Source organism: Nocardia glycosmidis (assembly GCF_052545115.1).
Map to the genome: position 1 here is coordinate 1 of NZ_JBQWRH010000030.1, position 46,968 is coordinate 46,968.

Annotated in this window: 48 protein-coding genes; 32 read left to right on the top strand and 16 right to left on the bottom strand. The window is 65.8% G+C overall.

Features of this window, described 5'->3' with window-relative positions:
- Positions 1 to 94: 94 nt before the first annotated feature.
- Entirely contained in the window at positions 95 to 1,081 is a 987-nt protein-coding gene (locus tag ACT86A_RS26050; protein WP_445094860.1) for a helix-turn-helix domain-containing protein, read from the bottom strand.
- 51 nt (positions 1,082 to 1,132) lie between these two features.
- On the opposite strand from ACT86A_RS26050, the gene ACT86A_RS26055 reads away from it, so the two are divergent.
- A complete protein-coding gene (locus tag ACT86A_RS26055) occupies positions 1,133 to 1,567 on the top strand; it encodes a cupin domain-containing protein (RefSeq protein WP_445094861.1) in 435 nt (144 codons plus the stop codon).
- 103 nt (positions 1,568 to 1,670) lie between these two features.
- Positions 1,671 to 2,606, top strand: coding sequence for a tyrosine-type recombinase/integrase (locus ACT86A_RS26060; RefSeq protein ID WP_445094862.1), 936 nt, complete (start codon positions 1,671 to 1,673; stop codon positions 2,604 to 2,606).
- A 158-nt stretch (positions 2,607 to 2,764) separates the two neighbouring features.
- On the opposite strand, the gene ACT86A_RS26065 is transcribed toward ACT86A_RS26060, so the two are convergent.
- The 3 genes from ACT86A_RS26065 to ACT86A_RS26075 form a co-directional block, all read right to left on the bottom strand.
- Complete coding sequence (locus ACT86A_RS26065) at positions 2,765 to 3,040, bottom strand: hypothetical protein (protein WP_445094863.1); 276 nt, start codon at positions 3,038 to 3,040, stop codon at positions 2,765 to 2,767.
- Positions 3,041 to 3,126: 86 nt separating this feature from the next.
- Positions 3,127 to 4,539: an LGFP repeat-containing protein gene (locus ACT86A_RS26070; RefSeq protein ID WP_445094864.1), complete on the bottom strand. Its 1,413-nt coding sequence runs from the start codon at positions 4,537 to 4,539 to the stop codon at positions 3,127 to 3,129.
- A gap of 420 nt (positions 4,540 to 4,959) precedes the next feature.
- Positions 4,960 to 5,100 carry a hypothetical protein gene (locus ACT86A_RS26075; protein WP_445094865.1) on the bottom strand — a complete coding sequence of 47 codons (141 nt, stop codon included), beginning with the start codon at positions 5,098 to 5,100 and terminating at the stop codon, positions 4,960 to 4,962.
- Between the two features lie 296 nt (positions 5,101 to 5,396).
- Between ACT86A_RS26075 and ACT86A_RS26080 the strand changes: the two genes are divergently transcribed.
- Positions 5,397 to 5,597 (top strand): hypothetical protein, encoded by a 201-nt coding sequence (locus ACT86A_RS26080; RefSeq protein ID WP_445094866.1) that lies wholly within the window; start codon positions 5,397 to 5,399, stop codon positions 5,595 to 5,597.
- A gap of 114 nt (positions 5,598 to 5,711) precedes the next feature.
- Here ACT86A_RS26080 and ACT86A_RS26085 read toward each other — a convergent pair whose 3' ends face one another.
- The 5 genes from ACT86A_RS26085 to ACT86A_RS26105 all read right to left on the bottom strand — a co-directional run bounded on the left by ACT86A_RS26085 (position 5,712) and on the right by ACT86A_RS26105 (position 9,125).
- Positions 5,712 to 6,221 carry a hypothetical protein gene (locus ACT86A_RS26085; protein ID WP_445094867.1) on the bottom strand — a complete coding sequence of 170 codons (510 nt, stop codon included), beginning with the start codon at positions 6,219 to 6,221 and terminating at the stop codon, positions 5,712 to 5,714.
- A gap of 335 nt (positions 6,222 to 6,556) precedes the next feature.
- On the bottom strand, positions 6,557 to 6,781 hold the full coding sequence (locus ACT86A_RS26090; protein WP_445094868.1) for a helix-turn-helix domain-containing protein: 225 nt from the start codon (positions 6,779 to 6,781) through the stop codon (positions 6,557 to 6,559).
- Complete coding sequence (locus ACT86A_RS26095) at positions 6,747 to 7,391, bottom strand: APC family permease (RefSeq protein ID WP_445094869.1); 645 nt, start codon at positions 7,389 to 7,391, stop codon at positions 6,747 to 6,749. The genes ACT86A_RS26090 and ACT86A_RS26095 overlap by 35 nt, the downstream gene beginning before the upstream one ends.
- Before the next feature lie 112 nt (positions 7,392 to 7,503).
- On the bottom strand, positions 7,504 to 7,812 hold the full coding sequence (locus ACT86A_RS26100) for a hypothetical protein (protein WP_445094870.1): 309 nt from the start codon (positions 7,810 to 7,812) through the stop codon (positions 7,504 to 7,506).
- Positions 7,813 to 7,814: 2 nt separating this feature from the next.
- Positions 7,815 to 9,125 carry a flavin monoamine oxidase family protein gene (locus tag ACT86A_RS26105; protein ID WP_445094871.1) on the bottom strand — a complete coding sequence of 437 codons (1,311 nt, stop codon included), beginning with the start codon at positions 9,123 to 9,125 and terminating at the stop codon, positions 7,815 to 7,817.
- Between the two features lie 205 nt (positions 9,126 to 9,330).
- Between ACT86A_RS26105 and ACT86A_RS26110 the strand changes: the two genes are divergently transcribed.
- Positions 9,331 to 9,939, top strand: a complete 609-nt coding sequence (locus ACT86A_RS26110) for a TetR/AcrR family transcriptional regulator (protein ID WP_445094872.1) — start codon at positions 9,331 to 9,333, stop codon at positions 9,937 to 9,939.
- A 129-nt stretch (positions 9,940 to 10,068) separates the two neighbouring features.
- On the opposite strand, the gene ACT86A_RS26115 is transcribed toward ACT86A_RS26110, so the two are convergent.
- Together ACT86A_RS26115 and ACT86A_RS26120 are read right to left on the bottom strand one after the other, a co-directional pair.
- The gene (locus ACT86A_RS26115; protein ID WP_445094873.1) at positions 10,069 to 10,449 is read right to left on the bottom strand and encodes a hypothetical protein; all 381 of its coding nucleotides are present in this window, start codon (positions 10,447 to 10,449) and stop codon (positions 10,069 to 10,071) included.
- A 196-nt stretch (positions 10,450 to 10,645) separates the two neighbouring features.
- Positions 10,646 to 11,293 carry a response regulator transcription factor gene (locus ACT86A_RS26120; protein WP_445094874.1) on the bottom strand — a complete coding sequence of 216 codons (648 nt, stop codon included), beginning with the start codon at positions 11,291 to 11,293 and terminating at the stop codon, positions 10,646 to 10,648.
- A gap of 317 nt (positions 11,294 to 11,610) precedes the next feature.
- Between ACT86A_RS26120 and ACT86A_RS26125 the strand changes: the two genes are divergently transcribed.
- From ACT86A_RS26125 to ACT86A_RS26145, 5 genes are all read left to right on the top strand, one after another.
- On the top strand, positions 11,611 to 12,435 hold the full coding sequence (locus ACT86A_RS26125) for a ribosome hibernation promotion factor (protein WP_445094875.1): 825 nt from the start codon (positions 11,611 to 11,613) through the stop codon (positions 12,433 to 12,435).
- 26 nt (positions 12,436 to 12,461) lie between these two features.
- Positions 12,462 to 12,665: a DUF2933 domain-containing protein gene (locus ACT86A_RS26130; protein ID WP_445094876.1), complete on the top strand. Its 204-nt coding sequence runs from the start codon at positions 12,462 to 12,464 to the stop codon at positions 12,663 to 12,665.
- A 272-nt stretch (positions 12,666 to 12,937) separates the two neighbouring features.
- Positions 12,938 to 13,846, top strand: coding sequence for a universal stress protein (locus ACT86A_RS26135; protein ID WP_445094877.1), 909 nt, complete (start codon positions 12,938 to 12,940; stop codon positions 13,844 to 13,846).
- A gap of 186 nt (positions 13,847 to 14,032) precedes the next feature.
- Entirely contained in the window at positions 14,033 to 14,341 is a 309-nt protein-coding gene (locus tag ACT86A_RS26140; RefSeq protein ID WP_445094878.1) for a hypothetical protein, read from the top strand.
- Positions 14,338 to 16,047, top strand: a complete 1,710-nt coding sequence (locus tag ACT86A_RS26145) for a SulP family inorganic anion transporter (RefSeq protein WP_445094879.1) — start codon at positions 14,338 to 14,340, stop codon at positions 16,045 to 16,047. The genes ACT86A_RS26140 and ACT86A_RS26145 overlap by 4 nt, the downstream gene beginning before the upstream one ends.
- Positions 16,048 to 16,181: 134 nt before the next feature.
- Here ACT86A_RS26145 and ACT86A_RS26150 read toward each other — a convergent pair whose 3' ends face one another.
- Positions 16,182 to 17,942, bottom strand: coding sequence for a sensor histidine kinase (locus ACT86A_RS26150; RefSeq protein WP_445094880.1), 1,761 nt, complete (start codon positions 17,940 to 17,942; stop codon positions 16,182 to 16,184).
- Positions 17,943 to 18,262: 320 nt separating this feature from the next.
- Here ACT86A_RS26150 and ACT86A_RS26155 point away from each other — a divergent pair, with 320 nt between their 5' ends.
- On the top strand, positions 18,263 to 19,222 hold the full coding sequence (locus ACT86A_RS26155) for an Acg family FMN-binding oxidoreductase (RefSeq protein ID WP_445094881.1): 960 nt from the start codon (positions 18,263 to 18,265) through the stop codon (positions 19,220 to 19,222).
- Between the two features lie 190 nt (positions 19,223 to 19,412).
- On the opposite strand, the gene ACT86A_RS26160 is transcribed toward ACT86A_RS26155, so the two are convergent.
- Positions 19,413 to 19,655 (bottom strand): hypothetical protein, encoded by a 243-nt coding sequence (locus tag ACT86A_RS26160; RefSeq protein ID WP_445094882.1) that lies wholly within the window; start codon positions 19,653 to 19,655, stop codon positions 19,413 to 19,415.
- A 537-nt stretch (positions 19,656 to 20,192) separates the two neighbouring features.
- Between ACT86A_RS26160 and ACT86A_RS26165 the strand changes: the two genes are divergently transcribed.
- The 4 genes from ACT86A_RS26165 to ACT86A_RS26180 all read left to right on the top strand — a co-directional run bounded on the left by ACT86A_RS26165 (position 20,193) and on the right by ACT86A_RS26180 (position 25,916).
- On the top strand, positions 20,193 to 21,122 hold the full coding sequence (locus tag ACT86A_RS26165; protein ID WP_445094883.1) for an AraC family transcriptional regulator: 930 nt from the start codon (positions 20,193 to 20,195) through the stop codon (positions 21,120 to 21,122).
- 578 nt (positions 21,123 to 21,700) lie between these two features.
- Positions 21,701 to 22,729: a phosphotriesterase family protein gene (locus ACT86A_RS26170; RefSeq protein WP_445094884.1), complete on the top strand. Its 1,029-nt coding sequence runs from the start codon at positions 21,701 to 21,703 to the stop codon at positions 22,727 to 22,729.
- A gap of 52 nt (positions 22,730 to 22,781) precedes the next feature.
- Positions 22,782 to 24,326 (top strand): fatty acyl-CoA synthetase, encoded by a 1,545-nt coding sequence (locus ACT86A_RS26175; protein ID WP_445094885.1) that lies wholly within the window; start codon positions 22,782 to 22,784, stop codon positions 24,324 to 24,326.
- 78 nt (positions 24,327 to 24,404) lie between these two features.
- On the top strand, positions 24,405 to 25,916 hold the full coding sequence (locus ACT86A_RS26180; protein ID WP_445094886.1) for an FAD-dependent monooxygenase: 1,512 nt from the start codon (positions 24,405 to 24,407) through the stop codon (positions 25,914 to 25,916).
- 145 nt (positions 25,917 to 26,061) lie between these two features.
- Here the strand turns inward: ACT86A_RS26180 and ACT86A_RS26185 are convergent, their stop codons facing one another.
- Positions 26,062 to 26,487: a MarR family winged helix-turn-helix transcriptional regulator gene (locus ACT86A_RS26185; protein WP_445094887.1), complete on the bottom strand. Its 426-nt coding sequence runs from the start codon at positions 26,485 to 26,487 to the stop codon at positions 26,062 to 26,064.
- A gap of 61 nt (positions 26,488 to 26,548) precedes the next feature.
- Here ACT86A_RS26185 and ACT86A_RS26190 point away from each other — a divergent pair, with 61 nt between their 5' ends.
- Both ACT86A_RS26190 and ACT86A_RS26195 read left to right on the top strand, forming a co-directional pair.
- Positions 26,549 to 27,451: an LLM class flavin-dependent oxidoreductase gene (locus ACT86A_RS26190; RefSeq protein ID WP_445094888.1), complete on the top strand. Its 903-nt coding sequence runs from the start codon at positions 26,549 to 26,551 to the stop codon at positions 27,449 to 27,451.
- 507 nt (positions 27,452 to 27,958) lie between these two features.
- Positions 27,959 to 30,070: an Ig-like domain-containing protein gene (locus ACT86A_RS26195; protein WP_445094889.1), complete on the top strand. Its 2,112-nt coding sequence runs from the start codon at positions 27,959 to 27,961 to the stop codon at positions 30,068 to 30,070.
- A gap of 376 nt (positions 30,071 to 30,446) precedes the next feature.
- On the opposite strand, the gene ACT86A_RS26200 is transcribed toward ACT86A_RS26195, so the two are convergent.
- A complete protein-coding gene (locus tag ACT86A_RS26200) occupies positions 30,447 to 31,418 on the bottom strand; it encodes an NAD(P)-dependent alcohol dehydrogenase (protein ID WP_445094890.1) in 972 nt (323 codons plus the stop codon).
- A gap of 363 nt (positions 31,419 to 31,781) precedes the next feature.
- Here ACT86A_RS26200 and ACT86A_RS26205 point away from each other — a divergent pair, with 363 nt between their 5' ends.
- The 13 genes from ACT86A_RS26205 to ACT86A_RS26265 all read left to right on the top strand — a co-directional run bounded on the left by ACT86A_RS26205 (position 31,782) and on the right by ACT86A_RS26265 (position 44,738).
- Positions 31,782 to 32,759 (top strand): acyl-CoA desaturase, encoded by a 978-nt coding sequence (locus ACT86A_RS26205; protein ID WP_445094891.1) that lies wholly within the window; start codon positions 31,782 to 31,784, stop codon positions 32,757 to 32,759.
- Positions 32,760 to 32,777: 18 nt separating this feature from the next.
- Complete coding sequence (locus tag ACT86A_RS26210) at positions 32,778 to 33,029, top strand: acyl carrier protein (protein ID WP_445094906.1); 252 nt, start codon at positions 32,778 to 32,780, stop codon at positions 33,027 to 33,029.
- 2 nt (positions 33,030 to 33,031) lie between these two features.
- Positions 33,032 to 33,934 (top strand): class I SAM-dependent methyltransferase, encoded by a 903-nt coding sequence (locus ACT86A_RS26215; RefSeq protein WP_445094892.1) that lies wholly within the window; start codon positions 33,032 to 33,034, stop codon positions 33,932 to 33,934.
- Positions 33,931 to 35,190 carry a cytochrome P450 gene (locus tag ACT86A_RS26220; protein WP_445094893.1) on the top strand — a complete coding sequence of 420 codons (1,260 nt, stop codon included), beginning with the start codon at positions 33,931 to 33,933 and terminating at the stop codon, positions 35,188 to 35,190. The genes ACT86A_RS26215 and ACT86A_RS26220 overlap by 4 nt, the downstream gene beginning before the upstream one ends.
- 10 nt (positions 35,191 to 35,200) lie before the next feature.
- Positions 35,201 to 36,925, top strand: a complete 1,725-nt coding sequence (locus tag ACT86A_RS26225) for a fatty acyl-AMP ligase (protein ID WP_445094894.1) — start codon at positions 35,201 to 35,203, stop codon at positions 36,923 to 36,925.
- A 4-nt stretch (positions 36,926 to 36,929) separates the two neighbouring features.
- The gene (locus ACT86A_RS26230) at positions 36,930 to 37,376 is read left to right on the top strand and encodes a PaaI family thioesterase (RefSeq protein ID WP_445094895.1); all 447 of its coding nucleotides are present in this window, start codon (positions 36,930 to 36,932) and stop codon (positions 37,374 to 37,376) included.
- A gap of 16 nt (positions 37,377 to 37,392) precedes the next feature.
- Positions 37,393 to 38,601 carry a cytochrome P450 gene (locus ACT86A_RS26235; RefSeq protein ID WP_445094896.1) on the top strand — a complete coding sequence of 403 codons (1,209 nt, stop codon included), beginning with the start codon at positions 37,393 to 37,395 and terminating at the stop codon, positions 38,599 to 38,601.
- A gap of 28 nt (positions 38,602 to 38,629) precedes the next feature.
- Positions 38,630 to 39,454, top strand: a complete 825-nt coding sequence (locus ACT86A_RS26240) for an alpha/beta fold hydrolase (RefSeq protein WP_445094897.1) — start codon at positions 38,630 to 38,632, stop codon at positions 39,452 to 39,454.
- Positions 39,455 to 39,884: 430 nt separating this feature from the next.
- On the top strand, positions 39,885 to 40,901 hold the full coding sequence (locus ACT86A_RS26245) for a hypothetical protein (RefSeq protein WP_445094898.1): 1,017 nt from the start codon (positions 39,885 to 39,887) through the stop codon (positions 40,899 to 40,901).
- Positions 40,886 to 41,716, top strand: coding sequence for a hypothetical protein (locus tag ACT86A_RS26250; RefSeq protein ID WP_445094899.1), 831 nt, complete (start codon positions 40,886 to 40,888; stop codon positions 41,714 to 41,716). The genes ACT86A_RS26245 and ACT86A_RS26250 overlap by 16 nt, the downstream gene beginning before the upstream one ends.
- A 2-nt stretch (positions 41,717 to 41,718) precedes the next feature.
- Positions 41,719 to 42,204, top strand: a complete 486-nt coding sequence (locus ACT86A_RS26255; RefSeq protein ID WP_445094900.1) for a hypothetical protein — start codon at positions 41,719 to 41,721, stop codon at positions 42,202 to 42,204.
- Between the two features lie 80 nt (positions 42,205 to 42,284).
- Positions 42,285 to 43,964 carry an asparagine synthetase B family protein gene (locus ACT86A_RS26260; protein WP_445094901.1) on the top strand — a complete coding sequence of 560 codons (1,680 nt, stop codon included), beginning with the start codon at positions 42,285 to 42,287 and terminating at the stop codon, positions 43,962 to 43,964.
- A 42-nt stretch (positions 43,965 to 44,006) separates the two neighbouring features.
- Complete coding sequence (locus ACT86A_RS26265) at positions 44,007 to 44,738, top strand: hypothetical protein (protein WP_445094902.1); 732 nt, start codon at positions 44,007 to 44,009, stop codon at positions 44,736 to 44,738.
- A gap of 267 nt (positions 44,739 to 45,005) precedes the next feature.
- Here the strand turns inward: ACT86A_RS26265 and ACT86A_RS26270 are convergent, their stop codons facing one another.
- A complete protein-coding gene (locus ACT86A_RS26270) occupies positions 45,006 to 45,356 on the bottom strand; it encodes a MerR family transcriptional regulator (protein WP_445094903.1) in 351 nt (116 codons plus the stop codon).
- 145 nt (positions 45,357 to 45,501) lie between these two features.
- On the opposite strand from ACT86A_RS26270, the gene ACT86A_RS26275 reads away from it, so the two are divergent.
- The 3 genes from ACT86A_RS26275 to ACT86A_RS26285 all read left to right on the top strand — a co-directional run bounded on the left by ACT86A_RS26275 (position 45,502) and on the right by ACT86A_RS26285 (position 46,881).
- Positions 45,502 to 45,921: an Hsp20/alpha crystallin family protein gene (locus ACT86A_RS26275; RefSeq protein ID WP_445094907.1), complete on the top strand. Its 420-nt coding sequence runs from the start codon at positions 45,502 to 45,504 to the stop codon at positions 45,919 to 45,921.
- 29 nt (positions 45,922 to 45,950) lie between these two features.
- On the top strand, positions 45,951 to 46,181 hold the full coding sequence (locus tag ACT86A_RS26280) for a hypothetical protein (RefSeq protein ID WP_445094904.1): 231 nt from the start codon (positions 45,951 to 45,953) through the stop codon (positions 46,179 to 46,181).
- Between the two features lie 331 nt (positions 46,182 to 46,512).
- Positions 46,513 to 46,881, top strand: a complete 369-nt coding sequence (locus tag ACT86A_RS26285; protein WP_445094905.1) for an Rv3202a family protein — start codon at positions 46,513 to 46,515, stop codon at positions 46,879 to 46,881.
- Positions 46,882 to 46,968 lie beyond the last annotated feature (87 nt).

Sequence of the window (46,968 nt, forward strand, 5' to 3'; positions counted from 1 at the left end):
CTCGGCCAGAGGCCCCCGCATCCGCGTCCGATAGTAGCCGAATTGCGGACGTTTCGGACGGCGGCCAGCGCGCGTTGGGTGGCGTAATAGTTCACTACCCAGGGTAGGGGGAAGGTGTCGTGATGGGGCCGAATCGGCGGCGGTACGTGGTGGGGGTCAACCCGATTCGGCGGCGCATACTTGCCCTGAGGTTGGACGGGGTTCCCAGTCCGCTGGCGCGGGCGACACGGTCGAGGTTCTGTTCGCCGCGTTCGAGCAGCCGGCACGCCAGCGCGACACGTTCGGTGGTCAGCCACGCCAGGGGTGTCGTTCCTAGTTCGGCCTGGAAGCGGCGGTGCAAGGTGGCAGGGCTGACGGCTGCGCGGGCGGCGAGGTCGGCCACTGTCATGGGCTGGTCCAAATATGCTTGGGCCCAGGCGAGCACGGGCGCCAAAGACGTATCTTTCACACCGGCAATGGGGCGTTCGACGAACTGCCGCTGCCCTCCGTCGCGGTGGCTGGCGAAGACCAGGCGGCGGCTTACCGCGGTGGCGATCTCGGCGCCGTGGTCGCGACGAATGAGATGCAGGCCGAGATCGAGCGCGGCAGCGCTGCCGGCGGCGGTCAGCAGGTCACCGTCGTCGACGTAGAGGACATCCGGCTCCAACAACACCTTCGGGTAGCGCGCGGCGAATCGCTCGGCCCACCGCCAGTGGGTGGTGGCCCGCCGCCCGTCGAGAACCCCTGCCGCGGCCAGAGTGAACGCCCCCGTGCAGAAGCTCACCAACCGCGCGCCTCGCTCCGCGGCCTGCTGGACGGCCAGCACCACTACCGGTGAGCACCCCGCCTCCGGATCCGGGCGATTCGGCACGATCACGGTGTCGGCCGTCGCTACCGCGTCGAGCCCAGCGACCTCGCTCAGCGTGAACAACCCTCCGTGCATCCGCGCCGCACCACCCTCGGCACACAGCTGGAACTCGTACCACGGTCGGCCCAACTCGGGGCGCCGCAGTCCGAACAACTCGGTCGCGACGCCCAACTCGAACGGGTTCGAGCCCTCGTCGACGATCACCACAACCCGATGCGAGGATCCACGCGACATATGCGATTTCTAGCACTTCCATGTTCGAGGCGCACCACTGACGATGGGACGGTGAGCAATGAACCAGTCGACCTGCACGCCGCGCTGGCGGCCTTCGATGAGCTGTGGGCCCCGCGGATCGCTGCCAGGGTCAACGATTACGACGTCCGCATCGCCAAAGTGGCCGGCGAGTTCGCCTGGCACCGTCACGACGACACCGACGAATTCTTCCTCGTCCTCGACGGAGAACTACGAATTGCATTGCGCGACAAGTGCGGCGAACGCACCGTGACCCTGCCCAAAGGTTCCGTCTTCGTCGTCCCCCGCGGTGTCGAGCACAAACCGTCTTCCACCAGCGGCGCATCCATACTCATGTTCGAGCCCACCGGCACCCCGAATACCGGTGACCACCATGAACAACTGCCCGAACACATCACGACCACCATGGGACACGGGGGTCCGGGAACATCCAAGAGAAAAGTCACGCTAAGAGGTTGCCGCAGATAGTGACATACTATGTGCGGTAACTGGTGAGCCGTCCTGGCGTGATGCCCTGTCCGAACAGCGGCGACTCGGGAAACTATCTGCGGTAGCGGCGTGGGAGGTCGGAATGGGGCGGGTCCGGGCGCTGCCGCGGTCGGCGGTCGGTGTGCGGTTGGCGGATGCGGCGCATATCTATCTGGCTACGATCACTGTGCGTAATACCCGCGCGACGTATGCGGCGGCGCTGGATCGCCTTGTCGCCGATTTCGGGGCCGACACCGACGTGGCGCTACTGGGTACGGAACCGGATCGGGTCAGCGGCTGGTTCACCTACGTGTGGGGTGCGAAGTCGGCCAAGACGTTCAACATCCGGTTGACCGCGCTGGGTTCGGCGTTCGGGTACTGGCGTGAGCAGGGCTGGCTGGTCGGGAATCCGCTGGTGCGGTTGCGGGCCCGGCCCGCGCCGCCGGATTCGAGCAAGGCTTTGAGTCGGGAGCGTGTCACCCAGATCCTGGGGTCGCAGGCGCCGCCGCGGGAGCGGGTGCTGTGGTACCTGCTCTACGAATCATCGGCTCGCGCCGAGGAAGTGCTGATGCTGGATGTCGGCGATCTCGACCCGGCGAATCGATGCGCGGTGGTGACCCGCAAGGGCGGAGCCCGTGAGGTCATCGCGTGGCAGACCGGTACCGCGCGGTTGTTGCCGAGGATGCTGGCCGGCCGCCGATCCGGGCCGCTGTTCCTCACCGACCGCAGGGCGCGGCCGTCGGTGGCGATCAACGATATCGACCCTGTGTCCGGGCGGGCACGCCTGTCATATCGACGGGCGGCCGAGCTGTTCGAGACCCACACCGCGGTCTTTGACGATGGCCCGTACACCCTGCACCAGCTACGCCACTCCCGGCTCACCCACGCCGCGGAGGACGGCGCTTCGACACCGGTGTTGATGAAGCTGTCCGGGCACACCTCGGTACGCAGCCTGGCGAAATACGCGCGGGTATCCGATGAGGGGCTGCGACGGTATCAAGCCGATAGTGACCCAGCGTCGCGGCGGCAGGGTCGCTGATCGACCAGCAGCACTATCTCCGGGGTGTGTTGGCCGCGTAGGGGTGACCATCGCAGCAGGTGAGCTGGCGAGGGCCCCCGGGTGCTGCGGATCCCGGGGGCGAGCAGCCCAGAACGGGGCACAGATGAGACCGACTCGTCCGAGTTCGGTCCTTGCGGTCAGAGGTTGATCAGGACGAGAAGGCTGAACAGGTACCCGTAGACGAGTGTTCCGGCGAGGAACGACCACCCGAAAACGGTGAACCGGCGGGCTTTGGCGTGGATGATCGCGGCGACTGCTGCGGCCAGTATCGGTGCCAGGGCAAGGGCGTTCACGAGCCAGTGGCCGATGTCGGGTGTCGCTACCTGCACGACGGTCCAGAACACTGCGCCGGCAATGATCCCGACGACGGCCTGGACCGCGACCGGAATCCGTCCGGCGACTACTCGGTTCACCGATCCACCCTCTTCCGACGTGCCTTACCCCGGACAACCTGCGGGGAGGGCGAGTCCGCCCTCCCCGCAGGTTACCGAAACGGTATCTATTCGTGCAGGATGATGAGGTCGTTGCCGTCTTCGTTTTCCAGTCCGACGGGGTTGGGCACGATTCGCGCTTCGTGGGCGTAGCCCAGGCTCGTGGTCTTGATTCCTTCGTGGTCTCCTTCGTGTCGCAATCCGACCGCGCGGCCGGTGACGTTGTTGTACTCGTCCATGGCGTTGGCTTCCGGGGAGCCCGGTGCATCTTGTTCGTGCGCGTTGGCGATACGCAGGGCGAAGTCCTCGTTGGCCATCTCGGTGGTGAACGCCTGCCACAGGCAGTGCCGGGCCGCGTCGGCCCGGTTGTCGCCTTGATCGGCACCGGGGAACTCGGCCGAGGAGATGTTTTGGGCCATGTCCCGAGCCGGGAATGCTCGCCGGCAGTCGTTCGGGTTCGTCAGGCATACATTGCGCTGGTTCTCCCCGACGCTGCCGTAGTCATTGATGTTCTTCGTCACGCCCTCGGCCAGGGACACGATCGGCAGAGGTGAATTGCCGAACGAGAACGTGACGGCGTTGCCTGCGACCGAGGCCACGACCTCGACCAGTGCTCCGGCGGGGTCGGTGGCCACGGGCAGCCCAACGGCGGCGGCGATGCTTGTGTCGGGGGCCAGGAGATTGACCCGGCCGGGTTGAGCCTGCAGCGAATATCCGGGCGGCACGGGTACGAGCATCGTGAACTGGCGCGGCGTCTGCGGTGCCAACAGGTTGAAACCCAGTTCCGCTGACGTGTCACTGCGGGTTCGGAACGTCAGATCGTAGCCGTCACCGCGGAACGCGATCCCGTCGGTGATGGCCTCGATGGTCAGCGGGCTCGCTGTGGGAACGCCGAACGACAAGCTGTACTGCGTCGACCCGAGCGTCAAACGCGTGCCCGCCGAGAACAGTTGACCATTTTGGAACTGCTGCTGTTCGGCACCGCCGACGCCGGCGACCGCGTCGGCCACCGGGTAACCCAGCGAGCTGACTTCGTAGCCCGCCGACGCCCATTGATCCAGGATCGTGCCGGCGACGGGATGTGCGCCGTTAGCCGGCGACCAGTAGATGACGCCGTGCTCGAAACGATTCATCCGGCCCTGGCCATCGGGCAGGACGACCTCGTCGGAAACCGGGTAGCCGAGCCACCCTTGTTCCCACCCGGTTTCGCCCCATTTGTCACGGATCGCGCCCGCGACGTAGTACGCCTCGTTGAGCTTCCAGTAGATCGTGCCGCCCTGGAAGTACTGGCGACGGCCGATCCCGTCCGGGTTGACCAGCTCATCAGAAGTCGGGTAGCCGAGCGGACCGGCTTTCCAGCCGTTGCGCTGCCACGCGGCGAAGAAGTGATTCACCACCGGATGCGCGCCGGCGTCGGGATGCCAGTAGATGGGCCCGTTCTGGAACGTGTTGCGTTTGCCGACCCCGTCGGGATTGGTCAACTCGTCACTGGTCGGCCACAGCAGAAAGCTCGCCGGGCCCCGAGTTCGTTGTACTTGTCGAGGATCGCCCCGCACACCTGGTACGGAGACGGGGGAAATGTCTGACACGCCATGCTCACACCACTCCTTCGACCACACGACCCGCACGAGGCGGGACGACCTGCCATACCGAGGCCGCAACTCGAACATACATTCGAATTCAATGGATTTCCAGGAACGTCGTCAACCAACCACACTCACACCGGATTTCACGCGGGCCGACATGCGGTTGTGCCCTGGTCACGCTGAAGCCGTTGCAGGATCCGCGAATCCGTCGAAGCTCCGGGTCGGCCCCCGTGCACGGGAGGCGAGATCAGCAACCACCGGACGCCGCCGCACCCTTCCCGTTCAGGCCATGTCTCCGCGTGGGCCGTGCGTCACTTACTCGTCGTCGGGTGCGTCGGGATCCCGCAGCGGCCGATGTGTTCCGCCGAGGTCGGGTAAGTGGAAGCTGTAGTGGCCGTCGATGCCGATGTGGGAGCGGATGAACGGCGAAAGCCTGGCCACGTCGGCATCGAGCACCGGATAATGCTGGGCGCGTAGCTCAGGGTGCTCGGCGGGCTCGGATAGCGGCGTAGTTGGACCAGTCCGTAGCGAGGAGCGAGGCGCGTTCCGCAGCGAATTTCGGGTTGCAGCCGGCAAGGTCCGCGAGGACCGGCGCGGGGATCTCTCGCAGCAGTTCGTTTAAGGTCGGCGCCGGTGACGCCGAGTCGGCGAAGCCGTTCCCGGAGCCTGGTGGTGCTGATCGGGCGGTTCGGCCGCTGCCCGGGTAGCAGCCAGGGTGACGTCGGGTTGGCTGCGGTGCCCATGTTGCGACGTTGGGTGATCAGATCGGTGATGAGACTGTCCAGGGGCTCGGGCATCGGCAGGTCTTCTTCGGCGATCCGCAGGGATACCTGACCGTCTTGGATGGTCACGTCGTCCAGCCTGATTTGAGCGATGCGGGTGGCGGGCATGGCATAGAGCAGGACCAGAAGGCCCACGACGCGGTCGATCGGGGGCAAGGGTGTCCTCGGTGAACAGTTCGCGGATCAGTGCGATCCGCTCTGGCTGGGGTTGCGCCGCCGGAGCGGCGCCCCTGGGTGGGTTGGGAATTCGCAACTTCGGACAGAGCCGTCGCCGGATGGCGAAGGTCATGAAGATCCGGGCCAGAAGGCGGGTTGTCGGGCCGTCGGCAAACCATCGTCGATATCGTGCTGTGTGCATTCGGCCAAGAGGGTTCCACGAGCCCTCAGCCAGTTCAGAAAATCCAACGCGGCCCTTGATTGCTGGCGGGCGGTCGAGAAGGCCGAGGCGCGAAGGGCGCCGTTGTCGAGTTGCTGCAGGATCCGGTGGCGGTGGTGCCACCGAATGTAGGTGGCGAGGGCCTGGCGGTCGTCGGCCGCGGCGATCCCGCTGAGCAGATCGGCCGTCCATTCATCGAACTTCAACAGTCCTGGATTGCGTTGCGGCAGAAGACCGGTCGACATGAGAAGTTCGCGCAGGTAGCGGACGCTGTGGGAGCGAGGCAGGGCGGAGAAGGCTTCGTGGGTCAGCGGCAGGTCGCCGGTCGCCAGCGCCCGCAGCCGATCACCGACGCCCGGATAGCGAAGCCACTTTTCGACGCTGGCCGGGTTCTTCGACGAGCACAACGCATCGACCAACGGGGTCAGGAATACCGCTGCAGAGCCGGTGCCGTCATCGAGGAGCGTGCTCACTCTGCGGTGTAGAGCGCATCGTTCGCATTCTCGGACTCCCCACAAGATCTGGTCCTCAGCACCGCAAGTGTCACAAGCGAATCCAGTGATGCCGAAGCAGGGTGCGCAGAGCTGGTCTTCGTCGCGCTGGCCGGGAAGGACTCGGCGGTGTCCGCAGTCGGAGCAGACACCGATGCGACGGTAGACGGCCCGGTGACAACTGGCGCAGATGACACCATCCGGCCAGCGGACCGACCGCGGCCGCATCTGGCCGCAGCGGGCGCAGGAGCTGGGTTTGTTGCTCACTGGGATTCCGGGGTGATGCGGGCCCGCCGTGGCCTACCGATCCGATTGAGGTCGGCGACATCGTCGGACAGGTCAGCGCCGACCGCCTTGCGCGACTTGACGGTTTCGACCTGCGGAGCGATGAGGTCGTTCGGGGTGCAGGACAGAATGTCGCAGAGCGCGACCAGGATCGGCAGGGACAGGCGCTCAGGCTTGCCGGACACCAGCCGGTAGATCTGCACGTTTGACAGATGGATGCCGCGGTCGGCCAGTAGCGGCGCCAGCGAACCCAGTCCAGTTCCCGTCCAGATGCGTCGTCAGATTGTCGGCGCTCCATTGGCCGGAGGCGAACGGACCGATGGCAAGAGCCAGCAGAACGACGATGAACGCGCTGCCGATGACCTGGTTGAAGCGCAATGCGACCCAGATGCCGAGCACATTCAGCATCGTGCACGCGACAGCCAGTGCCGCCGAAATACAGTGCGGCATACCGAATTCAACGCTGCCAAGGGTGAACAGCACGAACGTGTTGTCGGGGAACCACTGGGCGTGGATCAGCTCGCCGATGGTGAGCCCGACAAGTGACAGCACCAGCCCCCAGCCGCACCAGTAGCCGAACGCGGCGAGCGGGGCGACCGGAGTGAAATAGCGTTTCCAGCCTTCGGCGGCGAACATCGCCACACCGCCGGCCTTGTCGGCGAACATGGCCGCCATCTCGGAGAACAGCTTGTTCTGACAGAGGGCGACCACGGACAACACCACGCAGATCACCATGGCGGGCACCGCACCGAGGGCGCCGATGGCGTAGCCGACCGAGACGAACAGGCCGTTGGCGATCGGCAGGGCGAACATGAACCCGTCCTGCCAGCGCAATGTTTTGGGTGGTTGAGTTGTGGTGGCCGGCGATGCGGCAATTTCGGATATGTGATGCCTCAAAGAAAGAGATGGAGCAGGGATTCGGAGGTCAGAGCGGTGTGATCGCGTCGACCGGCATGTCGGTGGCCTCGATCTCGATGTTGTCGAGCAGATCGGCCATGGCCAGGAACCTCGGCAGGTTCCCGGCATCGGAGTTGGCCGCCTCTGCGGCCTGCCTGGTTTCGTAGATCCATACGTCGACCCAGGTGCCGTCTGCGCGGCGCGCGCACATCGGCACGGCCCACAGCTGCGGGTGTGCCGACTTCACCTCGGCAATCGCCGCGCGGCGCCGTTCCAGGAAGGTGGCGATATCAGCGTCATCGATGGTGAAGGTCACGATCTCGGCGCAGTAGCCCATGGTCACTTCTCGCTTTCGAACTCGGTGATGATCTGCTGGGCTGCACGCGCACCGGATTCGATCGCGCCGTCGATGAACCCGGCCCAGCCCGTGGCGTAGTCGCTGCCTGCCAGCCGGATGTGGCGACTGGTGTCCCGGGCAGCCTGGGTGACGGCTGCGAGCTGGTTCGGGGCCAGCATCGGCCAGGTTTCGCCGGAAAGCGGATCGGCCGTCCAGTCGTGTGAGTCGACGGCGACCACCTCCGCATCGGGCAGCCAGGTTCGCAGTTCGGCCTCGACCGCTCGGGGATCCTTCAGGTCGATCTCACCCGAGCGAGGTCCGAAGGCGACGACAAGGCTGTCGCCATCCAACGGGTACTCGTACTGCGCGTAGGTCAGCGCGGACCGGCTGTTGGACATCGCGACGAACGGGCCGGTGTCCCCGCGCACCCGCGCCCACACCTTGAACCCACGGGACACCTGCCCCTCGGCCGCCACCTCGGCGATGTCGTGGCCGAGTCCGGGCGCGATCTCGATCGAGGACAGGATGTTCAGCGGTAAGGTCACCACCGCTCGACTCGCCCGCACCACCGAACCGTCCGCGCAGCTGACGCTCACACCGTCGGCGTTCTCGTCGATCCGGGTGACGGTGGCGCCGAGTCGGATGTCGGCACCTGCGGCGTCGGTAGCGATAGCCTCGATCAGCGAGCGGGTGCCGCCCGCGAGCTTGTAGGTGGCGCAGGCTTCGAACATCAGCGTCCAGTCGCCGCCCGAGAGCGCGCACCAGCGCAATGCCTGGGTGTAGCCGCTACGGGCGGGATCGCCATTGAAGTTCAGCGCCCACATCCCGTCCAGCAGCGCGTATCCCTCGGGATCCAGCTGCTGCTCGGCGATCTTGTCCGCCAGGGTCACCGGCTCTAGCGCATTCAGTTCTTCGCAGAGTGGGAAGAAGTCGTAAGGCTGCGGAAGTACCTCCCGCGAGGGCGCAAGCAGCGTTGCCATCGGGACGTCGAGCTTCCCGAGCAACTCCTCGGCGGTACCGGTGCGCAGTTCCTCCCCGACTCTCCAGTAGCCGACCCGCGCCTGTGGACTGGAGATCAGCTCGAGTCCGTAGCGGGTGATTTCGGCCCAGACGTGGGGCTGGATCCAGTGCACCCAGGTGCCGCCCAGCTCGAGCTCGCGGCCCAGCGCGGTCTCCCGGAGCCAGGTACGCCCGCCCAAACGGTCGCGGGCCTCGAGGACTACCACCTCGATCCCACGCCGAGTCAGCTCACGGGCGGCGGTGAGACCGGCGAATCCACCGCCGACGACGACCACCTCGGTGTCGCACTCCATGGACAACTCCTGACTATGAGCGGCTCGAGCGGACCCGTCGTTGGGGCGACTCTGGCTTCCGATAAAGCTGTCCACTTGGACAATTGTGATCGGTGGCACATAATATGGCGGATAGGACCCGAACTGGTCAAGCGGACAGCCAAAGTTTTACGTGGGCGAAATGCCGTAGCCTGGATGCTCGCGGCACGGATGAGGAAGGGAGACCATGCCCGCCAGAACGGACTCCGCACGCCCAGGTCCCAGGTACGGACAGGGGCGGACCGCGCTGCTCACCGCAGCGGTACGGGTCTGCGCTGAGCAGGGGCTTCGAAACCTGACCTATCGCACGGTCGCCCGCGAGGCGGGCGTAGCACACGGTTTGGTCGCTCATCACTTCGGGAGTCGGGACACGCTCCTCGAGGAAGCCCTGCGTTTTTCCTTGGACAACAGCGTGCCGTCGGTCAGCACGAGGCCGGGCAGTGGTGATCTCAATGCCCTGCTCGCCGGGCTGTCGGCGATGGTCGCGGAGAATCCGTACGACCAGGCGTTTCAGTACGAACTGATTCTGGAGTCCCGCCGCCGTCCGGAACTGCGCCCATACGTCGAGGCCATCTATCAGGCTTATGTCGACGCACTATATGACGAACTCGCCTGTGCCGGTCTGGGCGATGACCCGGCACTGAGTCACCTGGTCTACGCGGCCGCCGATGGCCTGGTGTTCCAGCAGATCACCATCGGCACCGCCGACATGACCGAACGTGGGCTACAGCACCTGCGCGCACTGCTCACCATGGCGGCCGGCCCGCGCCAGGACCTGTCTTCAAGCTGTTCATAGCCATTCACCGTTTCCGCACCGCGACGGCGGCTGCTGGCGGTGCTGCTGCAGGAGCACGACGAGGATGTCGCCCGGGTCGGCGGCTATCCGAAGTCCGCGAGCGGTGCTCGCCAGATCCGTGGCTGCGCCTCAGGGCAACTGGAGGGTGTGCTCGTCGTGGGCAATAGCCTGCGTCAGCCGTTCGCGCGACAGTGTGTGCGGGCCGCATTCGCAGGAGGCGGGTAGGCCGTCGTCGGCGATCGCGTCGGCCGCCAGTAGGTCGACGTATCGTGTGCCACGGTGGTGGGCGCCGTGCCCGGTATCGACGAAGTCGCGATCACCGTGGGCATGCGGACCGACCACCGACCGGTACACCGCACCGGCGGACGTAGCGAAGACGGTCGCCACATGATGACCGCGCCCACATCGCACCTGGAGCAGTACTCTCTCGGTAGGTTGCGCCAGCGCATCCAGCGCCTGTTCGGCGATGTGCCGCTGTTCGGGCGCCGAAAGCTTCGAATTTTCGGTCATGAGATCAGAATCGTCGGCGCCGACGCCCATCGACAGGGCCGAAATCACCCATTCTCGTGACGATCGGCCCATGTCGATTCCTTCTGGGGCCGCCCGGCACTCGCAAAACCCGGATGTGCCGAAGGAGCGGGGCACCCGGGCGACCGATCCCGCCTCGGCGCACGACTGCGCCGTCGACACCTCGGGCCCAGTGGGCTCAATCTGTGTTCGTGGAAGGGTTGAGTTTGGACGCCAGCACCGCGGCTTGGGTGCGCCGTTCCACACCGAGCTTCGTCAGCAGCCGGGACACGTAGTTCTTCACCGTTTTCTCCGCCAAGAACATCCGCTGTGCGATTTGCCGATTCGTCAGCCCTTCACCGAGCAGCCCCAGCAGAATGCGTTCCTGGTCGGTGAGCGCCGCCAGCGGGCCCGTCTTGGCCTCGGCCTCGTCGCGCAACTTCGCCATCAAAGCCGCGGCGGCCCGATTGTCCAGCAGAGATTTGCCCGAGCCGACGTCACGGATAGCGTCGACGAGGTCGGTCGTTCCGATGTCCTTGACCACATAGCCGCTGGCACCGGCCAGAATCGCGTCCAGCATGGCCTGCTCGTCGGTGAACGAGGTAAGGATCAGGCAGCGCAATCCGAGCTGCTGGTTCAGCAGCTCCCGGCACAGCTCGATGCCGTTGCCGTCGGGCAGCCGCACATCCAGCACCGCGACATCGGGCCGCAGCGCGGGAATACGCGCCAGCGCCTGGGACAAGCTGCCCGCTTCACCGACGACCTGCATGTCGGTCTCGGTGTCGATCAGGTCGGCCACGCCGCGCCGCACGATGTGGTGGTCGTCCACCAGGAACACCTTGATCATGCCGATGCACCTCCGTCACCCATGCCCACAGCGTACGGGGGCATATGCCCGGGCAGGCCGGAGTCGGACCCCTGACTGGTGACCAAAGTCCCTTGACCGCCGGGCGAATACGACGTTGTCCCACTCCCGACGTGCCACGGGCCACGGCCATAGACTTGTTCAAGCTATTCCGCCAGCTCGCTGAAAACGCAAGGCGACAGCGACATTGGCGTACGTGGACGGCCCTCTCGTCGACTGCGTCGCAGTAGGCCATTGCGGGGCGCGACGGGACTTTCGGCCCTCCCGGCACCGGCCTGAGCGGTGCCAGAGTCGGTCGCATGAGCAAAGGTACTGCGACGGATTCGGCACTGCGGATGACGGATTCGGCACTACAGATATCGATCGGGCACCACGTCTCCGCTGCGGCGGCGGACTACGTGCTTCAGAAGGTGGGCCCCGCTTTGGATCACACATCCGGGCCGCTGCTCGGGGCGCGGGTCCGGGTCGCCGGGCACGCCGACCCGGCGGTGGCGCGGCCGATCGTCGCCCAGGCGAACGTGAACGTGAACGGTCGCGCGGTGCGGGTCCAGGTCGCGGCCGCGACCACCAGGGAGGCGATCGACCTGCTCGCCGCTCGGTTGAAGACGCGCCTGGAGCGGTTGGCGCGGCACCGGGAAGCAGTGCGTGGTGGACGGCCCGGTTTGCATCCACAGCACTGGCGCCACGGCGACGCCACGCGGACATCGTTACCCCACGCTGTGGAAGCGGCCGAGCAGCGGCAGATCGTCCGGCGGAAATCGTATGCGCTGGCCGGCGAAACCTGCGACGAGGCCGTCTTCGACATGGAGACCCTGGACTACGACTTCCACCTGTTCACCGAATCCGGAACCGACATCGACAGCGTGCTCTATCGTGTCGGCGATACCGGTTACCGTCTCGCGCAAGTCGGTCCGCTTCCCGAAGCCGTCACCCACGGTGCCGTGACGTTCACCATGAGCCCGGCACCGGCACCGGCGCTCGACCTCCACGAAGCCATCGCGCGACTCGAGCTGACCGGTTTGCCGTTCGTCTTCTTCCAGGACAAGGCGTCCAACCGGGGCAGCGTGCTCTACCACCGCTACGACGGCGACTACGGCCTGATCACACCGCCGACGCGGCAGTGAGAATTCAACCCTGGAAGGGGAACATCATGAATATCCGCCACGCACCGCTGTATGTGCTCGCGCTGGCCGTCCTCGTCACCCCACTGGTTTTGGCCGGTCTGCCGGCCATTGCCGTTCTGTTGCTCCAAGTCGTCCTGGCCTGCCCGCTTTTGCTGCTCGTCCTGATCGGCAGCTACAACGGACGCGAAGTCGCGGAGTGCGTCACCCAACCCGACGCACAAGCCCGCTGACGCGCTCCCCAACTTGGTTTTGCCGCGACCGATGCCCCACGCGGCCAGCCCATTCGGCGAGAAGATTCGGCGAGAAGGTTCGGGGAATCCGACATCGTGGATGTGCGATACAGGGTCGCAGAAACGCCGGAGGAGACCGGCGGCGGCGTGTTGTGTGCGGTGGGGCAATCGAGCTTCGCCGCCTGCCCATCGAGGGACTTTCGTCCCTGCCACGCATGAGACGCGGCAGTAATGCTCGATGGTGAATCCGATGAAAACGAAAGGCAAAAGCCATGACCGATTCCACTGCCTCGCAGTCCTTCCCGCCGCTGATCGCGGCTGTCGATGGGTCGGCGATCTCCCATCAAGCTGTCGCCTGGGCAGCGGTCGAGGCTGCCTTGCACCACCGGCCGCTGCACATCCTCACCTCTATGGCGTTGCCCGGCGGTTTCGGTCCCGGCATGACATTGAGCGAGTCTGACCTGGAATGGATGCGCCGCGACGGCGAACGGATCGTTACCGAAGCCAGCCGGATCGCGCGAGCGGCTGTGCCGGGTGAGGAACTCGCGCTCACCACCGAGGTGTCCTTCGATATCCTCATTCCCACGCTGATCGACCGTTCGCACCAGGTGAAGATGCTGGTGGTCGGCAGCCGGGGCCTCGGTGCGTTCGAACGCGGGATGCTCGGCTCGGTCAGCACCGCGGTGACCCGGCACGCGCATTGCCCGGTCGCAGTCATCCACGACGTCGCCGGTATCGAGCCGGAATGGGCGGACAAGCCGGTTGTGGTCGGTGTCGACGGCACCAGCAACAGTGTTCCCGCCGTCGAACTCGCATTCGAGGAGGCGTCCCTGCGCAAGGTCGGTCTGAGCGCGGTGCATACCTGGAGCGATGCCACTGGGCTCGATTTCCCGGCGCCGGGCGGGGATGCCGCGCTGGAGTCGGAGGAGGCATTGCTCGCCGAACAGTTGGCCGGCTATCGCGAACGCTATCCGGATGTTCCCGTCCGGCGCATCGTCAAGGTGGACCGACCGGCTCGCGCGCTGCTCGACGAATCGGAGAACGCGCAGCTGCTGGTAGTCGGGAGCCATGGCCGCGGCGGATTCGCCAGCATGCTGCTCGGCTCGACCAGCAACACGCTGCTGCATTCGGCGCAGTGCCCGATGATCGTCGTGCGAGACCACAAACGCCCTCCGGCGTGAGCAGTCTCCGCACCTTACGCGCCCGCGCGCCGAGCCACCACGTCTGCGTGGGGTACTGGGTCCGGCTTCCTGATCCGCTAAGGGGTCACCGGACCCCGACTTGCGGCCATTGGCCTCTTCGTCGGCACTGTCACCGAGTGCGACGCTGGCGATGAAGACACCGTTGTCGAGAACGAGGTAAGAGCAATGCCCAAAGGGCACCCCGATGCCGACAGCGCGCGGGCCGCCTTGGCGCTGGCCGTGCGCGCGCGTTCGGTGCACAACACCCAGCCGTGGCAGTGGCGCGTCGGCGACACCACCGTGCACCTGTACGCCGACGACAGCCGGAGGCTGCCGCACGCGGACCCCGATCGCCGCGATCTCATCCGGGCCGATCTACTGTCCGACAGTGGTTTTCCGCAGCTCATAGTCAGAATCGGCTGGGCGGCCACCAGTGCTGCGCAGGTCCCGATGACCCCGCGTCGCGCACTGTCCGACGTAGTGCACCCCCTGTGACCTGGCGTCCGCCGGGCCTGGCGCAGTTCAGCGGCTACCAGCTCGCATGGCTGCGCGACGACACGGTCGCAGGTCTGACCGTGGCGGCTTATCTGGTGCCGCAGGTGCTGGCATATGCGACCCTCGCCGGACTGCCACCAGTTACCGGACTGTGGGCGGCACTCGGCCCGCTGATCATCTATGCGCTGCTCGGCGGCTCGCGGCAACTGTCGGTAGGGCCGGAGTCGACGACCGCGCTGATGACGGCGGTGGCCCTGGCACCGCTGGCCGCGGGTGACCCGCGGCGCTATGCGACGCTCGCCGCGATGCTGGCGCTGCTGGTGGGCCTGATCTGCTTCGCAGGGGCGCTGGCCCGGCTCGGCCTACTCGCGGATCTACTGTCCAAACCCGTGCTGATCGGGTACCTCGCGGGCACCGCCGGAATCATGATCGCCAGTCAGTTGGGACGGGTCACCGGCGTACCGGTGGACGGGCAGACCATTCCCGCACAGCTTCGCTCGTTCGCCACGAACCTCCACCTATGGCATTGGCCCACCGCGACTCTGGCCGCCGTGGCACTCACCGCCCTCCTACTGCTCGGCATCCGTGCGCCGCGAATACCGGGCCCGCTGCTCGCGATGCTGCTCGCGACGCTGACCGTCGCGGTGTTCTCCTTGCAGCGATACGGGATCGAGGTCGTCGGCGCGGTCGAGTCAGGTATTCCGCTGCCCGGCGTCACCGCAGTGCCTCTCGATGACATCGCCAAATTGGTGCTGCCCGCGATCGGGATCGCGGTCGTCGGGTTCTCCGACAACACGCTCACCGCACGGGCATTCGCGGCGCGCCACGGCGAGAACATCGACGCGAATACCGAACTCGGCGCACTGGGCGCCAGCAACGTGGCCGCCGGTCTGCTGCATGGCTTTCCGGTCAGCTGCAGCGGCAGCCGCACAACCATCGCCGATATCGCCGGCGCCCGAACACAGCTGTACTCGGTGTTCGTCGCGGGCGCGGTGGTGGCGGTGCTGCTGGGAGCGCGCGGAGTGCTCGCGCAGTTCCCGTCCGCCGTGCTCGGCGCGCTGGTCGTCTACGCGGCGCTGCGGCTGATCGACGTCGCCGAATTCCGTCGGATAGCCCGATTCCGGCGTAGCGAACTGGTGCTGGCACTCGGCACTGTCGCCGCGGTACTCGCGTTCGGGGTGCTGTACGGCGTGCTGGTCGCGATCGCACTGTCCATCCTCGACCTGTTGCGCCGCGTCGCGCGCGCCCACGACGCGATCCTCGGCTTCGTGCCCGGTTTGGCGGGCATGCACGACATCGACGACTACCCGGCGGCGAAAGTCGTCCCCGGACTGGTGGTCTACCGCTACGACGCACCGCTGTGCTTCGCCAACGCGGAAGACTTCCGGCGCCGGGCGCTGTCCGCCGCACAGCAGCGGACCGACCGCCATGATCCGGGCGAGCCCGTGCGCTGGTTCGTACTCAACGCAGAGGCGAACGTCGAGGTCGACCTGACCGCGTTGGACGCGCTACGGCAACTACGCAGCGAGTTAGCCGCGCGCGGAATCGTGTTCGCGATGGCCCGAGTCAAACACGACCTGCGGGAAGCCCTCGAGGCGGCCGGGCTGGCCCAAGAAGTCGGCGCCGATCGGATCTTTCCGACTCTGCCGAGCGCATTGGCGGCCTATCGACGGGAAACAGGCGCCGACGACGTCCCCACCCAGTGACTTCGTTTCCGCCCGCCGCCCGGGCACCCGAAGCACCTTCGACAATGCAACCGGCGTGCACCCACGTCAACGCCAGCGTCGCGAACAGGCGGCCCGGTGCCTACATGCTGGTCTCGCCGGAGAAGGGCCCGGACTCAGCCGGCCGACCTCTGGGGCAGCGGAACCGACCAGCGGACGACCGTGCCGCTGGTGGGCCCCGGCGTGGCGCTGAAGCTGCCACCGGCCGCATGGGTGCGAGCGGCCATGTTGTCCAGCCCGCTGCGACGGGAGATGTCCTCGGGTAGGCCGATACCGTTATCGGTGATCTCGAGGATGACGTCGTCGCCGATGGTGAGTTTGATCGAGACCGCGCTCGCATGCGCGTGCCGGACCACGTTGCTGAGTGCTTCTCGTAGCACAGCTTCGACGTGGTCGAACATGGTGGAGGTCAATACCGACACCGGCCCGGCCAGGCGGATCGAGGTGCGCAGTTCGGTTTCAGCCGTCATCTCGGCCACCACGGCATGCAGGCGTTTGCGCAGGACCGGCGCTTCAGCGGAGGTACTGGAATGCAGATCGAAGATCGAGTGCCGGATGTCCTGCACGATGGTTTGCACGTCGTCGATGGTCTCGGTCAGCCGGGACTTGATCTCGGGGGCGCGGGCGCGCTGCGCCGTACCCTGCAGCGACAACCCGACGGCGAAAAGCCGCTGGATGACGTGGTCGTGGAGGTCGCGGGCGATGCGGTCGCGTTCGGAGACGACGTCGAGTTCGCGCATCGTGCGCTGGCTATTCGCCAGCTGCAAGGCTAACGCGGCTTGGTTGGCGAAGGCTGTCATCATCGTTCGGCCCACGGCGTCCAACGCCGGCGTCCCGGCCGAGCGCATGACGGTCAGCACACCGATGACCGACTGGCCGGCCCGCAATGGCGAGGTCAGTGCCGGACCGTACTTCATGGGCGAATCAAGCCTCAGGCCAGCGCTCGGTTCATCGGCCGAAATGCCTTCGTTGTCGCGGAACGCCGCACCGGTAGGTGAACCGTGCACTGGAATCCGCTGTCCGACGATCTTCCCGGCGTCGGTTCCGGCTGCCGAGACCACGACGAGTTCGCTGACCTCATCCGACGGCATCTCAGGGTCCTCGGGCAAGGCGAGAAAGACACACGCGGACTGGGTCGCCATCAGCGCGCGTTCGGTGATCAGTTCGAGCACTTCGGACGGTTCCCCGCCGGCCAGCACGACCGTCGCCACATCCTGTGTGGCTTCCAGCCACTGCTGGCGGATCCGGGATTCCTCGTAGAGGCGGGCATTGGCGATCGCGATACCCGCTGCGGCCGCCAACGCCTGGACGACGACCTCGTCGTCCTCGGTGAACTCCTGGCCGTCGGCCTTCTCGGTCAAATACAAATTGCCGAAGATCTCGTCGCGGACCTGAACAGGCACCCCGAGAAAGGTTTTCATCGGTGGATGGTCAGCGGGGAAACCCACCGATGACGGGTGTGCGGACAGATCAGCCAGGCGGATCGGTTTCGGTTGCTCGAACAGCAGCCCGAGGACGCCGTGCCCGCGTGGCAGATCACCGATCAGGACCCGGGTGCGGTCGTCGATGCCCTCGTATACGAACTCAGCCAGCTGCCTGGAGGTCTGGTCGGTTTCCCGGACACCGAGCGCACCGTAGCGGGCATCGACCAGCTCGATCGCGGCATGGACGATCGTTCGCAGCGTGTTGTCCAGATCCAGACCGGCCGTGACCACCAGCATCGCCTCGATGAGCCGATCCATCTGATCACGCACACCGACGATCTCCGCGATGCGATCTTGCACTTCGGCCAGCAGCTCGCGCAGGCGGGACGGGGCCAGAGCCCCGATCACCGGCGGCCTGCCGTCTAGGCCGAAGTCGGCCGATGGACCCTGCATACCGACATTCTGGCATCCGCCGGTCGACCGAGCAGCACGCTACCCACACGGCACAAGGTCGCTACCGATCCGAGCGGGCCGAGACAGCACATCCTGTTCACCGCAAGAGACCCAACCTGTCGAGGCGGCACTGCGGCGCTCGGCCGCGAACCCTAGGAAGCGGTCGCGGCGAATGGCCGGCAGTTCGCCGGTGCGCGCCCACGTCCCAGCCGCGACGGCACCGGAAGTCCGCTCATCAGGGGTCCTCATGCTCTGCCCAGCGCCCCGGCGGCGAGGGATCGTGGAGGGAAGCATTCGACCACGAAGGGCCAACGACACCCATGGACCGCGCACTGCCGGACGACGAAATCGTCGAAACCGCGTTGGCACTGGCCCTGCGCGCGCCGTCGAGACACAACATCCAGCCGTGGCGCTGGCTGATCGACCAGGGCAGCGTGCACCTGTATCTGGATCGGGCCCGAGTGCTTCCCGCGACCGAGGTCGTGGAGCGAGATCTGCTCCTGAGCTGCGGTGCCGCGTTGCACCATTTGTCGGTGGCTTTCGCCGCGCTGGGATGGGCGACGATTGTGCGCCGGATGCCGAATCCGGATGATCCCGACTACCTGGCCGCGGTGACGACAGTGGCGCATCGGCCAACCAACCAGGACATCGCGATGAGCGCCTCGATCAGCCAACGGCGCAGCGACCGCAGAAACTACCGCAGCTGGATCATCCCACCCGGCTACCTCGGGCTACTCACCGAGCGCGCCGCGGCCCTGGGTGCGCTGATTCGCCCGGTTCGCGCCCGCGCCGCCGACCGACTGTCCGTCGCGACGCAGTCCGCAGCCGGCGCCCCATGCGGCGATCCGGCGATCGGCATCCGACGCTGCAGCGGCATCGAGGAAGCGACAGCATGCCGGACCCAGGCATTCTTCCTCGGTGACAACCTCCCTGAAGCCGCGGTTGCCGCCTCGGCCCGTGCTGACGCGACAACAGAACCAGACCACGCCGACCTTCTTCTACTGGGCACCTCCGCCGATGACCGACTCGCAAGCCTCCGTGCCGGAGAGGCGATGAGCGCGGTCCTGCTGACCGCCACCAATGTGGGACTGGCCACTTGCCCGCTCTCCGCACCGCTCGAAAGCACCGAGCTACACCATCGCCTGCGGCGGGACATCCTCGACGACACCGCACACCCCCAGGTCATCCTGCGGGTGGGTCGAGCACCCAGTAGCGCTGACCCGCCACCGATGACCCCGCGCCGATTACTCGCCGACGTGCTCGCCCTCGTCAATACCTGACCGAGCCCCTGGTCCAGTCCGATCCTGGGCAGGGGCGGTTGTGCAGCACCGGTCCCGGCAGTAGTCGGAATGGCGCCGCCATCTCTGCTGAGAATGGGCATTGCGTTGCGTCTCGAGGGCGATCGTCACCTGTGCGCTCCCCTGCCGGGGCCATGCGGCGAGGACAGCCTCGGCCGATGAAAGCAACCGCTCATACCTGTCGACGTACCGGCTCGCTGTTATCGAGCAGACGTTGACGCGCCAGCCGCTCGCTGAGCTCGGGCAGGCCGCCGACCGGGCTGCCGGCCAGATCCTGCACACACCGCCGCACCACCCGGCCGACCCAGGGCCGGGCCACCCGGTTGCCGAACTCGACGCAGAGCCGGTCGACGGTCACCTCGATCCAACGGTGCTCACATGCGTCGCTGGGGGCGAGGATGGCTGCGTCGGTCACCGGCTCAGCATGCGCAATCATCTCGGACTGGCACCAGAGTCGAAGGACCCTGCTCGGTGGTCTGTTCGCCTGATCCGGTCGGGCGGGCATGCGGCACTTCCCGGATACCGTCACCACTGCGATCCGCGTGGCAACCAGACCCGAAAGGTCTCACGATCCGATTGCAGTCGGGTACCTACCTTCCGATGCTGATCAGCAACGTCGATCTCCTCTACGTCCACTACGGGGACCCCCTTCAACGCAGGTCAAGGACCCCGTGGCGCTCGCCGAGTAGAGCTCGGCCTGCCCGCCACCGAGCATGGCCCCCGAACACCACCCCGTCACGCTCGGCGCCCGCGACGCCTACGCCCACCACGACCTTCCTGGCGAGCGGGCCCCGGTCGATCCTGTAAGCGGCAGCTGGAGGTTGGTTGTTCGTAGATGGCATTATGTGCGATGTAGTGACGCGCTTCACCGGGAGGTCCAGTGCCGACGACACCCGACTCGGACAACGATCGAGTAGACCTCGAGAGCCGGTACCCCAGCTCTGCTTTCCGCGTGACGACACGGGATCCCGTCGAACTGACGGCGGCATTGGGGCAGGTGTTCGATCAATCGGTAGTCAAACCTCCTGCCGGAGGGGCGCAAGTGTCCGTATGTTTTCGTGAGTACGCAATGTCCGGCATGTGGCTCGCTCGACTCTCTATATCGAGGGCAACAATGTGGTTGCCGGAAAACCCCTGCTACACGGTCTGCATTTCGACCGTCGGAGACGCGAGATCATCGGTGGGCGGACAGACCGTGGTGACCCGGGGAAATCAGTGCATCGTGGCGTCGGCGGGAAGCGCTGCGGAAGTGGAGTACCTTTCCGATCGGTGCAACGTTATTCAGATACGTTTCGATCGTGCTGCCCTGCAGAACGAATTATCACACATTCTCGGACGCTCGGTGTCGACCCCGCTGACCTTCGATCTGTCGCCGGATCTGAATGTCCTCGGGCCATTTCAGTCCACCTTGAGGCTTCTCGAGGAGGAAGTCGGCAATCCGAGGATCCTCGCCCGGAAGCCTATTGCCGAGCAATTGTATCGTTTGTTGGCCAGCAGCCTCATCCACTCGGCTCCTCATAATTACAGCGCCGAAATCGCGTCGCCCACCGGCTTTACCGGACCACGAGCAATCCGCACCGCTATCGAACTCCTGGAAGCGGACCCACTCGGATTCACCACTGTCGGCGACATCGCGAAGGCGGTCTCGCTCAGCGTGCGTGCCCTCGAGGAGGGGTTCAACCGGCACGTCGGCACGACACCCATGCAGTACCGGAGGCGAGTGCGCTTGGAGCGCGCCCGCCGGCAACTGCTCGACGCGGACGCCGAGGACATCACAGCTACCTCGGTGGCATCGAGATGGGGGTATGGCAACTACGGCAGATTCGCCGCGGAGTACCGCAGAGAATTCGGCAGTACTCCATTCGAGGACCTCCAACGATGACGGTTCGACGGTCGCCGGCCGACGGGGTCTCGAATCCACTTCGGCATCACCGTTTGTGGACCGGCTACGGGCAAGCCCGCGCCTCGATGAGGACAATATCTACCGATCGCCCCTCAGCGGTGTAGGACGATTCCGGGGCTATTCGGTTTCCGCGCCGAGTTGAACCGCGGACCGTTGCAGCGCACCGTTCCTGCTGTGGTCATTGCGAAGTTGCTCGGTATGCACTCATCCGAGCAGCGATCGATGAACAGCACCTTCACCGCCTTCACCGAATAAGCAACGGCCGTTCCATCACTGTGACGGCATTGAAGCACGAGTCGGCGTGTCGAGGCCGCACCCCTGGCGGATTCGTGCCGGAATTCCGGCCGGATCGACACCGCACGGACTGCTCGATGAACAGCGCGCAGCGACCGAGGTGCCGCGATTTTCGGCTGTGACCCGGCCCACGCATGTCGCTAACTTTGAGCGCACGGCTGCACCATCGGCCCTATTGCACACGCGGTAGCGCTGCGGCGCCGAGATATTTGGAAGAAGTCGGCGGCACACGATTCGCCGAGCCACCCCGCTAGGAGATGGATATGACCAAGATTCCCACCGCACGTGGTGACGAGATCGACTCCAGTGAACTGGGTTTCACCTTGATCACGGAGTGTGTGGTCGGCCCTCGGACGATGGAAGTCGAGCTGAACTGGCCCGATCACTCCTTTACTTCTGTCCCAGTGGAACAGCGTATCGCCGAGACCGTCAAGCAGCTGGAACACGCGAAGGATGCCGGAGTCGACACGATCAGCGACCGCACGATTCCCGGCGCCGGGCGAGATGTCCGACTCCTGAAGCGGATCGCGGAGCAGACCCGGATCAATATCATCGTGCCGACCGGGTGGTACACGTGGACCGATGCTCCGCACCCTTTCATGATCATGGACATGCTTCCGGAGACCGCGTCGACGTCCTGGCCTTCGTTGGCTGACTACTTCGTCCGTGACGTCGAGGAGGGGATTCTCGACACCGGCGTTCGCGCTGGAACCATCAAGATCACCAGCGACCACCACGGGCTGATGGACGGCGTGAAACTCGTGATGCGGGCCGCCGCCGAGGCGCACCGGCGTACCGGCGTACCGCTGGTGACCCATACCGGCATCGGACTCGGCATTCGCGTCGCCAAGGACCAGCAGGATTACCTCGAGCAGCTCGGCGTCGACGTCAGCCGCGTCAACTTCGGGCACGTCGACTGGACCGACCCTTCGGTCGATCTGGACGAGTTCGAACAGGTCCTGAGCAAGGGATCGTTCCTGTCCTTCGATACCGCGGGGCTGGACTACCAGTGGCCCACGGACCATGCCGCCGCGATCCGGCGCACGCGCATCGAGCGCATCACCGGCCTGATCGAGCGGGGGTACCTCGAGCAGATCATGATCTCCCAGGACGACTCCACCTACCATGACCTGAACCCCATGCCGGAACGCGAGCACCCCACGTTCACCACCGTGTCCCGCCGCATCATCCCCGAGCTGAAGGCCGCCGGCGTGACCGATGAGCAGATCACGCAGATCACCGTCGCGAACCCCCGCCGACTGCTCGAGACGCGCGACCGTGGCAGGTACTGAGTCCACGGCCCCGGTCACGCGCATATCTGATTGAGATTAGAGAGAATTCCCGATGTCCCCTGATCCCCGATCCCAAACCGTCGACGGGCTCATCCGGCGAGCTGCGGCTCGCTCTCCGAAGACGGACGCCCTCATGTTCGAGGATGAAACCTGGACTTATCACCAGCTCGACTTGCTCGTCGACCTGCTCGCGACTCGCCTGCTCGACGTCGGACTCGAGCGCGGAGACCGAGTTGCGGCGTATGGAGGAAATTCGGCATCGTACGTTCTGCTCTTTCTGGCCTGTTCGCGCGTGGGTCTGGTTCATGTGCCGATCAACAATGCGCTGACCGAGCATGAACTCGAATACATGCTCGAGGACTCCGGCGCCTCCTGTGTCGTCAGCGACCCGGAGTTGGTGCCGCGCGTCGAAAAGGCTGTTGCAGACCGGGCCGTAGGGGTACTCGAATTTTCCACGGGCGACAACGGGATCGTGCCCAGCTGGAAATCGGAGTGCATTCGCCCGCCCAAGGTGCACAGCCCCGCTACCGGCACTGACCTCGCGCAGCTTCTGTACACCTCCGGGACTACTTCGCGGCCCAAGGGCGCGATGATGACCCACGGGGCGCTGATCAGTGAGTACGTCTCGTCCGTTGTCGCGCTCGACTTCGACAGTACCGATCGCCCCCTGGTGTGTATGCCGCTGTATCACTCGGCGGGAATGCACATCTTCACCATGCCTCACCTGATGCTCGGCGCGACGGTGCAGATCATGCGGAAGCCCGAAATCGGTGCGATTCTGCAGCGAATCGAACAGGAGCGCATCACCTCGCTCTTCCTGGCACCGACGGTGTGGGTCCCGTTGTCGCACCATCCGGACCTCGAGACACGGGACCTGTCCTCGCTTCGCAAGGCGCAATACGGCGCATCGATCATGCCGACGCCGGTGCTGGAGAAGCTTCGCCGTTCGCTTCCGGGCGTCGGCTTCTACAATTGTTTCGGGCAGTCCGAGATCGGGCCCCTCGCTGCGGTTCTGCGTCCCGAGGAGCATGATGCCCGGCCGGCGTCGTGTGGTCGTCCCGTGCTTTTCGTGGAGACCCGGGTCGTCGACGAGGCCGGTGCGGACGTGGCACCGGGCGAAGCCGGCGAGATCATCTACCGGTCGCCGCAGTTGTGCAACGGATACTGGAGCAAGCCCGACGCTACTGACAAAGCTTTCGCCGACGGCTGGTTCCACTCCGGAGATCTCGTCGTGAAAGACGAAGACGGGTACTTGACTGTCGTCGACCGCCTGTCGGACGTCATCAACACCGGCGGCGTGATGGTGGCGCCCCGGGAGATAGAAGAGGCACTCTACGAGCACCCTGCGACCGCCGAGGTCGCCGTGGTGGGCCTGCCCGACGATCGCTGGATCGAGGCCGTGACCGCCTTTGTCGTCCTGAAGGACGGACACCGTGATCTCACCGCCGGCGAATTGATCGATCACGCCAAAGCCCGGCTCGCACCGTTCAAGGTGCCCAAGTCGATCCGGTTCGTGGACTCCCTGCCCCGGAATCAGAGCGGCAAACTCCTCAAGCGGGAACTACGAGATGTCTCCCCGCACAGACCTGTTTCGTGATGTTCGCCGTGTCCCGATGCTCATCGCGGCCGACGACGGCACCCGCCCATCAATTCTCGACGACCTGAAGGACAACGCATGACTAGAATCGCTATTGCCGGTGCCGGACCAGTCGGCCTGATGGTCGCCAGAGAACTACAGATGCACGGCATCTCGACGATCCTGATCGAGGCCGCCACAGAGCGGTCTTCGCATTCGAAGGCGTTGGGCATCCACGCCCGCACCATCGAAATTCTGAAGATGCGCGGACTCGCCGATGACATGCTGGAAAACGGCATCCGGCTTCCCCGGCATCACTTCGCCATGCTCGGGAACAGTATCGACTACTCGCGGCTGCCCAGCCCCTTTCCCTTCGTCCTGGCCTACCCTCAGGTCGGGACCGAAAAGACCCTCGAGGCAGCCGCGCTGGAATCCGGCGCCGAACTGCGTCGCGGACACCGCGTTGTCGGTCTCAGCCAGTCTCCGACCGCAGTGTCCGTCGAGATCGAAGGACCAGACGGTCGCTATACCGAAACCGTCGACTACCTCGTGGGCTGCGACGGGGGACGCAGCGTGGTGCGTGAAACTACGGGAATCGACTTCCCGGGGTCCGAGGTCACCATGTGGTCGTTCCTCGGCGAGGTCTTCCTCGACTCGCCGCCGGAACGAGGATTTGCGCGCCACAGCGCACAGGGTGCAGTATTCGTAGCACCGGTCCCCGGTGGGTTCTATCGGGTCGCCGGCGTCGATCTCGCGAGACAGAACCCGGACGGCCCACTCGAACTCGACGAGTTCCGTGAGACCGTGATTCGCACGGCCGGAAGCGATTTCGGGATGCGTGACCCGGTCTGGCTCTCTCGTTTCGGGGACGCGTTTCGACTGGCGACCGCTTACCGAAACGGTAGGGTCTTCCTCGCCGGAGACTCGGCGCACATCCACTACCCCGCAGGTGGAGTCGGGCTCAACATCGGTCTCCAGGACGCACTCAATCTCGGGTGGCGACTGGGGCTGGTGGCCTCCGGACGAGCTGACGAAGCCCTCCTGGACGGCTACCACGCCGACCGTCACCCGGTCGGCGAGGCGCTCATGACCACCAGCCAAGCTCAGACTGCGGTGATAAAGGCATTCGCCCCTGGCGATCAAGGCCTTCGTACACTCACCGACGAGCTGATCGGATCGGTGCCGGAATACAACTATGAACTGGCACTGCGCCTTTCGGGGCTCGCGGTGCGTTATCATGTTCCAGCTAGCGAGCACCCCCTTGCCGGGACGCGCGCCTTGGACGTACAGCTGGCCGACACCGATGGCGCCACCCTGTTCGATCAGTTCAATACCCCTCGATTCGTCCTTCTGCACCGTGACGACCTTCCCGTCGGCGAGATCGACGGTGTCCACGCTGTCACGGTGAAACAAGCAGACCTTGCCGCCATCGGATGGTCGGACGTGACCGCCGTGCTGATCCGGCCGGATGGCTATGTCGGCTGGGCAACCGAAGGCAGCGACCCGGGGGCCATCACCCAAGAGGCTGCCGAAGCGCTGGCGAGGACTCTGCGCCCGAACTCGGCAGAACTCGAACACGAGCCCGCCGAGCATTCGCTGACCGCCGGCTGACCCGCTCGACACCCATCCACCACTCTTCGGCCTGGCAAGATCGAGGTTCGAGATTTCGCAGAGCCGCTGAAGCACTCGCCGGACGCAACCCTCGATGATTCCTGGCCGCGGTACCGAGCCGAGTAGATCACCGTGTCTCCGACACTCAGTGTGTGAGCGTGCGCAGCGTGTCGATCAGCTCAGGACCGCGTGCGCCCAGCGGCGCGAGGAATCTGGCCTCGGTCTCGGCCCGGACCCGCTCGGCCGTGGCCAGCCGTGCCCGCCCGTCCGCGGTCAGTTCGACGATGTTCTTGCGCCGATCCTCGGCGCTGCGGCGGCGGGCGAGCAGACCCTTACGTTCAAGGGTGTCGGTGAATTGGGTCATGGTGGTGCGGTCGATACCGAGGCGCTGGGCTACCGCCAGCTGTGACTGCGGGGTGTCGGTCGCGTCCAGTAGGACCAGGACGGCGAGTTCGCGGCTGTCGATTCCCAAGGGCTGCAGGGCTGTTCCGATTTCCTCGGCCAACCGTTGGTAGGCGTGTTTGAGCAGGTAGCCGAGGCGGGAGCGGAGCACATCGTCGGACGCAGCCATGACGCGGATTCTACCGCTATACTGATCGTCAGATTGACTGATGATCAGTATGATTGCTGGAATGGTGGATATCAGATTCGGTGTGAAGACCACGCCGATGCGTGTCGGCTACGACGACATCCTGCGCGTCTGGGAGGAGGCCGACAGCTTGCCCGAAATCGCGGACGCGTGGCTGTGGGATCACCTGCTCCCGCTCGCGGGACCCCCGAACGGGCCGGTGCTCGAGGGCTGGACATTGCTGGCGGCACTGGCCGCACGCACCCACAGGCTGCGGCTGGGACTGCTGGTGACCAGCAACCGGATTCGCGAACCTGCGGTGCTCGGCAAGATCGCGAGCACGGTCGACGCCATCTCCGGTGGCAGGCTCATCATGGGCCTCGGTGTTGGCGGCACCCGCCAACCAGCCGATACCAGTGGGATCGCCGGGCCGAATCCGGCCGAGGCCGAGTATGCCGCCTACGGACTGCCGATGGTCTCGCCCGGCGAAGGCTTGGCACGCCTGGCCGAGACCATCGAGATTCTCGAACGAATGTGGAGCGAAGCGGAATTCGACTTCCACGGCCGCTACTACACGTTGTATGGCAATCGCAACGAACCCAAACCGGCCACGCGCCCGCCGTTGCTGATCGGCGGCTGGGGTGATCGCACGCTGCGACTCGCGGCCGCGCACGCCGACCTGTGGAACATTCCCGGCCCGCCGCACAACAGCGTGGAGTTCCTCATCGAACGCTCGGCGGTGCTGGACGGACACTGCGCCACGCTCGGCCGGAATCCGCAGGAGATCACCCGTTCGGTGCAGTACATCGTCGACTACGACGACCCGGCGGGCGCCCGCGGCACTGTCCTGGACCTGATCGGGGCAGGTTTCACCCATATCGTGCTGAGCCTGCGCGCGCCCTATCCCGACAAAGCCGCGACCTGGCTGGCCGAGAACGTCGTCACTCCGGTACACGACCGGCTCTGAGGCGGGTCCGTGCCAGGCGAGGAAAGGCGGTGTGGGTCAGTGGGATCGATCATGCAAGAGCCGTCGCCCTGCCATCGTCGGCCGGGCCAGACCCAACCGACGTTGTCGGACGCTCAGTTCGAGCCGTGGCGGCTTGCCATCCACCCAAGCGGCAGCCATCTGCTCCGGGGCGCTGACCAGCCGCCGCCTGAGTTCGGGCGGAAACGGCACTTTCTCGCACCTCCTGGAACTGCAAACGGCAAGTTGCCGAGCGTACCGGCATGCGCCGCCGCTTCGGCCACTGAACGCGGCGGGATGCCCTGGCAGTCTGCCGGATAGCTCAACCATGGACGGCATCAACGCATCGGCGCCTGGGCCTGCCCGAAGCTGATATCGTTGAAGGTGCTTCCTTCGCATGCGGACACCGAGTCGAAGATGTGTACGGATGTCTCGGGTTCCAGTGCCCCGTACGGATGTTCGTGACGCTCGCGGTTCGGCGGTCACACGATAACCGGCTGAGGAGATTCGATGCACACTACTGCTGGTGACGATAACAGTGCGTCGGATTCGGTCGCGCACTCGGTACAAGCGATATTCAATCTCGCGGATCGCGATAAAGGGCAAGGTCCGTTCCCGTCCAACCGGTTCACTGTCCACGACAACGAGCAAAACACCCGGCGCAGAGTCGATCTCCCGAAGCCGGAATGTGCTTTACGCCCGTCCGATTGCGTGGACATCGACGTGATCAACACGTTGGACGGGTTCAACATCACTCCGCGGATATCAATCCCATTCGATGGCGAGATCGACCTTTCGACGGTGAGCAGCGAAACGGTGTTCCTGCGGAAGCTCGGAAGCACGCTCTCCAGCCAAGGTTCCGGGAGCCGAATCGTCGGAATCAACCAAATCGAGTGGGACATCGCGACAACCACACTGCACGTCACGGCCGACGACGCGCTTGACCAACACACACGGTATGCCCTCTTCGTGACGGCTGGCGTCCGAGACCACAATGGCAAGCCCATCCGCTCCGAGTCGTTCGAGCGCTTCCGGCACGATGTGAACTTCGGTCAGTCCGGTGACTCGGGCCTAGCGGACTACCGCAAGGAGCTCCTCGACGCTCTGAAAGCCCTCGAAAATTCGGATACGAAGCCGAAGGACGTCGTTGTCGCCAGCGTCTTCACAACCCGTTCGGTCACCACGGAGCTCGAGAAGATCCGCGATCAGGTCAACGACGCAGTCGCGCCGGTCGCTTTCGACGTGACGACCTTCCCACTCGACTCCGTCACGAACATCACTTTCAAACTCCAAACGGGCACGGCGCCGACTTTTGCGCAGCCCATTTCGTTGATGAACCTACTTCAGAGCACACCGGGGATCGGGACGATCGGCTTCGGCAAGTACGTTTCACCCGATTACCGCAACAACGATCGAGTGATCCCGCCGACGAAAACGAAGTCGGGGGCGCCGACAGCGTTCGGGTCGAACGAGATCACGTTCGACTTGTACCTGCCCTCGGGAGCCAAGCCGTCGGGCGGATGGCCCGTCGCGATCGCCGGCCATGGCGCCGCCGGCCACAAACAGAACTCGACACCCGTCACGATCGCAGCAACTCTCGCCTCGAAGGGCATCGCGACCATCGCCATCAACGGTCCCGGGAATGGTGGTGGCCCACTCAGCGAGCTGACCGTCACGCGCAGCGACGGCAGCACGGCCACGATCCTGTCCGGCGGGCGCGGGCAGGACACGAACGGGGACGGTGTCATCGCGCCGGGCGAAGGCGCCAGCGCCGCGTTCTTCCCGATCCGTGACCGCGACCGAGTCCGCCAGACCGCCGTCGACCTCCTGCAGCTCGTCCGCGTGATCGGAACTCTCGACGATGTCGACGCGTCGCGCATCTATTACGTCGGGCAGTCCCTTGGCGGCCTGTATGGCACCGTCTTCGTTGCGGTCGAGCCGAGGGTTCGTGCGGCCGTCCTCAACGTCACGTTCCCGTTTTTGGGCACATTGCTGTCGCCCACGAGAGGCCGCCCCGCCGCCGGCGCCGCACTCGCCGCACGCACGCCGTCGCTGATCAACTCGCCCGGCATAGCGAGCATCGACGGCGTCGCCGTCGGCGGTTCACCGGCGAATTACTTCAACGAGAACCTGCCGTTGCGCGACCAGCCGCCGGTCACCAACACGATCGCCGGGGCCATAGCGATTCAGGAGGTCTTCGACCACACCGAATGGGTGCAGCAATCCGGGGGCGCGTTCGCCTATGCGGCGCGTCTGAGCGATAGGCCGATCCTGCTTCAAGTCGCCAAAGGCGACCAGCAGGCGCCCAACCCGCTATCCACGGCAGTGATCAGGGCCGGTGACTTCGCGGAGACCACGACCTTCTATCGCCACGACCTCGCCGTGGCACGCAACCCAGGGCTGCCCAAGGATCCCCACGACTTCCTGAACCAGACGCTCGGCTCGACCGCCGGCGGTCTGCCCGGCGGAGCCCAAGGGTCCATTGCTCGTGCCGCCCAACAGCAGATCGCGGACTTCCTCGCTTCGGACGGCCAGATAATCACCGATCCCGACGGCCCGGACACGCTCTTCGAGGTGCCGATCCCACTGCCGCTTCCGGAAACCACTTCGTTCATCGCTTGACCGTCTTGAACGTGTCCGGGCCCAGCCCAGCCGTTGGGTAGTGTGCCCACCGGTCAGCGTCGTTGGGCCGGCAATGCGAGCAACACATGGCAGCGATGGCCTGGATCTTCCGGGTACTCTGACGAACCTGTCCGCTGCCCGCCGAGCCGGCTAGCTGTCGACTCCAGAACCGTTGAGCGCGAGGGCGATCAGTCGATCCCCGCGCTCGGCCCCCGGCGTGTTCGCGGGTCCAGGCGGCGGCCTTGATGAGGGTGACGATGTCCGGAGTCGTGAGTACCGGGCACCACCCGTGCCAGGCGGGAAGCCTGCCCGTAGTTGAGGATCCCGGCACGCGGACACTGGTCCACGGCCCAACCAGGCAAGGTTCCGGTGACCGTCAGATCGTGATGACGACCTTGGCGCTGGCGTGTTCGGCTTCCAGGTAGTTGATAGCGGCGGCGACCTGGCTCAACGGGTAGGTGCGGTCGATCACCGGAGTGAGTTTGCCGGATTCGGCGAGCTCGGCGAGCGCGGTCAGATTCGCCTGGGACGGCTCTGCCTGCAGGACATCCACCCAGTGCACGAAACGTGCACACACCATGCCCGCGATCATCAGCGCCATCGGCCCGACGATCGAACCACCGCGATACACCCCGCCACCGGAGAGGACCAGCTTTCCTGCCGGTGCCAGCACCTGCCGCAGCCCGGCCATCGAATGATTGCCGACCAGATCGAGGATCAGGTCGTAACGCTCAGTGCCACAAGTGAAGTCGGCAATCGTGTAGTCGATGATATGGTCCGCGCCAACCGTGCGCACCAGCTCGGCATTCCTCGTGCTGCACACGCCGGTCACCTCCGCGCCGAATGCCTTCGCGATCTGGACGGCGAAGGTGCCGACGCCGCCGGACGCACCGTTGATCAGCACTCGTTGCCCCGCCTCGAGCTGCCCGAGATCCCGCAATCCCATGAGCGCGGTGTTGCCCGCCAAGGGAATCGCGGCTGCCTGCTCGAAGGTTGAACCGGCGGGTTTGCGCGCCACCACATTCTCCGCAGCGGTCAGATACTCCGCGAAGGCGCCGTCGGCCTCACCGAAGACCTCGTCATCGACCGCGAGCCCCGTGACATTTCGCCCCACAGCGGCGACTCGCCCGGCGAAATCGCGGCCGCGGATCCGCACCCGAGGCCCGCGCCACCCCATCATCGGCCGCGCCAGATACGGATCCCCCCGCATCACATGCCAGTCCAGCGCATTGACCGCAGCCGCATGTACCCGGATCAGCACCTCGTCGTCGCCGGGCACCGGCGTGTCGACCTCCCCGAATTCGAGCGCCTCCGTTGATCCGTACCGCTGCTGCGTGATCGCCTTCATCGCGTTCTCCGTCCGTGTCACCCGCCGACGCCGAAACGATAGGTCACCATCCGGTCGGCAAACATCCGGGAAAACCCCGAGACAACACCGGTCGAAAGAGTCGTCGGGGCTCGGGACGTCCTGTCCGTCCCGCGCCGGTCGTGACAGTTCCGGCAGCGAAGGACGTCGAGCGGGCCGGTTGTCGAGTGTCAGCTGAACGCCGCTGAAGTTCGGGTGAGCGACACCTCCAGTCGGGTGCGATCAGCGATTCCGATCTTGCGATCGGCAGCTTCCGATTCCCCGATGATCATCGCGACGCCGCGATTACGGTGGAGAAGTCCCGCTGGCGAAATCGGGTTTCCGATCGATGAGGGTATTCGAGTGATGGCCGAACAAAGTGATTCGAGCGGCGAGAAGGCAGAACCGCGCAGAAAGACGATCAGCAGTCCCTATATTCATCGGCTGCAGCGCCGGCATTTTCTGCTCTTCGATATTCTGCCGATTGTCGGCACAGCGGGAGCATTCGCGTTTCTCACGGTACACCCGTTCGGTGTGACCGAATTCGTGCTGCTGTTCTCGATGTGGCTGGTCACCGGGCTGGGGGTGACCGTCGGCTATCACCGATTGTTCACCCATCGCACGTTCAGCGCGGTGCCGTGGGTCGCCGGAGTGCTGGCGGTCCTCGGCTCGATGGCCGGACAGGGCGGCGTGGTGTCCTGGGTCGCGCTGCACCGGCGGCATCACGAGTACAGCGATCGAGAAGGGGATCCGCACTCGCCGAACCTTTCCGGCGGCGGCCTGCTCGGTACGTTACGCGGTCTGGCACACTCGCATTTCCTGTGGATGCGCCGTCATGAGTACCCGAATGTCGTGCACTACGCCCCTGACCTCATCAAGGATCGCGCTCTCGTGCGGATCGCCCGTTTGTACTACTACTGGGTGGCGCTCGGACTGTTCATCCCCATGGTGATCGGCGGGCTGGTGTCCCTGAGCTGGAGCGGGGCAGTGAGCGGTCTGCTGTGGGGCGGCCTGGTTCGGATTTTCGTGCTCGAGCACATCGTCTGGGCGATCAATTCGTTCCTGCACATGTTCGGCACGCGCAGCTACGTCTCTCGGGAGAACAGTCACAATAGTGGATTGTTCGCCTTGGTGACATTGGGTGAGTCGTGGCACAACAATCATCACGCGTTCCCCGAGTCGCCGTCTTTCGGCTTGGATTGGTATCGGTTGGATCCCGGTTTCTGGCTCATCAAATTTCTCGAGATATGCGGCCTGGCTTCGGATCTGAAGATACCCTCCACAACGCGGATAGCCGCCAAACGCATCTCCGGAAAATCTGGACCAGTCGGTAACGCAGCGTGAGGAATTGTCAACGTGGATATGAGTAGAGAAGCCATTGTCCTCTGGTGCAGGGAATACCTCGGAAGTCTGCTCGAAATTCCGGCGGAAGCGGTGGATCCCGCCGCGGACTTCGACCGGTTGGGCGTGGACTCGGCTCTCGCGGTCGCGTTGCTGATCGAGGTGGAGCAGCGCTACGGCGTGGACCTGGCGCCGGAAGATCTCTTCGAGAACCCGAATATCAACGCTGTGGCCACCTATCTGCATGAGCAAAGCAACCGGAGCGTGGCGTAGCCGTGAACGCGACGACCGGCGCCGATCGGGCCGCTGCGGCGGCGGCCGCGATCCGCCACCACTACGACGCGGGCAACGACTTCTATCGACTCTGGCTCGACCCGTCACTGAGCTACTCCTGCGCGCTGCGCGAGAACGGCGACGACACACTGGAAGTGGCTCAGGAACGAAAGTTGCGGTCCCATCTGGACGCTGTCGGCGCAGGCAACGCGGCCGCAGTGCTGGACATCGGCTGCGGGTGGGGTGCGATCCTGCAACGGCTGTCGCGGCAGTGCGGGGTGGCGCGGTCGGTCGGGCTGACCCTCAGCGCCGAGCAGGCCGAGTTCGTGCGGTCGAGTGATCTACCGGGCGTCGAGGTGCGGCTGGAGAACTGGGTGCACTACGAGCCGGACGTTCGTTTCGACGGGATCATCTCGATCGGAGCCTTCGAACATTTCGCCCGCCCCGATGACTCGCCGGCCGAAAAGATCCGGGTGTACCGCGAGTTCTTCACCCGCTGCCGCAGCTGGCTCAACGACGGCGGCATGCTGTCGCTACAGACGATCGTCTACGCCGATATGCGCCGCGAGGACGCGAGCGCGTTCATGCAACAGGAAATCTTCCCGGACGCGGACCTGCCTACGCTCGCCGAGATCGCGGCCGCTGCCGAAGGCCTCTTCGAGATCCGCTCCCTCACCAACGGGCGTCTCGATTACGCGTGGACCTGTGAAGAGTGGGCCCGCAGACTGCGGGCAACCCGTGCGGAAGCCGCCGGGATCGTCGGCGAGGAGGTGGTCGCCCGCTACGAGCGTTACCTCAAGCTTTCGGCGCTCGGCTTCCGGATGGGCAAGATCGGCCTGCTACGGCTCGTGCTCGCACCATACGGCGACCGGCTGTTCGCCAGGCCGGGAGTGCGGGCCGGATGACAATGCAAACAGACGATCACGAAAGCCCGACTCGGACACGAGTCCGGTTCAATCCGTTCAGCGCGGAATTCCGCCGCGACCCTTATCCGCTCTACCGGCAGCTTCGTGAGGCCCAGCCGGTGCACAAGACGCTGGGCATGTGGGTGATCACCCGGCATCGCGATGCACGCGGTGTCCTGCACGACCGCTCGTTCAGTGCGGGACTGATTCCGCGGCTGGTCGGCGAGCAGGCCGGGCGATTCGGGCAGCACGATGTCACGCGCATCGAGCGGCTGGGCCGGAAGTCGTTGGTATTCACCGACAATCCGGATCATGCGCGACTGCGCGGACTCGTGAACCGGGTGTTCACCGCTCGGGCGGTCGCGGACCTTCGGCCCCTGGTCGCACGAGCGGCCGAGAATCTCATGCGGCCGGCCTGGGACGCGGGCGGCTTGGATGTGATCACCGATCTTGCCGCTCCCCTGCCGGTGGCGGTGCTCGGTGAGTGGATGGGCCTGTCCGCCGATCTGCGCGAGAGGGTCGGCCCTTGGACGCATGACATCCGGTTCCTGCTGGAGCCAGGGCTGATGAAATCCGAGGACTTCACGCGGGTATGCGCGGTGGTCGAGCAGTTCGCCGCGGCCTTGGCAGTGGTGCTCGCCGAGCGCCGCTCCCGCCCGGGAGCCGACCTGATCAGCCGGCTGCTCGCCGCGCGAACGACAGGCGGCGACACGCTGAGCGATGAGGAGCTGATCTTCGTCTGCATCATGTGCTTCGTCGCGGGCAACGAGACCACCAAATCCTTGATCGGCAACGGTGTGCTGGCACTGCTGCGCCATCCGGACCAGGGCACACTGCTGCGGAGCCAGCCGAAGCCGGCCAGGGCCGCGGTCATCGAGGCGCTGCGCTACGACTGCCCACTCCAAATGACCAAGCGCGTGGCCACCCGGGATTGCGAGATCGGCGGGAAGCGAATCTCGGCCGGCGATCAGATCCTGGTGTGCCTCGGCGCCGCCAACCGCGACCCCGCCGTGTTCGACCGGCCCGACGAATTCGACCTGACTCGCGCCCCCGGCGACCATCTCGCATTCGGCCACGGCATGCATGGTTGCCTGGGTGGGCTGCTCGCCGAACTGCAGGCGGAGGTCGCGTTCGACTACCTGTACCGGCACTCGCAGGGTGTGGCGTCATCGGACGGCGAACTCGAATGGCAGGACCACAGCTTCATCGTCCGCGGACTGAAACACCTGCCGGTGACACTCGGGAGCGTCCGATGACGGATCCGACATGACGCACACTGCACTGCTACCCGACATCCTCCAGCGCCGCGCCGCGGGCGAGCCCAACCGGACCGCCTACGTGTTCTTGGACGAAAATGGTGTGGAGGCTGCCGCACTGACCTACCGCGAACTGCACGAGCGGTCGATGGCCGTGGCCCAGGAACTCGTCTCCCGGTGCGCGCCGGGTGACCGCGCGCTGCTGGTGTTCCCGCAGAGCCTGGATTTCGTCGTCGCGTACTTCGGCTGTCTCTACGCCCGCGTCATCGCGGTGCCGGTGAATCCGCCGCGCCACAAGAAGGTGCAGGACGCGACGCGAGCCATCGCCGCCGACTGCCGTCCCATCGCGGTGCTGACGCTGGGGGCGATGATCGAGACGCTGAGTCCGGTGCTGGAGCCGGTCTGCCCGGTCCGGCACTGGCTGGCCGTAGACGATGTCCCGCCCGCGGGGACGGACGCCACGCCCCCGACCGCCGACCTCGACTCCGTCGCGTTCCTTCAGTACACGTCCGGTTCCACCGCGGTTCCCAAAGGCGTGATGGTCACGCATCGGAACACGATGGCGAACGAGGAGATGATCCGGAGGGCGTTCGGCCATGACCGGGACTCCACGGTGGTCGGCTGGGCGCCCTTCTTCCACGACCAGGGCCTGATCGGCAACGTGCTGCAGCCGCTGTATGTGGGGGCGACCAGCATCCTCATGTCGCCGATGACATTCATCCGCCGACCACTGCTGTGGCTGGAAACCATCTCGCGATATCGCGCGCATACCAGTGGCGGCCCCAACTTCGCCTTCGACGCCTGCGTCGCGCGCGCGGTCGCGGGACAGCTGCCGGAACTGGATCTGAGTAGCTGGAAGGTGGCGTTCAACGGAGCCGAGCCGATCCGCGCCGAGACACTGACCCGATTCGCGGAAATCTTCGCACCGTATGGGTTCGACGCGCGGGCGCTGTATCCGTGCTATGGCCTCGCCGAGGCGACTCTCCTGGTCACGGGCAGCCGAAAAGGACATGGTCCGGTGACGCTCGACATGAATCCCCGAGCGCTCGGGGACGGGAATTACGCCGGTGGCGCCACGGACCGGGCCCGCACCCGAGCCGGGTCGGGGCGCGTTCTTCCGAACGAAGAACTGCGCATCGTGGATCCCGAAACCGGGCAGGTCTGCCCGCCGGACCGGATCGGAGAGATCTGGGTGTCGGGAGACCATGTCGCACAGGGTTATTGGGAAAAGCCCGAAGCGTCCGCCGATACCTTTCAGGCGCGGTGCGCCGATGATCCGGCACGAACCTACCTCCGCACCGGCGACCTCGGTGTGCTGGTGGACGGCGAATTATTCGTGGTGGGGCGGCTCACGGACGTGATCATCATTCGCGGCCGGAACTATTACCCCCACGACATCGAACACACCGTCCAGGCCGCGCATCCCGCACTGCGAGCCGGCGGCGGCGCGGCATTCTCGGTGCCCGGGCACGGCGGCGAGAAACTCGTTGTGGTGCAAGAGATCAAGCGCGAGCACCCGCCCGAGGCCGACGTCATGGACATCATCGGTGCGATCAGGGCGGCGGTCGTGCAGGAGCACGAAATCGCCCTCGGCGCGGTGGTGCTGACCCCGGCAGGCCAGGTGCAGAAGACCAGCAGCGGCAAGGTCATGCGAGCGGCGGCCCGGAAACGGTATCTGGCGGATGGATTCGCGGTCTGGTCGACGCGCACGGAAACCGAGCGAGCGAGGAGCTGAGCGCATGCAGAGCAGGCAAGCGGCGAACCCCGATTTCGAAGCGGCCGTGACGGGCGCGGTGCTGAGCATGCCCGCCGCCGGGCTCCTGGGTTTCACATTCGGCCGAGTGGCTCCCGGCGAAGCCGAGATCATCCAGCCGTATCGCAAGGAACTCACCCAGCACGACGGGTTCTTCCAGGGCGGGGTGCTCGGCACTCTGGCGGATATCGCTGCCGGCTCCGCGGCGGGCACCCTGCTGCAACCGGGATGGGTGAACATGACGATCGACTACACGGTGAAGATCCTCGCCCCGGCGAAAGGCCCGCGGGTCGTCGCGCGTGGCCGGGTGATCAAGCCCGCCGCGCTCCTCACAATCGCGGCCGCGGACGTCTTCTCGGTCGACGACGACCACGAAACACTGTGTGCCACAGCGCTGGTCACCATGCGCAACGTGCGAATATCCACCTCGTGACCTGGGAGCAGCGACCATGACCACCGACGCGTTCGTATTCGACCCATTCACCGCGGGCTTCGCCGAGGACCCCTACCCCGCTTATGCCCGGCTGCGTGCCGCCGCACCCGTCCATGAACATCCGCTCGGCTTCTGGATCGTGTCGAAGTACGAGGATGTCGCCGGGCTGCAGCGCTCGGCGCAGTCCGTCGACGAGCAGCAGTTGACCCAACTGCCGTCTTGGAAAACCGACAACAGCAGGCTCGGCAAGGAGAACCGCATGATGAGCGGACTGTCCATGCTGGACCGGGATCCGCCCGATCACACCCGGCTGCGGCGCCTGGTCGCGAAGGCGTTCACACCCCGAGCGATCGAAGCGTTGCAGCCGAGGATCGAGGTGCTCGTCGACGCCGCCCTCGACCGCATCGCCGAGGCGCGCAGCGCGGATGTCGTGGCGGAACTGGCGTTTCCCGTGCCGTTCGCGGTCATCTCGGAGATGCTGGGCGTGCCGGTGGTGGAGCACACCCGGCTGCGCGAACTCACCGCGATATTGGTGCTGGCGCTGGAACCCCTTCCCGATCCGGTTCTCCAGGCCAAGGTGCGCTCGGCCAACGAGGAACTGTTCGCGATGGTCGGCGAACTGGTCCGCTGGAAGCGTGCCGCTCCTGCCGACGACCTGCTGACCAGGATCATCACCGCGGAGCACGAGGGCGATGTCGCGAGCGAAGACGAGTTGGTCGCTCAGGTGATGCTGCTCTACATCGCGGGCCACGAGACGACCGTGAATCATCTCGCGGGCGGAATTCTCGCCCTACTGCGCCATCCCGACCAGGCACGACGGCTGCGGAAGGACCAGGGTCTGGCCGACAACGCCGTCGCGGAACTGCTCCGATACGACACTCCGGTGCAACTGATGCGCCGGATCACCATCGAGCCCATAGCGATCGGCGGATCGGTGATCGCGCCGGGCAATTTGGTGCTGGCCTGCGTCGGGGCCGCCAATCGTGATCCGGATTTCTGGGGCGCGGACGTCGACGAGCTGCGCCTGGACCGGCCGAATGCACAGCAGAACCTCGCGTTCGGTGCGGGCATCCACCACTGCCTGGGCGCTGCGCTGGTCCGGCTCGAGGCACGAGTCGCGTTCTCGCGCTTCGTGGAGCGGTTTCCCGACGCCACCATCGAGAACCTGCGCTGGAACGGCCGGATCAATGTGCGTGGCCCCGCGGAACTGTCGATCGCGGTGTAGCGCACAGATACTCGGACGGAGCCCATTCATGCAGACACTGACAGTCGACGGCGTGCCGATCGCTTACACCGACACGGGAGCTCCGGCGGGCCGCCCGAAGGCAGCCACCGTGCTGTTCGGTCACGGACTGCTGTTCGGCGGCTGGATGTTCCAGCCGCAGATCGAGATCCTGCGCGAGCACTACCGCTGCATCACGATCGACTGGCGCGGACAGGGCGCGACCCCGGCAACTACCGGCGGCTACGACATGGACACCCTCACCGGCGACGCCGTCGCCATGATCCGGCAGCTCGACATCGCTCCGGTGCACTGGGTCGGTCTGTCCATGGGCGGCTTCGTCGGGCAGCGCGTAGCGGCTCGTCACGGCGAGCTGCTGCGCTCACTGACATTGCTGGACAGCAGCGCCGAGCCCGAAGATCCCAGCAAAATCGGCGAGTACAAACGGCTGGCCCTGGCCCTGCGATTATTCGGAGCGAAACCGATCCTCGGCAAAATCCAACCGCACCTGTTCGGTTCCGGCTTCCTCGCCGACCACGCCGGCCAACCCATTATCGAGCAGTGGGCCACTCGCCTTCGGCGCTGCGATCGCACGGCCGTGCGCAAGGCGGTCCTCGGTGTTGCCGACCGTGCTTCGGTGGAGCGGGAGATCACCGCCATCACGATCCCGACGCTCGTCGCCGTCGGCACCGACGACACCGCGACCCCGCCCGCGCGGTCCGAGCGCATCGCCGAGTTGATCCCGGCCGCACGGCTGCACACCATCTCCGACTGCGGCCACACAAGCAGCTTGGAACAGCCGACGGTGGTCACCGCACTGCTGCAAGAGTTCCTCGCGACCGTAGGCCGTTCCTGACCTCACCATTGCGTCCGGCGCATAGCGCACGTCTCAGGAGCGTTGTAACGTCCCCGCCTTTGTCGCAGGATTCGAGAGCCTTGGCCGTCTTACCGAGGGCCTGTCTCGGTACGCGTCTGCCGACGGTCGCGATCACGACTGCGGGGATCCGTTCCGTTAGGCTCCTGTCTTCGCGCACCGCGCCGGCATCCACGTCGGTCGTCCCATCAGGGGCGGGGGGTGAAAGCATATGTGTGACCGGGCCGGCCACCCCACACGTTCGAGCCGGTGGTTGTGGTGACGACATGGCATAGCCTGGTGAGCTCCACGGCCGCGAGCGACCAGTCGCGGCCTTGCTCGTCGACGAACAGTGGATGATAAGAACACGGCGGTTCGGCGAGCCCACGGATCTCGGGGTCGCGGAAGCCGGGAAAATCGGGGACGATGAGTCGTGATCTGCCCGCACTGCAACACGAACCTGCTGCGCAAGGAACGCAGCGGTCGTCGATGCTCGAAGTGTCGGCGGGAGTTCGCGCTCGAGCCGAAGGAGAGCCCGTTCGGGCTGCACGATATCCGGATCCGAACGCTGGCTGAGCGGCTCGGTGACGGTCGGGATCTGCGCTACACGCTGACGCAGCTCTGGTACGCGGCCGGACGCAAGAGAATTCCGGATTTGTACCGGGTGTTCCGGCGCGTTCGCATCGGGATATCGGTTGCCATCGTGGTGATCACCTTCTTCACGGCCGTGAGCGGCGTGCTCCCGGCGGCCCCCGTGATCGGTGCTGCCGTTGTCGCCATGGTGCTTGCACACGTAGCCCTGCGGGCGGCCCGGCCGCAGTTCGAGCGTGCGGCCACCATCCGAATGCCGGTTCCGTACAACACCTTCCGCAAGGAGCTGATCGGTCGATGGACACCGATCTACGGTGGTCTGCCACCGGGTGCGGTGGACGAGGGCAAGGTTCGGCTGCCAGTGGTGGACCGGCCGCGATTCGCGGTGCTGTGCCAGGACCGCGGCGTGCTCGCCTGCCTCGCGGTGAACAATGTGCCGCATACCTGGGACATGGCGCTGTCCGACCGCATCGAACAGCTACCACCGGCGGTTCCGGTGCTCGTGCTGCACGACGCCAACCCGCCCGGCATCGTCCTGGCAGGACAGGCCCGCGCCGCGCTCGGCACCCGGGCCGTGGCGGTGGGTCTGCGGCCGCGCGCGGTCTCGACCAACGAGTCTGCGCTGCGGTTGCGCGAGCCTCGGCCGACGGAGGCCGACGCCGCGCTCCTGCGTCGGGAGCCATTGTCGGCCGACGAGATCGAGTGGCTCGCCGATGGGTGGTGGTCGCCACTAGCGGCGATTGCGCCCGCGAAGCTACTGGCGGTGCTGGCCCGCGCGGTCGAGCGGGTAGAGGAGACGGCCGATCCGGAGCACAGTCGCGCCCGCCAGGTAGGTTTTCTCACGTGGCCGACGGGGTGAACAGGCGTATGCTCGACCGGCTGCTGCGTGTTGCCGCCGAGCGTGCCGGGGCACCGAGCGGCATTCGGTTCACCGAGCGCCAACTCTATTACGAAGTCTGCCGCATCCTGTCACCGCTGCATCGCATGCCGCGGCAGCTCGAGTTCACCCTGGCCGCGCCCGTGAGCTTCGCTGCCTTCGAAGCCGCTCTGCACCATCGCGAAGAGATTCCCGGTCTGCTGTCTCCGGTCGCAGCGCGGGGTGCGCCCGCCGGTCGGTATACGCCCGAGCCGGACCTGTTCGATTACGGCCTACCACGGCTATTGGTCTCCGAGTCGGACGGAATCGCACAGATGTTGCGCGCCAATGGGGTGCAGATGGAGTCGGCCTGTCCGGTGCTGAGCGTGGCCGAACTTCCGCTCGATCCTCGGGTCGCGGGCATGCTCGCCAGAGTCGAGCAGGCCACCATCTACCTGCTCCATGATGCGAGCGCGGAGGGACTCACCTTTCCTACGCGGCTGCCTGGACTCACCGACATTCCCGACGGAGTGCGAGTGGTACCACTAGGGCTGCGACCGCGGCAAGCGGCCGCGCTGCACCTGACCCACCTGCGCGGCTCGGCACCGACCAGCCTCGCGGCACAGCTCGATCCGTGGGAACGTGCGTGGCTGGGTCGCGGACGATTCGTCGAGGTCGAGGCGGTACGGCCGGCATCACTGCTGCGCACCGTACACCGCCTCGTTCGTGAAGTGCGTTCTTCCAGAACGGCTTTGTTGCAGTTGCGCCGGGTGCGCGCGGCGGGCTTCCTGACCTGGCCCACACATGAAAGGGGGTAGCTGTGCCGGAGCATCGGCAGATCGCCTACACCGATGAGTTGCTCGCAGACGGTTCGGTGCACCGGCGCTACACCGACGGCCGTCAGGAGTGGCGCACCCGTGACCAGCAAGGCGTCGTGTCGTGGCGTGACGACGGCGGATTCTCCGGCACCGATGAGCCGCTCGGCACGAAGCTCGTCAAACGCACGTACGGCAACGGTACGGTCGTCTACGGTCGGGAAGCCGGTTTCGGCCGCACGCTGTGGAGTGACGGCAGACTGACCGTCAATCGCTCCTCGTTCGGTGGCCGGCTCGGCGGCATCCTGGCCGCGGTGGCCGGCGGCGCGCTGCTCACCGGATTGGTCATGCCGCCGAGTTCGCTGACCGCTATGGAGGAGGAAGAGCTCCGCCGACAAGCGACCGCGCAGTCGTCCGATTACAGCGGCTCCGGCGGCGAGTACGGCGGCTGGGACGGCGACGTCGGAGACGACGGCGACGATTTCGGCTGAGGGAAAAGATGACTCGGTGGTGTGCATTCCTGACTTGGGACGACCCGGCGGGACAGGTTCGGACGGTCGGTGGTCACCCGGTGTCGGTAACCGGTCGTCATGCCTTGGGGTTCCTCGACGCGCCTGGCGTCGCGGCCGGTCCTTTCCGCTTGCCGGGAGCCGGGTCTCAGCCGCAGGACGGTGAACTGACCGCGGTGGGTGAGGTCACCCTCTTCAATGCGGTCGAACTGCGTGCTCGACTCGGTGCGGACGCGCCGTCGCCGGACTGCGACGATGGTGAACTGCTGCTGCACTCCTACGCCCGCTTCGGCCTCGATGGGATTGCCGCCGCGGATGGCATGTTCGCGGTAGCGATCGCCGATGGCACCGATCTCGTCCTGATCCGCGATCACGTCGGTGCGCGCACCCTGTTCCACGCCCGGGCCGGCGCCGGGTGGGCCGCGTCGACCTCATTGCGGGCATTGCAGCGTTGGCCTGTACTGCGGACCGGGCTGCATCTGCCCGCGGTTCGGTCTTTCCTTTCCTTCGCCTATCTGCCGGGGCGCGAGACGTTGCTACGCGGCATCCATGAAGTACTGCCCGGGCGGTGTGTGCGGCTGCACGCAGACGGGGGCATGAGCGAGGAAACCTACTGGGAGCCGATCGAAGTCGATGACCCGCAGTCGGCCGCCGAGCATGCGCTCGCCTTGCGCGCACTGCTGGAGGACGCCGTCGCGCGGCGATTGCCCGCCGGTGCGCCGGTCGGGGTGCTGCTGTCCGGCGGCATCGACAGTAGTCTGGTCACCGCCCTCGCCGCCAAGCGGCACGACCAGACCGTGCGGTCCTACTCGATCAGCTTCGGCGGGACCACGCCGAACGAACTCGCCTACGCCGGGCTTGTTGCCGCGCACTGCCATACCGAGCACCGGGTGCTCACGGTGCCCGGCGAGACGGTTGCGTCGCGGTTGGCGCAGACAGTGTCGCTGTTGGACTGCCCGGTCGGTGATCCGCTGACCGTGCCCAATCTGATGCTCGCCGAAGCCGTCGCCGCGGACGGCATTCGGGTGGTCCTCAATGGTGAGGGCGGCGACCCGGTGTTCGGCGGTCCGAAGAACCTGCCGATGCTGATCTTCGAGCTGTCCCGCGACGATCCGGATCCGGACGCCAGAGCTCTGGCCTATCTGGACAGCTACCGCAAGTGTTACGGCGACCTGCCGGTCCTGCTGAGCCCTGAGGTGAACGCCGCGCTCGCGGACGCGCCGCCGCTGACCGACCTGCTCGCGCCTTACCTGCGCCAAGGGCGGATGACCAGCCTGCTCAATCAGTTGCTGCATACGAACCTGCGCACCAAGGGCGCCCATCATATCCTCAGCAAAGTCGAACGGCTCACCTCGGCAAGCGGATTGGAGGGGCGGGCGCCGCTGTTCGACCGCGCCGTGATCGATTACGCCTTCCGGGTTCCGCCGAGGTTCAAGCTGGCGGGAACCTCCGAAAAGTGGATTCTCAAACAGGCTGTGCGAGACCTGCTTCCGGCAACGATCGTCGATCGCCCGAAGAGCGGAATGCGGGTACCGGTGCAGCAGTGGCTCGCCGGTCCGCTACGAGAACTCGGCCACGACTTGCTGCTCGGGAAATCCGCTCGGGCGCGCGGCTTGTTCCGGGAGGACATCATCCGGACCTGGTTGCGCGGCGACGGGGCGCTGCTGCCGCGGCAGGGCGGCAAGTTGTGGCTGGTCCTGTCCCTGGAGCTTTGGCTGCGCTCCTTCGACGTGGGTCCCTGACCCACCGTTGTTCGCGATTGAGTAGCAAGGAGTTTGCACCGAATGTCGGATCCACTCAAGAACAGCGCCGACGATGAGAACGAGGTCCATGGCTTGGCCGAGTTCCAGGATGCTGGACGCAATGTCGTCACGCCCGTGGCGCAGTTCCCGGCGGAGGTCGCATCGGTGGTCGTCCAAGCGTTCGCCGAGATCGTCCGAAACGCGAAGTCCAGCCGCGCAGCGACCACCCCCGACGCCGACGGCATCGTCCGCGCACAGACCTTCGAAGAAGGTGACGTCTACATGATCGAGACCCCCTTCGACGGCTTCTTCGCCGACCGCTACATCATGGATTTCTACAACGCCGAAGAACGCGGCATCTGCTCGCGAATGCACCTGCACACCGGCCTCCGTTTCGTCCGCATGATGACCGGCCCAGGCACGCACATCCGCGTAGGCAGCCTCTCGCCGTTCGAAGTGACCAATGTCGTCGGCGTAACTCCGTTCGTGCCCAGCGAATTCGAGGACGAGCTGCCCGACACCCCACCCGGCCTGCGCCGGACCAGGTACAACCTGATCGTCCCGCCCTGCTCCTTCGTCGACATGCAGATCCCCCGCGGCGTAAGCCACCAGTTCAACGCCATCGGTCCCCACGCCGTCATCGATTCCGTCCACCCCGAGGAATCCATCGAGGTCTTCCGCGAACAGATGTCCGGGTTCAGAATGATGGCCCAAACCGTCTTCCTGGCACACGAACTCCCGGACGCCACCACCTGCACCGCGCTCGCCGACTGAATCGGGGTACGGCGGGGAGAGTGTGCGGGTGCACGGGTTCGGGGAGTGCATGGGCATGAGCGAGACCCTGTGCCAGCATGGTGATCTCGGCGCGCAGGTCGGTGGCGATGGCCTCGGTGCAGGCGAGGGTGATCTGGTGCTGGCGCTGGATGTGTTCGAGTTGGCGCAAGGTGGCCAGGTCGCGGGCGATATCGTGGATCGCCGGGTCGATCCGTTCGAGCACCGCGGTGTCGGTGGCGGGCTCGCCGATCGGCGGGGGTGTGCTGGTCATGGTGTGTCGCGGAGCCGGTCGCGTTCGGCGGTGAGTGCGGCGTTGGAATGGCGTAGTGCGGTGTTGGTGTCTTCGAGGTCAAGGATCCGTGCGATGGCGGCGAGGTTGATCCCTTGGCCGGCCAGCGCGGCGATGCGCGCCAACCGGGCGAGATCGTCGTCGCTGTAGCGGCGGGTCCCTCCCGCGCTGCGAGCCGGGGTGACCAGCCCGTGCTGCTCGTACAGGCGCAGCGAATGCGCCCCCATCCCGGCGAGTTCGGCGGCCACCGAGATCCCGTACACCGCTTGCCCCGGGCCCGGCCGGTGATCCTCACCCGGGCCGGACGGGGGGTCGTGTCGATCCAGCATCTGCTCTCTCTTTCTCGATGCCACCAGATTACCTCAGCACGATACTTGCACTCTCCTCGCTAGAGTGCTAAAACAAATCTCAGCCAGATGACAGAGGTTATCTGAGCATCACCGAGAGAGAATGGAGTGAGTGGAGGTGGCGACCATGCTGATGCGCACCGATCCGTTCCGGGATCTGGATCGCCTGACCCAGCAGATGTTCGGCACATCGGCCCGTCCAGCAGTCATGCCGATGGACGCCTGGCGCGAGGACGACGACTTCTACGTCGAACTCGACCTGCCCGGCATCGACCCCGAATCCCTGGATCTGGACATCGAACGCAACGTGGTGACCGTCAAAGCGTCACGCCCGCAACTGGACCCGGACCGGTCGATGCTCGCCGCCGAACGCACCCGCGGCGTGTTCTCCCGCCAACTGTTCCTCGGGGAGAACCTCGACACCGACGCGATCCGCGCGGACTACCGCGACGGGGTGTTGCGCCTGGTGATCCCGGTCGCGGAGAAGGCCAAGCCCCGCAAGATCGAGATCACCCGCCACGACGAGCGCCAGGCGATCAACGCCTGACCCGGGTCACGTCACGGGAGGGTCCTGTGATGGTGTGCGCGACCGGTCACGCTGCGCCCGAGGCCGCCGAGGAAGTGTCGCGGCTGGATGCCCGGCTGCTGGGGCTCGATCCCGATCTCGAGGAGTTGTTCGCCGAGATCGACGAGGTCCTGTGCGAGGGATGGGACCGGTGGAGGTACCCGCCACGGCGCGAGCCTCGGATGCCCTGGCCACGGCCGGGCGCGCGCCAGCGGCTCGGTGCGGTATCCGATGGTGAGTGAGAGTGAGGTGATGCCTGTCGAAGACAACGAAGACCACACGAAACGTTCTCGCACAGAAGTGTTCTCGCGACGATCCGGGTCGGCGACCTGAGCCCGGCGCCTGCATACCGGCACCAGTGCGTCAGGACAGCCTTGTCCAGCGCGTGCACAGCCACTTGTATGGCATCAGCAGGGCAGGCACGGCTCGCAGCCCCCCTTAGCGGGAGCATCGCAGAAGTTCCGTGTTCAGATTCCTTCCGTCGACGGGTGGGCCCGGACAGCTCGGGTCTTCCGGGCTCACCCGACCTTTCGCCGAATCGGCCACTCGATGACATTCCAGGAGGGAACCGCCGTGACCAACACCTGGACCATCACCCCGGCAGGCAGCGACTTCGACCGCGCCGGACAAAACGTTCCCGTCCGCGACAGCGACCGCGACATCGGATTGGACACCACCACGCTGCACCCGCTGGCCGAAGCGGTGCGCGCCGCGTTCGACACTGCCGAACTCACCGACCGTATCGACCAAGCCTGGATCACCCCACTGGACCTCGATGACGACTACGACTTCAGCTCGCGCAGATTCCGGGGCCCGGCGACCGGCTGGATCACCCGACTGGATCTCGCCGACGACTACGACCGCGACACCGCCGAGGAATACAGCGTCGGCCGCTCCACCATCCACCGCATCATCAGCAGCCCCGCCCCACCCCGGATCTGACGCCCACCACCTCCACACAGCCTGAACCGATCACTACATCATCGCCGCAGGTCCAGCCATAGGTGTTGTTTTCCGCGCGACTACTAC

Excerpts from the sequence above, each read along its gene's own strand:
- ACT86A_RS26050 (WP_445094860.1), bottom strand. The coding sequence starts at position 1,081 with ATGTCGCGTGGATCCTCGCATCGGGTTGTGGTGATCGTCGACGAGGGC.
- ACT86A_RS26060 (WP_445094862.1), top strand. The coding sequence starts at position 1,671 with ATGGGGCGGGTCCGGGCGCTGCCGCGGTCGGCGGTCGGTGTGCGGTTG.
- ACT86A_RS26095 (WP_445094869.1), bottom strand. The coding sequence starts at position 7,391 with ATGTTCGCCCTGCCGATCGCCAACGGCCTGTTCGTCTCGGTCGGCTAC.
- ACT86A_RS26100 (WP_445094870.1), bottom strand. The coding sequence starts at position 7,812 with ATGGGCTACTGCGCCGAGATCGTGACCTTCACCATCGATGACGCTGAT.
- ACT86A_RS26105 (WP_445094871.1), bottom strand. The coding sequence starts at position 9,125 with ATGGAGTGCGACACCGAGGTGGTCGTCGTCGGCGGTGGATTCGCCGGT.
- ACT86A_RS26110 (WP_445094872.1), top strand. The coding sequence starts at position 9,331 with ATGCCCGCCAGAACGGACTCCGCACGCCCAGGTCCCAGGTACGGACAG.
- ACT86A_RS26115 (WP_445094873.1), bottom strand. The coding sequence starts at position 10,449 with ATGACCGAAAATTCGAAGCTTTCGGCGCCCGAACAGCGGCACATCGCC.
- ACT86A_RS26120 (WP_445094874.1), bottom strand. The coding sequence starts at position 11,293 with ATGATCAAGGTGTTCCTGGTGGACGACCACCACATCGTGCGGCGCGGC.
- ACT86A_RS26125 (WP_445094875.1), top strand. The coding sequence starts at position 11,611 with ATGAGCAAAGGTACTGCGACGGATTCGGCACTGCGGATGACGGATTCG.
- ACT86A_RS26130 (WP_445094876.1), top strand. The coding sequence starts at position 12,462 with ATGAATATCCGCCACGCACCGCTGTATGTGCTCGCGCTGGCCGTCCTC.
- ACT86A_RS26135 (WP_445094877.1), top strand. The coding sequence starts at position 12,938 with ATGACCGATTCCACTGCCTCGCAGTCCTTCCCGCCGCTGATCGCGGCT.
- ACT86A_RS26140 (WP_445094878.1), top strand. The coding sequence starts at position 14,033 with ATGCCCAAAGGGCACCCCGATGCCGACAGCGCGCGGGCCGCCTTGGCG.
- ACT86A_RS26150 (WP_445094880.1), bottom strand. The coding sequence starts at position 17,942 with ATGCAGGGTCCATCGGCCGACTTCGGCCTAGACGGCAGGCCGCCGGTG.
- ACT86A_RS26155 (WP_445094881.1), top strand. The coding sequence starts at position 18,263 with ATGGACCGCGCACTGCCGGACGACGAAATCGTCGAAACCGCGTTGGCA.
- ACT86A_RS26170 (WP_445094884.1), top strand. The coding sequence starts at position 21,701 with ATGACCAAGATTCCCACCGCACGTGGTGACGAGATCGACTCCAGTGAA.
- ACT86A_RS26175 (WP_445094885.1), top strand. The coding sequence starts at position 22,782 with ATGTCCCCTGATCCCCGATCCCAAACCGTCGACGGGCTCATCCGGCGA.
- ACT86A_RS26180 (WP_445094886.1), top strand. The coding sequence starts at position 24,405 with ATGACTAGAATCGCTATTGCCGGTGCCGGACCAGTCGGCCTGATGGTC.
- ACT86A_RS26185 (WP_445094887.1), bottom strand. The coding sequence starts at position 26,487 with ATGGCTGCGTCCGACGATGTGCTCCGCTCCCGCCTCGGCTACCTGCTC.
- ACT86A_RS26190 (WP_445094888.1), top strand. The coding sequence starts at position 26,549 with ATGGTGGATATCAGATTCGGTGTGAAGACCACGCCGATGCGTGTCGGC.
- ACT86A_RS26195 (WP_445094889.1), top strand. The coding sequence starts at position 27,959 with ATGCACACTACTGCTGGTGACGATAACAGTGCGTCGGATTCGGTCGCG.
- ACT86A_RS26200 (WP_445094890.1), bottom strand. The coding sequence starts at position 31,418 with ATGAAGGCGATCACGCAGCAGCGGTACGGATCAACGGAGGCGCTCGAA.
- ACT86A_RS26205 (WP_445094891.1), top strand. The coding sequence starts at position 31,782 with ATGGCCGAACAAAGTGATTCGAGCGGCGAGAAGGCAGAACCGCGCAGA.
- ACT86A_RS26210 (WP_445094906.1), top strand. The coding sequence starts at position 32,778 with ATGAGTAGAGAAGCCATTGTCCTCTGGTGCAGGGAATACCTCGGAAGT.
- ACT86A_RS26220 (WP_445094893.1), top strand. The coding sequence starts at position 33,931 with ATGACAATGCAAACAGACGATCACGAAAGCCCGACTCGGACACGAGTC.
- ACT86A_RS26225 (WP_445094894.1), top strand. The coding sequence starts at position 35,201 with ATGACGCACACTGCACTGCTACCCGACATCCTCCAGCGCCGCGCCGCG.
- ACT86A_RS26230 (WP_445094895.1), top strand. The coding sequence starts at position 36,930 with ATGCAGAGCAGGCAAGCGGCGAACCCCGATTTCGAAGCGGCCGTGACG.
- ACT86A_RS26235 (WP_445094896.1), top strand. The coding sequence starts at position 37,393 with ATGACCACCGACGCGTTCGTATTCGACCCATTCACCGCGGGCTTCGCC.
- ACT86A_RS26240 (WP_445094897.1), top strand. The coding sequence starts at position 38,630 with ATGCAGACACTGACAGTCGACGGCGTGCCGATCGCTTACACCGACACG.
- ACT86A_RS26265 (WP_445094902.1), top strand. The coding sequence starts at position 44,007 with ATGTCGGATCCACTCAAGAACAGCGCCGACGATGAGAACGAGGTCCAT.
- ACT86A_RS26270 (WP_445094903.1), bottom strand. The coding sequence starts at position 45,356 with ATGCTGGATCGACACGACCCCCCGTCCGGCCCGGGTGAGGATCACCGG.
- ACT86A_RS26275 (WP_445094907.1), top strand. The coding sequence starts at position 45,502 with ATGCTGATGCGCACCGATCCGTTCCGGGATCTGGATCGCCTGACCCAG.
- ACT86A_RS26280 (WP_445094904.1), top strand. The coding sequence starts at position 45,951 with ATGGTGTGCGCGACCGGTCACGCTGCGCCCGAGGCCGCCGAGGAAGTG.